The organism is Saccharopolyspora sp. ASAGF58, from assembly GCF_012277335.1.
Taxonomy (GTDB): domain Bacteria; phylum Actinomycetota; class Actinomycetes; order Mycobacteriales; family Pseudonocardiaceae; genus Saccharopolyspora; species Saccharopolyspora hattusasensis.
The window spans coordinates 6,135,561-6,193,231 of record NZ_CP040605.1 but is presented as its reverse complement, the minus strand read 5'-3'; the positions used below and the strand labels follow the sequence as shown (position 1 = coordinate 6,193,231).

General features: G+C 66.2%; 52 protein-coding genes and 2 pseudogenes (2 of these 54 cut by a window edge). 27 read left to right on the top strand and 27 right to left on the bottom strand.

Going from position 1 to position 57,671, the window contains the following annotated elements:
* Both FDZ84_RS28850 and FDZ84_RS28845 read right to left on the bottom strand, forming a co-directional pair.
* Positions 1–789: the 5' portion of a class I SAM-dependent DNA methyltransferase gene (locus tag FDZ84_RS28850; RefSeq protein WP_246868505.1), read on the bottom strand. Its footprint begins 726 nt before the window's first position; only the first 789 of its 1,515 coding nucleotides appear in the window; the start codon lies at positions 787–789; the stop codon falls past the left edge of the window.
* Positions 790–992: 203 nt separating this feature from the next.
* Positions 993–2,000, bottom strand: coding sequence for a DUF3644 domain-containing protein (locus FDZ84_RS28845; RefSeq protein WP_168588428.1), 1,008 nt, complete (start codon positions 1,998–2,000; stop codon positions 993–995).
* 519 nt (positions 2,001–2,519) lie between these two features.
* Here FDZ84_RS28845 and FDZ84_RS39495 point away from each other — a divergent pair.
* Together FDZ84_RS39495 and FDZ84_RS28835 are read left to right on the top strand one after the other, a co-directional pair.
* Entirely contained in the window at positions 2,520–2,984 is a 465-nt protein-coding gene (locus FDZ84_RS39495) for a hypothetical protein (RefSeq protein WP_246868504.1), read from the top strand.
* Positions 2,981–4,036: a site-specific integrase gene (locus FDZ84_RS28835; protein ID WP_168588427.1), complete on the top strand. Its 1,056-nt coding sequence runs from the start codon at positions 2,981–2,983 to the stop codon at positions 4,034–4,036. The genes FDZ84_RS39495 and FDZ84_RS28835 overlap by 4 nt, the downstream gene beginning before the upstream one ends.
* A gap of 257 nt (positions 4,037–4,293) precedes the next feature.
* On the opposite strand, the gene FDZ84_RS28830 is transcribed toward FDZ84_RS28835, so the two are convergent.
* The 4 genes from FDZ84_RS28830 to FDZ84_RS28810 all read right to left on the bottom strand — a co-directional run bounded on the left by FDZ84_RS28830 (position 4,294) and on the right by FDZ84_RS28810 (position 9,715).
* Complete coding sequence (locus FDZ84_RS28830; protein ID WP_168588426.1) at positions 4,294–5,163, bottom strand: transporter substrate-binding domain-containing protein; 870 nt, start codon at positions 5,161–5,163, stop codon at positions 4,294–4,296.
* Positions 5,164–5,405: 242 nt separating this feature from the next.
* The gene (locus tag FDZ84_RS28825) at positions 5,406–7,130 is read right to left on the bottom strand and encodes a thiamine pyrophosphate-binding protein (protein ID WP_210435190.1); all 1,725 of its coding nucleotides are present in this window, start codon (positions 7,128–7,130) and stop codon (positions 5,406–5,408) included.
* Between the two features lie 1,108 nt (positions 7,131–8,238).
* The gene (locus tag FDZ84_RS28815; protein ID WP_168588423.1) at positions 8,239–8,871 is read right to left on the bottom strand and encodes a transcriptional regulator; all 633 of its coding nucleotides are present in this window, start codon (positions 8,869–8,871) and stop codon (positions 8,239–8,241) included.
* Between the two features lie 178 nt (positions 8,872–9,049).
* Positions 9,050–9,715: a TetR/AcrR family transcriptional regulator gene (locus tag FDZ84_RS28810; RefSeq protein WP_168588422.1), complete on the bottom strand. Its 666-nt coding sequence runs from the start codon at positions 9,713–9,715 to the stop codon at positions 9,050–9,052.
* 154 nt (positions 9,716–9,869) lie between these two features.
* On the opposite strand from FDZ84_RS28810, the gene speB reads away from it, so the two are divergent.
* Together speB and FDZ84_RS28800 are read left to right on the top strand one after the other, a co-directional pair.
* The gene (speB, locus tag FDZ84_RS28805) at positions 9,870–10,820 is read left to right on the top strand and encodes an agmatinase (protein WP_168590419.1); all 951 of its coding nucleotides are present in this window, start codon (positions 9,870–9,872) and stop codon (positions 10,818–10,820) included.
* Between the two features lie 34 nt (positions 10,821–10,854).
* A complete protein-coding gene (locus FDZ84_RS28800; RefSeq protein WP_168588421.1) occupies positions 10,855–12,306 on the top strand; it encodes an aminobutyraldehyde dehydrogenase in 1,452 nt (483 codons plus the stop codon).
* Positions 12,307–13,311: 1,005 nt separating this feature from the next.
* On the opposite strand, the gene FDZ84_RS28795 is transcribed toward FDZ84_RS28800, so the two are convergent.
* Positions 13,312–13,482 carry a hypothetical protein gene (locus FDZ84_RS28795; RefSeq protein WP_168588420.1) on the bottom strand — a complete coding sequence of 57 codons (171 nt, stop codon included), beginning with the start codon at positions 13,480–13,482 and terminating at the stop codon, positions 13,312–13,314.
* A gap of 191 nt (positions 13,483–13,673) precedes the next feature.
* On the opposite strand from FDZ84_RS28795, the gene FDZ84_RS28790 reads away from it, so the two are divergent.
* The 4 genes from FDZ84_RS28790 to FDZ84_RS28775 all read left to right on the top strand — a co-directional run bounded on the left by FDZ84_RS28790 (position 13,674) and on the right by FDZ84_RS28775 (position 17,323).
* Entirely contained in the window at positions 13,674–13,880 is a 207-nt protein-coding gene (locus FDZ84_RS28790; RefSeq protein WP_168588419.1) for a hypothetical protein, read from the top strand.
* A gap of 14 nt (positions 13,881–13,894) precedes the next feature.
* Positions 13,895–14,101 carry a hypothetical protein gene (locus FDZ84_RS28785; protein ID WP_168588418.1) on the top strand — a complete coding sequence of 69 codons (207 nt, stop codon included), beginning with the start codon at positions 13,895–13,897 and terminating at the stop codon, positions 14,099–14,101.
* A gap of 209 nt (positions 14,102–14,310) precedes the next feature.
* Positions 14,311–15,852 (top strand): IS1380 family transposase, encoded by a 1,542-nt coding sequence (locus tag FDZ84_RS28780; RefSeq protein ID WP_246868362.1) that lies wholly within the window; start codon positions 14,311–14,313, stop codon positions 15,850–15,852.
* Positions 15,853–16,054: 202 nt separating this feature from the next.
* The gene (locus FDZ84_RS28775) at positions 16,055–17,323 is read left to right on the top strand and encodes an IS4 family transposase (protein ID WP_168585803.1); all 1,269 of its coding nucleotides are present in this window, start codon (positions 16,055–16,057) and stop codon (positions 17,321–17,323) included.
* 199 nt (positions 17,324–17,522) lie between these two features.
* On the opposite strand, the gene FDZ84_RS28770 is transcribed toward FDZ84_RS28775, so the two are convergent.
* From FDZ84_RS28770 to FDZ84_RS39485, 4 genes and pseudogenes are all read right to left on the bottom strand, one after another.
* Positions 17,523–18,140, bottom strand: a complete 618-nt coding sequence (locus tag FDZ84_RS28770) for a flavin reductase family protein (protein WP_168588417.1) — start codon at positions 18,138–18,140, stop codon at positions 17,523–17,525.
* 300 nt (positions 18,141–18,440) lie between these two features.
* Positions 18,441–19,001 (bottom strand): MOSC domain-containing protein, encoded by a 561-nt coding sequence (locus tag FDZ84_RS28765; protein WP_168588416.1) that lies wholly within the window; start codon positions 18,999–19,001, stop codon positions 18,441–18,443.
* Between the two features lie 121 nt (positions 19,002–19,122).
* Positions 19,123–20,016 (bottom strand): amino acid ABC transporter permease, encoded by an 894-nt coding sequence (locus tag FDZ84_RS39490; RefSeq protein ID WP_246869245.1) that lies wholly within the window; start codon positions 20,014–20,016, stop codon positions 19,123–19,125.
* A 90-nt stretch (positions 20,017–20,106) separates the two neighbouring features.
* Positions 20,107–20,658, bottom strand: a pseudogene (locus FDZ84_RS39485) (amino acid ABC transporter permease); the annotation flags it as partial.
* Here FDZ84_RS39485 and FDZ84_RS28755 point away from each other — a divergent pair.
* Positions 20,583–21,433, top strand: a pseudogene (locus FDZ84_RS28755) (IS5 family transposase). The pseudogenes FDZ84_RS39485 and FDZ84_RS28755 overlap by 76 nt on opposite strands.
* Before the next feature lie 665 nt (positions 21,434–22,098).
* On the opposite strand, the gene FDZ84_RS28750 reads toward FDZ84_RS28755, so the two are convergent.
* The 4 genes from FDZ84_RS28750 to FDZ84_RS28740 all read right to left on the bottom strand — a co-directional run bounded on the left by FDZ84_RS28750 (position 22,099) and on the right by FDZ84_RS28740 (position 24,204).
* Complete coding sequence (locus tag FDZ84_RS28750; protein WP_210435189.1) at positions 22,099–22,689, bottom strand: hypothetical protein; 591 nt, start codon at positions 22,687–22,689, stop codon at positions 22,099–22,101.
* 14 nt (positions 22,690–22,703) lie between these two features.
* Positions 22,704–23,099 carry an rRNA adenine N-6-methyltransferase family protein gene (locus FDZ84_RS28745; protein ID WP_168588413.1) on the bottom strand — a complete coding sequence of 132 codons (396 nt, stop codon included), beginning with the start codon at positions 23,097–23,099 and terminating at the stop codon, positions 22,704–22,706.
* Positions 23,100–23,479: 380 nt separating this feature from the next.
* Positions 23,480–23,695, bottom strand: coding sequence for a hypothetical protein (locus FDZ84_RS38145; RefSeq protein ID WP_371812697.1), 216 nt, complete (start codon positions 23,693–23,695; stop codon positions 23,480–23,482).
* Positions 23,665–24,204: a reverse transcriptase domain-containing protein gene (locus FDZ84_RS28740; RefSeq protein ID WP_210435187.1), complete on the bottom strand. Its 540-nt coding sequence runs from the start codon at positions 24,202–24,204 to the stop codon at positions 23,665–23,667. The genes FDZ84_RS38145 and FDZ84_RS28740 overlap by 31 nt, the downstream gene beginning before the upstream one ends.
* A 152-nt stretch (positions 24,205–24,356) precedes the next feature.
* Between FDZ84_RS28740 and FDZ84_RS28735 the strand changes: the two genes are divergently transcribed.
* Positions 24,357–24,725, top strand: a complete 369-nt coding sequence (locus FDZ84_RS28735) for an isoaspartyl peptidase/L-asparaginase (RefSeq protein WP_246868502.1) — start codon at positions 24,357–24,359, stop codon at positions 24,723–24,725.
* 68 nt (positions 24,726–24,793) lie between these two features.
* On the opposite strand, the gene FDZ84_RS28730 is transcribed toward FDZ84_RS28735, so the two are convergent.
* The 3 genes from FDZ84_RS28730 to FDZ84_RS28720 all read right to left on the bottom strand — a co-directional run bounded on the left by FDZ84_RS28730 (position 24,794) and on the right by FDZ84_RS28720 (position 28,596).
* Positions 24,794–25,765 carry an FkbO/Hyg5 family chorismatase gene (locus tag FDZ84_RS28730; protein ID WP_246869244.1) on the bottom strand — a complete coding sequence of 324 codons (972 nt, stop codon included), beginning with the start codon at positions 25,763–25,765 and terminating at the stop codon, positions 24,794–24,796.
* Between the two features lie 102 nt (positions 25,766–25,867).
* Positions 25,868–27,073: a cytochrome P450 gene (locus FDZ84_RS28725; RefSeq protein ID WP_168588410.1), complete on the bottom strand. Its 1,206-nt coding sequence runs from the start codon at positions 27,071–27,073 to the stop codon at positions 25,868–25,870.
* A 173-nt stretch (positions 27,074–27,246) separates the two neighbouring features.
* Positions 27,247–28,596 carry a class I adenylate-forming enzyme family protein gene (locus tag FDZ84_RS28720; RefSeq protein ID WP_168588409.1) on the bottom strand — a complete coding sequence of 450 codons (1,350 nt, stop codon included), beginning with the start codon at positions 28,594–28,596 and terminating at the stop codon, positions 27,247–27,249.
* 582 nt (positions 28,597–29,178) lie between these two features.
* On the opposite strand from FDZ84_RS28720, the gene FDZ84_RS28715 reads away from it, so the two are divergent.
* From FDZ84_RS28715 to FDZ84_RS28690, 6 genes are all read left to right on the top strand, one after another.
* Positions 29,179–30,306, top strand: coding sequence for an inositol-3-phosphate synthase (locus tag FDZ84_RS28715; protein ID WP_168588408.1), 1,128 nt, complete (start codon positions 29,179–29,181; stop codon positions 30,304–30,306).
* A gap of 34 nt (positions 30,307–30,340) precedes the next feature.
* Positions 30,341–31,801 carry a condensation domain-containing protein gene (locus FDZ84_RS28710; protein WP_168588407.1) on the top strand — a complete coding sequence of 487 codons (1,461 nt, stop codon included), beginning with the start codon at positions 30,341–30,343 and terminating at the stop codon, positions 31,799–31,801.
* Positions 31,776–32,033, top strand: a complete 258-nt coding sequence (locus FDZ84_RS28705) for an acyl carrier protein (protein WP_168588406.1) — start codon at positions 31,776–31,778, stop codon at positions 32,031–32,033. The genes FDZ84_RS28710 and FDZ84_RS28705 overlap by 26 nt, the downstream gene beginning before the upstream one ends.
* A 65-nt stretch (positions 32,034–32,098) precedes the next feature.
* Complete coding sequence (locus tag FDZ84_RS28700) at positions 32,099–33,061, top strand: glycosyltransferase family 8 protein (protein ID WP_256413585.1); 963 nt, start codon at positions 32,099–32,101, stop codon at positions 33,059–33,061.
* On the top strand, positions 33,058–34,215 hold the full coding sequence (locus FDZ84_RS28695; RefSeq protein WP_168588404.1) for a 3-deoxy-7-phosphoheptulonate synthase: 1,158 nt from the start codon (positions 33,058–33,060) through the stop codon (positions 34,213–34,215). Before FDZ84_RS28700 ends, FDZ84_RS28695 begins: the two co-directional genes overlap by 4 nt.
* Before the next feature lie 806 nt (positions 34,216–35,021).
* Positions 35,022–36,134, top strand: coding sequence for a ParB/RepB/Spo0J family partition protein (locus FDZ84_RS28690; protein ID WP_168588403.1), 1,113 nt, complete (start codon positions 35,022–35,024; stop codon positions 36,132–36,134).
* Between the two features lie 37 nt (positions 36,135–36,171).
* Here the strand turns inward: FDZ84_RS28690 and FDZ84_RS28685 are convergent, their stop codons facing one another.
* From FDZ84_RS28685 to FDZ84_RS28665, 5 genes are all read right to left on the bottom strand, one after another.
* Positions 36,172–37,167, bottom strand: a complete 996-nt coding sequence (locus FDZ84_RS28685; protein WP_246868500.1) for a methyltransferase — start codon at positions 37,165–37,167, stop codon at positions 36,172–36,174.
* Between the two features lie 122 nt (positions 37,168–37,289).
* A complete protein-coding gene (locus FDZ84_RS28680) occupies positions 37,290–39,413 on the bottom strand; it encodes an alpha-galactosidase (protein WP_168588402.1) in 2,124 nt (707 codons plus the stop codon).
* A gap of 90 nt (positions 39,414–39,503) precedes the next feature.
* Positions 39,504–40,226, bottom strand: coding sequence for an SDR family NAD(P)-dependent oxidoreductase (locus FDZ84_RS28675; RefSeq protein ID WP_210435186.1), 723 nt, complete (start codon positions 40,224–40,226; stop codon positions 39,504–39,506).
* 290 nt (positions 40,227–40,516) lie between these two features.
* Positions 40,517–42,058 carry an IS1380 family transposase gene (locus tag FDZ84_RS28670; RefSeq protein WP_246868362.1) on the bottom strand — a complete coding sequence of 514 codons (1,542 nt, stop codon included), beginning with the start codon at positions 42,056–42,058 and terminating at the stop codon, positions 40,517–40,519.
* A gap of 15 nt (positions 42,059–42,073) precedes the next feature.
* Positions 42,074–43,699: a GMC family oxidoreductase gene (locus tag FDZ84_RS28665; protein ID WP_168588401.1), complete on the bottom strand. Its 1,626-nt coding sequence runs from the start codon at positions 43,697–43,699 to the stop codon at positions 42,074–42,076.
* Between the two features lie 665 nt (positions 43,700–44,364).
* Between FDZ84_RS28665 and FDZ84_RS39480 the strand changes: the two genes are divergently transcribed.
* A complete protein-coding gene (locus tag FDZ84_RS39480) occupies positions 44,365–44,982 on the top strand; it encodes a DUF6431 domain-containing protein (protein ID WP_246868499.1) in 618 nt (205 codons plus the stop codon).
* Positions 44,901–45,158: a helix-turn-helix transcriptional regulator gene (locus FDZ84_RS28655; protein ID WP_246868498.1), complete on the top strand. Its 258-nt coding sequence runs from the start codon at positions 44,901–44,903 to the stop codon at positions 45,156–45,158. Before FDZ84_RS39480 ends, FDZ84_RS28655 begins: the two co-directional genes overlap by 82 nt.
* Positions 45,159–45,736: 578 nt before the next feature.
* On the opposite strand, the gene FDZ84_RS28650 is transcribed toward FDZ84_RS28655, so the two are convergent.
* The 3 genes from FDZ84_RS28650 to istA all read right to left on the bottom strand — a co-directional run bounded on the left by FDZ84_RS28650 (position 45,737) and on the right by istA (position 49,984).
* A complete protein-coding gene (locus FDZ84_RS28650) occupies positions 45,737–47,347 on the bottom strand; it encodes an ISL3 family transposase (RefSeq protein ID WP_210435184.1) in 1,611 nt (536 codons plus the stop codon).
* 181 nt (positions 47,348–47,528) lie between these two features.
* A complete protein-coding gene (gene istB, locus FDZ84_RS28645; RefSeq protein ID WP_246868476.1) occupies positions 47,529–48,344 on the bottom strand; it encodes an IS21-like element helper ATPase IstB in 816 nt (271 codons plus the stop codon).
* The gene (gene istA / locus FDZ84_RS28640) at positions 48,341–49,984 is read right to left on the bottom strand and encodes an IS21 family transposase (protein WP_246868497.1); all 1,644 of its coding nucleotides are present in this window, start codon (positions 49,982–49,984) and stop codon (positions 48,341–48,343) included. Before istA ends, istB begins: the two co-directional genes overlap by 4 nt.
* Positions 49,985–50,300: 316 nt before the next feature.
* Between istA and FDZ84_RS28635 the strand changes: the two genes are divergently transcribed.
* On the top strand, positions 50,301–51,608 hold the full coding sequence (locus FDZ84_RS28635; RefSeq protein ID WP_210435183.1) for a hypothetical protein: 1,308 nt from the start codon (positions 50,301–50,303) through the stop codon (positions 51,606–51,608).
* A gap of 134 nt (positions 51,609–51,742) precedes the next feature.
* A complete protein-coding gene (locus FDZ84_RS38140) occupies positions 51,743–51,922 on the top strand; it encodes a hypothetical protein (protein ID WP_210435182.1) in 180 nt (59 codons plus the stop codon).
* Positions 51,923–52,193: 271 nt separating this feature from the next.
* Here the strand turns inward: FDZ84_RS38140 and FDZ84_RS28630 are convergent, their stop codons facing one another.
* Positions 52,194–53,177: an LLM class flavin-dependent oxidoreductase gene (locus FDZ84_RS28630; RefSeq protein ID WP_210435181.1), complete on the bottom strand. Its 984-nt coding sequence runs from the start codon at positions 53,175–53,177 to the stop codon at positions 52,194–52,196.
* Between the two features lie 26 nt (positions 53,178–53,203).
* Between FDZ84_RS28630 and FDZ84_RS28625 the strand changes: the two genes are divergently transcribed.
* The 7 genes from FDZ84_RS28625 to FDZ84_RS28595 form a co-directional block, all read left to right on the top strand.
* Complete coding sequence (locus FDZ84_RS28625; protein ID WP_246868496.1) at positions 53,204–53,872, top strand: hypothetical protein; 669 nt, start codon at positions 53,204–53,206, stop codon at positions 53,870–53,872.
* Between the two features lie 37 nt (positions 53,873–53,909).
* Positions 53,910–54,500: a hypothetical protein gene (locus tag FDZ84_RS28620; protein ID WP_168588399.1), complete on the top strand. Its 591-nt coding sequence runs from the start codon at positions 53,910–53,912 to the stop codon at positions 54,498–54,500.
* A gap of 99 nt (positions 54,501–54,599) precedes the next feature.
* The gene (locus FDZ84_RS28615; RefSeq protein WP_168588398.1) at positions 54,600–55,142 is read left to right on the top strand and encodes a hypothetical protein; all 543 of its coding nucleotides are present in this window, start codon (positions 54,600–54,602) and stop codon (positions 55,140–55,142) included.
* 168 nt (positions 55,143–55,310) lie between these two features.
* Positions 55,311–55,538, top strand: a complete 228-nt coding sequence (locus tag FDZ84_RS28610; protein WP_168588397.1) for a hypothetical protein — start codon at positions 55,311–55,313, stop codon at positions 55,536–55,538.
* Positions 55,539–55,574: 36 nt separating this feature from the next.
* The gene (locus tag FDZ84_RS28605; protein ID WP_168588396.1) at positions 55,575–56,615 is read left to right on the top strand and encodes an IS630 family transposase; all 1,041 of its coding nucleotides are present in this window, start codon (positions 55,575–55,577) and stop codon (positions 56,613–56,615) included.
* 145 nt (positions 56,616–56,760) lie between these two features.
* The gene (locus FDZ84_RS28600; RefSeq protein WP_168588395.1) at positions 56,761–57,345 is read left to right on the top strand and encodes a hypothetical protein; all 585 of its coding nucleotides are present in this window, start codon (positions 56,761–56,763) and stop codon (positions 57,343–57,345) included.
* A 144-nt stretch (positions 57,346–57,489) separates the two neighbouring features.
* Positions 57,490–57,671, top strand: partial view of a hypothetical protein gene (locus tag FDZ84_RS28595; protein ID WP_168588394.1) — the start only. It continues 448 nt past the right edge of the window; the window shows 182 of its 630 coding nt (coding positions 1–182); the start codon lies at positions 57,490–57,492; the stop codon falls past the right edge of the window.

The window sequence follows — 57,671 nt, the reverse complement described above, 5'->3', positions numbered from 1 at the left end:
GGCTTCGTCGGCGACGTTCTCGCCTAGCGAGTCGCGGAAGCGGATGTCAGGGTTCTCGATCGAGTGCAGCAGCATGTTCATGCTGCCAATGCGCAGCATCGTGCTGTCGAAGTCGAAGCCGTGGAACATGCTCTCGTTGAAGTGCTTCCGCTGCTCCGGAGCCAGCAGCGCGTCCCGGTGCGTATCCTCGACATACTCGGCAGCGGCAACCAGGAACCCAGCAGTACCGCACGCCGGGTCGCAGATCTCATCTCCAGGCTGGGGCGACATCATCTCGACGATCAGCCGGATGATGTGGCGGGGTGTGCGGAACTGGCCGTTCTGCCCAGCAGTCGCGATCTTGCTGAGCATGTACTCGTACAGATCGCCCTTGGCGTCCTTGTCTGTCATGTCGATGTCGTCGATCATCGACACGGCCTTTGCCAGCAGGTTCGACGTGGTGATGGTGAACCGCGCGTTCTTCATGTGGTGCGCGTACGTCGAGTCGTCGCCGCCGAGGTTTCGCAGCCAGGGGAAGACGCCGTCCCCCAGGACCTTGAGCATGTCCTCCGGGTGCTTGCTCTTGAACACCGACCACCGGAGCTGCTGCGTCTCTTCGGTATAGATCGGGTTCTCGACCGGCTTCCCGGTGTGGCGCGCCACGCGTTCCTTGCCCTGTTGGAGCTGGTCAAGGCGCCGGATGAACATCAGATAGGTGATCTGCTCGATCACCTCCAGCGGGTTGGAGATCCCCCCGGACCAGAACGCATCCCACAACCGGTCGATCTTGCTCTTAAGCTCACCTGTCACCACGTGATCAGGCTAGCGCAGGGGACAAGGGCGATCGTGAGCACGTGACCGCACGTCGCCTCAAGCCTGGCTACCTGAAAGTTGAGTGCAGGGTGCGAGGATCCAAAGCCCGTCAACGGGATCAGCGCTCGCCTCAAGAACGATGCTGACGCATTGGGGTTGATGGTCCGCTCGCCACGCGCCGGCACGCCCGAGGGAACGTGCTACTTCTTGGCGGATCGTCCCTTTATGTGCGCCTGGTAATCGGCATGCACCTGCTCGTAGTATTCGTCCGAGAGCGATGCGAGGTACGTGATCGCGTCGCCCGACCAGACGTGCGAGACACCGTTGCTGTGCTTCCAGGCGTACTTCGTGTTCTCTCGCAGTGACTCCTTCCAGCAGATCGCCTGGTGGTCATACCTCGTCAGGTTCCGACCATTACGCTTCTCGTTTACCTTGTTGAGTAGCTCGGTCATGTTGTAGGGATGGGTCTGGTTCGGATCGGTCTTTTGCACAACCACTTGACCATCGGCATTGGGCGAGACAGCGACGATGAGGTCGGCGCTTGTCATCTTCTTCACCGACTGCATGTTGATGTCGTAGATTGTCGCCACTCTCGCCATGTCACTCCCAGACTCCTCTGCCTCATCCATCAAGCGGCGCAGCTCGTCGATGAACTGCTGCACCTCGGCGACCATCGTCGCGTTCTTGTCGATGCGCATGAACTGCACGGCGTCGCCCGGTGCGGTCGCTCCGAGCGGCAAGAGCTGCCAGGTCATCGAGTCGGCCAAGTCCTTCTTGAACCTGGCCAGCATGAAATCCCGGTAGTTCAATACATTCTGTTGGAGGAATGGGTAGATGGCAGCACCCAACCCCTGCGCGTTATACAGGTGAATCGCCCGGTCACGGTACTCTGCAAGTGCCTTTACGTTGGCAGTCACTGCCCGTCCGTCGATGCCTGACGGCCAGAGTTGGTTCGCAGCGACTCGTCCGAGCGCGTCGTCGAGTCCAATCGAGCGGTACCTCTCACCCCGCCGCTTCGGGTAGAAGATCGAGAGGTCCTTCTGGCACAGCGTTGCCTTGAGCGCCAGCTCCCAGGCATTCACGACCAGCATCACCGTGACCTCGTCGCGGTAGGTCATCTGCGGCTTGTTGTAGATCTCGACCGCCGACAGCATCGCCGCCAGCGAGTTGTCCGCCAGCCGCCTGATCGAGACGTACGGCGCGCCCACCCTGCCACCTCTCAACCTTGCCAGTCTCAGCTACCGCTGATCGCTCGGGTTCCTGCACCCACAGTAGGGCAGGGGACGGATATGGTGCCGTAGGTTATGGGTGAGTCCTGGGGATTCGTGCGAGCACCAACGACGAGCGTTGCAGCACAATCGGTCCCGTGGTGACACCCTGCGTAGTTCACCGTTCGACGAATGCTTCACGACCCGGATCACCTGCACCCGCACCTGATCCACTACCCGCCCAGACCCGTCTTTGTCAGGACTACGGGACAACCTTTAGGCGCCCCAGATGGACTCCAGGCGGGACAGCAAAAAGCCCCCTGCCTCAACCGATTTCGGGAAGCAGAAGGCGGGTGAATAGTGTGCAACTCCGTCCTCGGACACAAAAACTGGTGAAATTTCCCCACCAAACAAGATGGTCGTACCGCAGCCCGCAGTGGTCAGTTCGCCACTGCGGTTGCTTGCGTTCGCTGGTTGCTTCTCGCCTGGCGTGCGCTGGTCGCCGAGCTGGTGGCGGCCATGAGTGAGCGCGTCGTGGCGGGCCTGGTCCCACCTAAAAGGAAGACGGCCCAGCCCAGCGGGCCGCTGCGTGGCGGCGGCCGGGGCTTGCCGATGCCTACCGTTGCCGGACCGCAGCGGCCTTCGGCGACCTACGGTATAGGCCGGGTGGATCCCTCCGGCCGGATATCGGCCCGGCCGATCCTGCACACACTGGGATGGCACCCCGGCCGGCGAACCGCCCTCAGCGTGATCTCGGACGTACTTGTCCTCAGTCCGGACCCGTGTGGAATCCATCAGCTGCCGGACACGCCCCACATCGTGCTTCCCTTCGCAGCTCGCACCCGCTGCGGCATCCATACCGGCGACCCCGTCCTCCTCGTCGCCGATCCCGACAGGGACCTCCTGTTGATCGACACCATGACCGCCCTCGACCACGCCCTGGCACCACGACACGCCGCACTGCGAGACGGTGAGACCCCATGACCGAGAGCAAGATCACTACTGGGGCGAGCCCGGAGGAAATCGAGGCCGCACGAGTCCTCCTCGCCCGCCTCGGCGTCTCCCCACACGACCTCGTGAACTCCCCCACAACCCGGCCGGCAGCCCCGACCTTCGCCGAATACATCCCCAAGGTCGCCGCCGCCGTCAGCCCCGGGACCAGACGGGTCTACGGCACCTACTGGAAACGAGTGACCGAACACTGGGGCGACCGCAGGCTCAACGAGCCCACCGCCCTGGAGATCAAACACCTCACCGAACAGATACGCAGCCAGGTTGTGGTCCGCCGCAACGCCCGCGGCGGACGCGGCGCCGCCGAACACCTCATCGCAGCACTGCGCTGCCTCTACAACCACGCCATCGCTGACGGACACATCAACGAAACCGACAACCCCGCCAGAAAGGTCCCCAAACCCCGCCGCCTGCCCAGCACCCGCCGTGGACTACCCGACTCCCGACTGGACGAGATCAACCACGTGGCCGCGACGACAGGCAACGATCCCGCCCTGGACACGCTCTTGCTTCGGCTGCACATCGAAACCGCATGCCGGCGCGGCGGAGCACTCGCACTACGGCCCCGCGACCTCGACCCTGACCAGTGTCTGATCCTGCTACAGGAGAAAGGCGACACCGTCCGCTGGCAACCGGTCTCCCCGACCCTGATGAAGCACCTTCGCGAACACGGAGAACAACGGGGTGCCGTCGAGCACGGCGGGCAGCTGCTGCGCTACCGCAACGGCGAATCGATCACCAAACGACGCTACGACCACCTGTGGACACGCCTCGGCACACACCTGCCCTGGGTAGCCACACAACAGATCAGCACCCACTGGCTCCGCCACACCACCCTCACCTGGGTCGAACGCAACTTCGGCTACGCCGTAGCCCGCGCCTACGCCGGCCACACCGACAGCACCGGCGCAGACGGAGGAACCACTACCACCTACATCCGCGCCAGCATCCACGAAATCGCCACCGCACTCGCCGCACTCACCGGCGAACCACACCCACTCGCACCAGACACAAACCGAACATAGCCAACCAACCCGACCACCAACCCCACAACAAGCTAAGCCCCCACGAAGGGCCCGGGCCTGCCACCGGGCCCTTCACATCTCCCCCGGCACTACCGAAGCGACCCCGAAATTCAGCCAAGGGCGTATCAATATAAGACCGATGACCGGGATTCCCAACACTCGGATTGATTTCATTAAGAACTGAAATAATCGTATCGATTGATACAGCAGCGATCCTCCTGGAAGAACGCCAGCAAACACCCCGGGCCGATACGACATCAACTGGATGAACCCGCGACCCCTTGACCCCCAGTGCCGCCCGAACAAGTGCGCAACCTGGGAAAACAGAGAAACCGCAGGTTCGGGCGCTGCCGTTCACTACCATTCATTGCAGTACGCCGCGGTTGGCGTAAGCACGATCCTCCCACTCCCCTCCCACCGCTGGCGTCAAAACGGATCGCCTGAACATTTCCGGGCGGGCGTGTGGCGGTTCCGTTGTGGACCGCGCGACGCAGTTCAGTACTGTCTTGGCTCGATTGGTTGGTCGTCGGCTTGTCGATTATCGACGCCTCGGGCGAGTAGCGCGAGAAGATCTCCTTGTAGGTCCCGTCCGCGATCAGCTGGGAGACGGCATCCAAAATTGCGTCTCGCATTGCGGTGTCGTCTTTTGCGACGCCGATTCCGACGCTGGCTGCTTCGTAACCGCCGGGCGCGGCCGGATCGGTCAGGACAACGAGACCCTGTACTGGGGTCTGGTTCGCGGCGTAGACCAGCGCGGGCAGGTCGTGGACGATGGCCTGGACCGATGAGGTGGCCAGAGCAAGCTGCTCGTCGCTGAACTTGGGGGACGGCTTCGTGTCGATGACAGGCTTGCCGGCTACGGTGCACTTACCACTCTGAGTGCCAACAAGCCGTTCCTGTAGCAACCCGTCCTGCACGGCGACGGTCTTGCCGCACAGGTCGCCGAGAATCTTGATGTCGGCGGTCGATTTGTCGATCATGATCGCCGAGCCGGATCGGGCGTAGTCAACGAAGTCGATGGCCTGCTGACGCTCCTTCATGTCGAACAGAGTGGCCAGCAGCACGTCGTATTTGTCCGCTTGCGGACCTGTGATCAGTCCATTCACGGGCTGAACGGAAATCCACACCGGGCTCTCCCGATGGCCTTCCCAAGGTCGATCTCGAGACCGGCCAAGCTCCTGGCTGTTCGGGCCGGCGAACATCTCGTACGGGGAAACGGTGCGTTCACGACGCCGCTTTCTCGGTACTTGGCGGGAACCTCTGCGCGGAGCTTCTCATCCACGGCGACTTTCACCGGGGGACCCGACGGGGCCGGTGCCCCGCCAATCGGCGGATTGGCGCAGGCGCTCAGGCCCAGGGCAGCGAACGATCACTGCGGCCCATCGGGCAGCGCCCCGTGCCCCTCTCTGAAATTGCGGGCGCTCGTTCGGATTCCTCGTCGGACGGGGCGTTGGGGAGCCGACGCGGTGGGCGGGGCGGGAGTGGTGGGTTCGAACATCGCCAGAACGGCGTTGAGGACCACGACGTTCGGGCCCTCAGAGGCGAGGGCGGCGCGCAGCGCCGCACCGACGCCCTGCAGCGTCGTTTTGGTCGCCGGTATCCCGAAGGACTCGGCGAGGGCCACGTAGTCGGGCCGGGAGAGTTCCGTGGCAGACGGGGCATCGAAGGTGGCGGTCATGTACTCGCGCAGGATCCCGTAGCCGCCATCGTCAACGATGAGCCACGTCACAGGTGCGCGGTGCTGAACTGCGGTTGCGAGCTCGGCGATCGAGTACATCGCGCTGCCGTCGCCGCTCACGGCCAAGGTGCGTTGCTCGGTGCCTAGGGCCGCTCCGAGCGCGGCGGGGAGGCCGAAGCCGAGTCCTCCTGCAGCTTGCGCGGACTGGAACTGCCCGGCGCGGGAGTCCCAACACGACCATGCCCAATATGCGGCGATCGTCATGTCCCAGAAGGTGTTCGTGTCCGGCGGCACGGCGTCGCGCAGGTCTTCCATAAGCCGTCGCTCCGCCGCCAACGGCTGCGTGTCGAGCCGGGCTTGGATTCCTGCGAGCAGTTTCTGGACCACGCCTTCGGCGTAACCGTTTGACGGGCGTGGCCGCACCTGTTCAGCAAGTACAGCGAGGGTGCCGGCGGCGTCGGCGTGGATCCCAAGCGCCGGGTGGTTGGACTCAAGAACGGCCGCGTGCGCGTCGATCTGGATGATTCGTCCACGGGGAGCCAAGGTGAAGTAGTTGCTGGTGACCTCCCCGAGCGCCGAGCCGACGACGAGCAGCACGTCCGCATCGTCCAGCAGCTCCGTGGTTAGTCCGTCCTCGACCCAGGACTGCGCGGAGAGGGGGTGCCCCCACGGGAACACTCCCTTCCCGCCGGCCGTGCTAACGACCGGAGCGCGCAGGGCTTCGGCGAGTCGCATGAGCGGTTCTGAAGCGCCGGAGCGACGGGCACCACCGCCGGCGAGGATCACCGGACGATCAGCGGCTTGGAGCCAGTCGGCGGCGGTCTCGACGAGTTCGTCGCGGGGCAGAAGCGCAGGAACGGCAACAGGGATGTCACGGACCGGGGGAATGTTGGCCGGTGCCAGGAGAACGTCCTGCGGGATCTCGACCCAGACCGGTCCCTGCGGCGCGGTCAGCGCTGTGACCCAGGCTTGCTGGAGCACCGACGGGATGTGTGAACCGCGCCGGACCAAGTGCGTGCTCTTGCACACGTTACGGGCGCTCGCCTGCTGGTCGTCGAGCTGATGCAGCATTCCACGCCGCGCCCCGCCCAGACCACGCAGCGGTACCTGGCTGGCTACGACCACCATCGGCACACCCGCCGAATAGGCCTCCTGCAACCCAGCGAGGCTGGTCAGCGCGCCGGGACCGGTGGAGACGAACAGGACGCCGACCTCACCCGTGGCTCGGGCGTAGCCGTCGGCGGCAAACGCGGCGTTGTTCTCGACCCGAGCGCTAACGAAGCTCAGAGAACTCCGCCCGAGGGCATCGAACAACGCCAGGGCGTGCTGGCCGGGAATGCCGAAGACCGTGTCGGCGCCCAGGGCGCCCAGCGTCTCGACGACCAGATCTCCGCCGTGTCGGGGGGAGTGCGTCATACAACAGACCTCCGCTCGGAAAGTGCACATGCCCGAGCGGGCGGTGCGCCGATGCTCCGGAGGGACGGACCCCGCCGGGTGGACTAGATACTAACAAGAACCTGGACAGAAAATCGAGAAAAACTGGACTAAAAGTCGACCCTTGGTTTCCGCCCGGAGACCGGCACGCTGCGTGGGGGCGAACAGCGGGCGGTGGTCAGCCCGCCCGCAGGGTGAGCTGGAGTTGCTGAGCCTCGCCGTCCCATTCGTGGTCCACCGCGACCGTTTCGATGTCCGCCGTGGACACGACGTGCGTCCCCCCGCACGGGATGGCCCTCGGGCAGGGCGCATTGCCACGTGCGTAGATCCCCGAGGGGCTCGCCGCAGGAGCAGTCGACCCTCATCGGAAGATCCTGCGCGGTCCAGACGTTCGTCGCGGCCACGGCTCACACCAGCACTGTGAACACTTCGTCCATCGCGTTGACAACGTCGAATCCTTTGCGGCGCAGAGACTTCCCGAGTCGGTAAGTCTCGAGACTGTGGTCAAGAGCAAGTCGACTGCGCTGAATGGCCAGCTTGTCAAAGTCCGGAGAGCCGAGTGAGTCCGTCGGCACCTCCTTGCGCCAGTACGTGGCGAGTGCCCGGTTGAGCGCAAGAGCGAACAGGTGGGAGCGCGAGTGCGCGATGCTGAATCCAGCGCGGGCGGTTTGGATCCACTGCGAGCTCGACTTCGGCGCCGACGAGTAGTGCCGGATCGGGCAAATCGACACCGAGCCGGAGACCGACGAATAGCGCCGTCGCCGACCTGTCGGCCATCCGACCGATCGCTCAAGATTCGCGGCTTACCGTCGGCGTCGCGAGCGACGATGACGGTGTCTGGCACCGTGTAGACCTCATTCGCGACCGACACCGTGCCGGTGGCGGTCGGCTGGTCCGGCCACCAAAGGTCCTCGGGATGAAAGGGGTTCGAGCGGTGACGATGACCACGCCGGTCGGCGTGTCCAGTACCGCCGTCACGACGCTGCCGCCCGTGACCGCGCCACGCGGGAACGCACGACGCAGGTTCCAAGCGCGCCGTGTACGGCGATTGGCGCCAGCACGGGCCCCGCCGTGTCCTCGGTCGAGGCGCTCATGCTGCCCCTTCCTTTGCCTTGATCTCGTTAAGCAGTGTGTAAACCGTCGCGCGCGAGCAATCGAGCGCTGCGGCGACGTGCTGTGCGGCGTTCCGGGTGGCGAAAAGATCGGCCGCCTGAAGCTGCCGAACGATCTCCAGCCGATGTGTTCGGGTCAGGGCCGAGCGGGCGATCGAGTTGTCCCGGCACCAAATGTCGACCAGCAGCGCGATCTGCTCGCGCCAGTCACGTTTGAACAAACCGTCAGGCCTCGGCTCCGTGGCCTGCGGAGCCAGCGCGGACAGCATGGCGACCGCTTGGTCCACGGGCGAGCGATCCAGGTTCACGCACAACACGCCGCGCGGGGCGCCGGCGTCGTCCCGGATCACCGCACTGACTGAGGTCATCCGGCGCCCGTCGATGGTGACGCGCTCATAGGGACCCATCACGGCCTGGCCCTCATCGGCGTCTGGCAACTCGGCTAGGAGGGACTCGTCCCCCACCTTCCGGTTGGAGAGGTTGTTCCAGATTCCGAGCACGCGATCGTGCTCTAGGTCGTGCAGCACGATCTCGCCATGGGGACGAAGGAGTCGGGCCAGCGCCTCGACGAGCGGTACTACCGGGGCGAACCACGGTGGGATAGTCGGCATTTAGACATTCTATCCAGGTTGGGAATTTTGTCCTTGCTGGCTGGACGAGACCAAGCCGCCGCCACGGGACCGACGTGGTCTGGCTCTGCCATACCAGCAACCCCAAGACGAGCGAGAACCGCTGCCAATGCCTACGTCATCCGCAGCTGGTGACCACAGCGAGGGCGCGGAAGCGGGCTCAGACGAGGTCCGCGGCCCTGCGCCCGGCGATGTCGGCCAGTAGGTCGGCGCTGCGCACCCGGACGGCCACGAGCGACAGAGGATCCGCCAGGGTCGCGCGCAGGACGAAGTCGGCCACGTCGACCGCCCGGTCGTCCGGGGCGGGGCGGACGCTGGCGCCACGCTCCCGCATGACCTCCAGGAGCAGCCCGGTGATGGCGCGCTGCACGAACACCGGATCGGCGGCGAGCTCGCCGGAGGCCACACCCTGCTGCACCAGTCTGCACGTCAGCTGGTGCAGCTCGTCCCGGCGGCGGGCCTGCTCCTGCAGCTCGGGCGTGCGCAGCGCGTCGTCGTTGTAGAGACATCGGACGTCGAACGGGAGCCGGAGGACTGCGGCGACGTCTGCGTGCAGGAACGCGTGCAGCCGGGCTGCCACCGGCCCGTCGAGCTCCAGCGCGCGGGCCAGCCGGTGCAGCGCGGGCCGTAGGTCGAGATCGATCAGCTCCGCGAGCAGAAGATGCTTGGTCGCGAAGTGGCTGTAGAGCGACGGCTGGCGGATGCCGACAGCCTCCGAGATCTCCCGCGTCGAGGTCCCGTAGAACCCGCGTTCGGCGAACAGCCGCGACGCCACGACCAGGATCTGCTGACGGGTCACCCCGGCCTTGCCTCGCGCGCTACGCACCGCTTCCTCCCGCCGTCGCCCCGCTCAACAATAGCCCCTGGGCAAATAGGCTATCGATTGATAGCTTTTCCTCCCATCAGGATCCCGATCGACACCGGAGCCCCCGATGACCGACACCGCGCCCGAACTTTCCGCCGTCCCGCCCTCCTTGCAGATGCCCCGCACCGGTGGTGGCGACGGACCGCTCGACGCCGCCGTCGTGCCCCGGTACGCCGGCGAGAACACCTTCGCCCGGATCCCCCGCCTCGCGGACCTGCCGGGCGCGGACACGGTCGTCTGGGGGGTCCCGTTCGACACCGGGGTGAGCTACCGGCCCGGCGCCCGCTTCGGCCCCAACCACGTCCGACAGTCCTCGCGCCTGCTGCGGCCCTACAACCCGGCCCTCGACACGCAGCCGTTCACCATGCGGGAGGTCGCCGACGCTGGCGACCTCGGCGTCAACCCGTTCGACATCGGCGAGGCGATCGACACCATCGGTCACACTGCCACTGAGCTCACCGGCACCGGCCGGACCCTGCTGACCATCGGTGGGGACCATACGATCGCGCTGCCCCTGCTCCGAGTCGCCCACGCTCAGCACGGCCCAGTCGCCGTCCTGCACTTCGACGCCCACCTGGACACATGGGACACCTACTTCGGCGCGCCGTACACCCACGGCACACCGTTCCGGCGGGCGGCCGAGGAGGGCTTAGTCGACGGCGAGCACTCGGTGCACATCGGCATCCGCGGGCCTCTGTACTCCGGCCTGGACCTCGATGAGAGCGAGCGGCTCGGGTTCGCGGCGGTACACTGCCGCGACTTCGCCCGCAAATCCCTGGACGAGATCATCGAGCGGGTCCGTACCCGTCTCGGCGGCCGGCCGGTGTACGTCTCCCTGGACATCGACGTGCTCGACCCGGCATACGCACCCGGCACCGGCACCCCCGAGGCGGGCGGGCTGAGCAGCCGCGAGCTGCTGGAGGTGCTGCGCGGCCTGCAGGGGCTGAACCTCACCGGCGCCGACGTGGTGGAGGTCAGCCCGGCGTACGACCACGCAGAGATCACCGGGATCGCCGCCGCGCACGTTCTCTACGAGTTGCTCAGCATTCTCCCGACCACGCGCTGACCCGCGACCGCGCTCCCCCGAAAGGAACCCGACCATGCCACGCACCCCAGTCACAGTCCGCAACGTCGTCGACGGGCGCACGGTCGACGCCGTGTCCGGCCGAACCACCGAGCTCGTCGACCCCTCCAACGGGACCTCGTTCGGCACCGCCCCGGTTTCCGGACCCGAGGACGTCAAGCTCGCCAACGCCGCGGCCCGCCGAGCGTTCGCCGACTGGCGCGACAGCACTCCCGCCGAGCGGCAGCGGGCACTACTACGCATCGCCGACGCCGTCGAGGCGCGCGCCGGCGAGTTCGTTCGCGCCGAGAGCCTCAACACCGGCAAGCCCCTGGCTACGACGCTGGACGACGAGATCACTCCGATCATCGACCAGATCCGCTTCTTCGCCGGTGCAGCCCGGGTCCTTGAAGGCCGCTCGGCTGGGGAATACCAGCGGGGCACCACCTCGATGATCCGCCGCGAGCCGATCGGGGTGTGTGCGCAGATCACCCCGTGGAATTACCCGCTGATGATGGCGGTCTGGAAGTGGGCGCCAGCCATCGCCGCCGGGAACACGGTTGTCATGAAGCCCGCCGACACCACCCCGCTGACCACTTTCATGATGGCCGAGCTGATGGCGGAGTTCCTACCAGCTGGCGTGATGAACGTGATCTGCGGCGATCGGGAGACCGGCCGGGCACTCGTCGCCTCGGCGGAGCCGGACATCGTGTCCATCACCGGCTCCGTGCGGGCAGGCGAGCAGGTGGCGGGCATCGCTGGCCCGGACCTGAAGCGGCTGCACCTGGAGCTCGGCGGCAAAGCGCCGGTTCTCGTCTTCGAGGACGCGGACCTCGAAGCGGCGGTCGCCGGGATCACCACCGCCGCGTTCTTCAATGCCGGCCAGGACTGCACCGCAGCCACCCGCGTCCTCGTCGCCGACGCCGTGCACGACGAGTTCGTCAACGCGCTCGGCAAGCAGGCCCGCACCGCAGCCCGCACCGGGCGCCCCGACGATCCGCAGGCACTGTTCGGCCCAGTCAACAGCGCCGTGCAGCTCGCCCAGGTCCAGGGCTTCCTCGAGCGGTTGCCCGGGCACGCCAAGGTCGTCGCGGGCGGGGACCGCTGCGGCGGCGAGCTCGCCGAGGGCTTCTTCCACGAGGCGACGGTCGTCGCTGGCCTGCGGCAGAACGACGAGATCGTCCGGGAGGAGATCTTCGGCCCGGTCGTCACCGTGCAGCGTTTCACCGACGAAGCCGACGCCCTGCGCCTGGCGAACGACAGCCGCTACGGACTGGCCTCGTCGGTCTGGACCCGCGACCACGGCCGGGCCATGCGCGTCTCGCGGGACCTGGACTTCGGCTGTGTATGGGTCAACACGCACATGAACCTGGTCGCGGAGATGCCACACGGCGGCTACAAGACCTCGGGATACGGCAAAGATCTATCGCTGTACGGCTTCGAAGACTACACCCGGATCAAGCACGTCATGCACGACCTCGGACTCTGATACCCGGACCTGTGTCGTTCACCTGTTGACTGAACTAACTAGGGTGTTTTTGCAGTTCAGGGCCAGTGGCGCTACGGTGCACCCGCCGTGATCGCGTCCGAGGGACAGCCGAGGGATCTGGCTGAGTTAGTCGTGCCGCGGGCTGGCTGGTTGGAGGCCACCGGCGATCCGTGGGAGCCGTGGCGACTGCTTGATTCACACGGCGCCGCGGTGCTGCCGGTTACGGAGTTCTTGAAGGACCTGCAGGCGTGTGGCCGGTCAGACAGCACGCAGCGTTCGTATGCGATGGCGTTGCTGCGGTGGTTCCGGTTCCTCTGGGCGCTGGAGGTGCCGTGGGATCAAGCGACACGCGTTGAAACGCCTGACTATTATTGTTGGACTCAGTTCGCCGGCAAGTTTCGTCGGCGCCGGTCTGACGATCAACCAGCGGACGTTGACGAGAGGGAATCTCTTGCGCCGCAAGGAAAAACGAACTCGGTAACTGGCAAGACTACTCCAGGACAGAACTACGCCGCCACGACACGAGCTCACAATGAAAGTGTGCCGCGGAGCTTCTATGACTTCCATCGGGGCGCGGGTAGTGGCCCGATGGTCAACCCGTTTTCCCTTGGCGGTGCAAGGGAAACGGAACCGCGCTGCGGCCGGCGCGGTGGTGAACCGGTGGCTGCGGGCCTTCCTGCCAGCGGGGCATCGGCGCCGAGTTCGTGGGTGAACTACGCGCGTGTGCGGTCAAGGAGTCGGCGAAGTTCCTCGCCGAGCACGGGGTTGGGTTGTTCGGTACCCGCGAGCGGTTGAAGGCGGGGCTGAGCCGGTATGTCGAGCATCGGGCGGCCGGGCCGGTGCGGGCGCGGTTTGCGGCGACCACGTGTGGCTGCTGGCCCGGTGGCTATACGCCATCCGGAAAGCTTGGTCGGGCTGCGGGACATCGATACCGAACCGATCCCGGAAACCGTCCGGTAACGCTGGGAGTGCCTGCTGCACGACCTCATTTTCAAGCTGTGGTGGTCAGAAGACGACCGAAGGATGAAGCTGTCCGAGGACGCCGCCGCGTTGCTTCGCGGCTTCCGGATGCAGCAGGAACCACGCCTTCGCCCCAAGGACGGTGACCTGTCGATCGTCACGGATTTGTGCAGCCAAATCCCCGGGAACGCTGGTTCGTATCGCCGGGGTGTTCACGCTCGCCGAGAACCCGGACGAGGAAGAGGTCCCCGTCGAGGCGATGGCAGTGGCTCTAGATCTAGAGCTGGCCGAGTTCCTGTAGAACCACGCGAAGGGCGCCTTCGCCACGCTGGGGGAGCCGAGGACTCCACCGTGCCCGCCGCCGATGTGCTGGCTTGGTGCGTCGTCGGGCTCGGGAAGACCATGGCATGGACACGGTCAAAGTCCGCACAGTGTTTCAAGCCCTGAAGAAAAGCCGGTGGGACGCCGAGGGCAAGACGGACGCGGTGCGGCGGGCACTCGAAAGGTTGGCCGACCACGGCTGGCTGAAGCCGGTCGAGCCCACCCCTGGCGGACGACGGTCGAAGGTGGCGGCATACCGGGTTCACCCCAAGATCTCCACGACGAAGGCGTGAACAAGGTGAACAAGGTGAACAAGGTGAACAAGGTGAACAAGGTGAACAAGGTGAACAAGGTGAACAAGGTGAACAAGGTGAACAAGAGCAGATGTTTCCGGAGTTATGGTGAACGTGCGGTCCCACATGGGGTGAACATGCTCACCACCTACCGGGGTACCAGCAGTAAGGGCGAGGAAACGTCGTATACGCAGGTCATCGACTATGCGGAGACGGTCTGAGGGTGCTGATCTCATGAAGTACTGACCAGGTACTTCGGTGGTTCTATCGCCATTACTACCGGTATCCCCACAACCGGCACCAGGTCGCCGCGACAGCCGTCTCTCGTCGACGACCAGCCTCGAACGCCCTAGCCCTGACTTTTCATGTGGGTCGGTTGTGTTGCGGCGTGCCTGAACACAGAAAGTGCTCCTGACCTGGGAGGATACGGGTGTCTGACGTCCGTATCGCAACCAAGGTGAGGAGCACTTTCGAGGTGCAGGCTACTGGGTGGTCGCGGGGTTTGGAAGTCACCGCTGATGGTGAGGGGATCGTGTCGCACGCCGGGCTTGCGCTGCTGCGCGGGTTGACCGATAAGACGGGTTTGACCGCAGGCTTGTCGAAGGCGCTGGCCGGCACCCGGTTGCTGGTGCATAACCGGGGCCGGGTGGTAGCGGATGTGGCGTGCGCGATCGCCGACGGGGCGCGGGCGATCAGCGATTTCCGGGTGATGGGTGACCAGCGGGAGCTGTTCGGGCCGGTGGCGTCGGTGCCCACCGCGTGGCGGACGTTGGAAGAGATCGCCGACGGCGGAACCCGCACGGCGAAGAAGATCACCGCCGCAGTGAACACTGCCCGCCGGTATGCGTGGGACCAGATCGTGACACGCCACGGCACGCTTCCCGGGGTGCGCATCGCGGACAAGACCCTGGAGGGGGTGACCTGCGTCCGCATCGACGCGACGGTCACTGACGCGCATTCGGACAAGGAGTGGGCGGAGGCGAACTTCAAGGGGTTCGGCCATCACCCGCTGCAGGCCTACTGCGACAACACCGGGGGTGAGCCGCTGGCGTGGATGCTGCGCCGCGGTTCGGCCGGCAGCAACACAGCCGAGGACCACATCGCCATCACCGATAGTGCGATTGCCGCGCTGCCACAACAGTTTCGGAGGCGGTTGATGGTCACTGTGGACGGTGCCGGCGCCAGTCACGAGCTCATCGCACATCTGGACAAGCTCGCGTCCCGGCGCGGATACCAGCTCATCTACTCGGTGGGGTGGGCGCTGACCGAGCGGGAGAAGACCGCGATCCGGCTGGTGCCCGAGCGGGCGTGGGTGCAGGCGATCGGGCCGCGCGGGCAGCTGCGTGAGCGACGCGCCGAGGAAGCCTGCGACAACCCCCGGTGCACACACGCCCGCTGCTGGGTCGAGCAGGCCCACGTGGCCGAGCTGACCGGGCTGCTGCGGCAGGGACCAGGCGGCGACCAACTCTCCGCCTGGCCGGAGAAGATGCGGGTGTTCGTGCGTCGCGAACGTCCCCATCCTGGGGCGCAGCTGACCCTGTTCGAAACCCAAGACGGGTGGCGCTACACGCTGTGGGTCACCAACCGTCCCGAGACCACGAAGGGGTGGCTGGGGCAGTCGCAGTACATCGACGCCGCGCACCGGGTGCACGCCCGGGTGGAGGACTGCATCCGCACCGGCAAGGACACCGGCCTGGGCCGATTCCCCTCCCGCGACTTCGCGATCAACACCGCCTGGCTGACCACATCCATGACCGCCGCCATCCTGCTCTCCTGGCTCAAACTCCTCGCCCTCGACGGCGCTCTGGCCAAAGCCGAGCCGAAAACGTTGCGCTACCGCATCCTGCACACCGCGGCCCGCCTCGTCCGCGGCGGCCGCCGACGACGACTCAAAATTCCCCGCACCTGGCCCTGGGCCACCCAGATCGAGAGCGCCTGGCAGCGCATCACCGCCCTGCCACAAGCACCCTAACCAGCGCCAACCCGCCCCTACGACCCAAGAAAGACCCCGGGGCCCGTGGAACCCCGGCCACCCGGCCCGACAGCCGGGCAACCATCACGCCCAGGCCGCGAAAACCAGCCCCACCACAGCAAAACCCAACCCCCTCACCCGCTCACCGACCGCCATGAAAAGTCAGGGTTAGCTTGAGTTGATCTTGTTGTTGGTGGCGGGGATGATCTCGGGTGTGGTGGATGATGGCGTGGTGGCTGGGGCCCGGTTGACGGATCTGGTTTCGCTGGGGGTGCTGGCCTCGTCGGTTCCTCGGGATGTGGTCGATGAAGTGATCGTCGCGGCGGGGCGGCAGGCCAAGCGCTCGGATGGGAAGCTTCCGCCGCACGTCATGGTGTATTTCGTGATGGCGATGGCGTTGTTCGCCACGGAGGATTATGAGGAAGTCGCGGCCCGGCTGACCGATACGCTGGCGGCGTGGGGCTGCTGGGATCAGCAGTGGAGTCTGCCTACTTCGGGTGGGATCACCCAGGCTCGTCAGCGGTTGGGGGCCGAGCCGCTTGCGGAGTTGTTCGCCCGGGTCGCGGTCCCGGTGGCCGGGGAGCTGACCCGGGGTGCGTTTCTCGGGCCGTGGCGGTTGATGGCCATCGACGGGTTCGAGTGGGATGCACCGGACACCAAGGCCAACGGCGCGGAGTTCGGATACGGCGGCTCGGGGGAGAGCCGGTCGGCGTTTCCGAAGGTCCGTGTGGTGTCGGTCAGCGAGTGCGGCTCGCATGCGATGGTGGACGCTGAAATCGGTGGGGTCACCGGCAAGGGCAGCGGGGAACAGACCCTGGCGAGACGGTTGTACCGGCGCCTGCAGCCTGGCTGGTTGCTGATCGCCGACCGCAACTTCTACACCTGGCAGGACTGGTGCACCGCGGCTGACACGGGTGCGGAGCTATTGTGGCGCGTCAAGTCCAACACGAGGCTGCCGGTGCTGGGATCGCTGTATGACGGCTCCTACCGCTCGGTGCTGATCGAGGCGAAAATCCGGGGCAGGGCACGGCAAGCGCTCATCGACGCCGCCGCCCGCGGCGAGGATCTCCCTCCTGATCAGGCCAGGATTGTGCGGGTCGTGGAATACACGGTGCCCGACCGCGACGGCAACGGCAAGGGCGAACTGATCCGGCTGATCACCACTATCACCGACCCCACCGCAGCGCCGGCGGCGGCGTTGGCCGAGAGCTACCACCACCGCTGGGAACACGAAACCGCCAACGGACAGATCAAAACCGTCCTGCGCGGACCGGGAAGAGTGCTGCGGTCGAAAAGCCCCGACATGGTCCGCCAGGAGCTCTACGGCTACCTGCTCACCCACTACGCGATCAGCGCGCTGATCTGCCGGGCGGCCACCGAAGCCGACATCGACCCCGACCGGGTCAAATTCACCCGCACCGTCCGCATCGTCCGCCGCCGGATCGCCGATCCGGCGGCTTTTTCCCCCTGAACACCAGAAACGATCTCTGGCCGCTATCACCTCCGACATCACCGCCGCCCGCAACCTCAATCCCCGCCGCCGCCACCGCAGCTACCCCCGCGTGATCAAACGCGGCCGCCACAACGCCTACCGAGTCAAAAAACCCACCGACACCGGAACCCGCCACGACAGCCCGCCCAGCATCCAACTCACCCACACAGCAGCATGATCAAAATAGGCTAAGCGGCATTGAGGTCATGACCTCCTTGCGCTCTTCTTCACTCAGACACAGATCTCTGTGGTCGATCTCCCCGTCGACCACTTCGAGGACGCAGCTGCCGCATGCACCGCCCTCGCACGAGTAGTCGACGGGCACGTTCTCGCGCAGCACCGCTTGCAGGAGCGACTCGTCCTCGGGGACGCGAATCACTCGCTTCGACAGGACGAGCCAGGCGTCGAAAGCGTCGCCGAGCTTCTCCCCTGGTTCGGTTGTCACACCGGTAAAACTCTCGCAGCGAACGCGCGCCGGGTCGAAGTGGGATGTGGCGTCGGCGATCGCGGCCATGAGACTCGGTGGACCGCAGTAGTACAGGGTGGCTTCCCGAGGCAAGTCCTCCACGAAGGCCGGCACATCGAGCCGACCACCTGCGCTGGACTCGTGCAGGACCAGCTTCGCACCTGATCGCTCCAGGACATCCTGATAGGCAGCATCGACGCGGTTGCGTACGCAGTAGTGGACTTCGCTCGACGCTCCACGCGGCAATCCGCCCAGCAGCCCCAGCACTGCCGTGATCCCGATCCCGCCGGCGACGAACACGTGGTGCGCAGCGGCGGAGTCGATCCGCATGCCGCCTTGCGGGCAGGACACGAACACCAGATCCCCCAGCGCCAACTCGTCCTGGAACAGGACTGAGCCGCCGCGGCCACCGCTCTCCCTGCGAACCGCGATGCGGTAAGTGGAAAGATCGTTGGCTGGCCCTATGAGCGAGTAATCTCGTGGTCCCGTTCTGGTGCTGTACCTGGACGTGATCTCCCGGGATGAACGGGGGGAACTCGGTTCTGTGGACCGGCTCGAAGGTCAGTTCTCGGACGTCGGACGCTGGCCACGATTCAGCCTTCAGCCGGGCGGCCATCAACAACCGCACACTCATCCGGCGTCCTTCCCCACCAAAGCCACAGGAACCTCGATCGCGTTCTCCTCACCAGGGCGGAGAGGGCGCACGACGTCCCCGGGGCGGACCGTGCCGCCACGCAGGATCTGGCAATTGAGCCCGGAACACCCAAGCAGCGGCTCGAACACCTTCTTGTCGATCAGCCGTTCCAGGTACCTGCACGGAACGTTGAGGCGACCGCCGTACACGATGGCTTCCCCCACGGCGAAGTACTTCTCGACCAGCGAGTTGAGGGGAACTCCGCGGGTGACGACGTTGCGCCGCAACTCGACGCCGTCGATCGGTTCACCGATGGCACGGGCCACGTCGTCGATCACCTCTTGGGCGATCAACGTGAGCTGGCGGTCAGGGTGCCACAGGTGCGAGTAGTGGCCCTTGCCGAGCGCGTACCTGTCCCCCTCCATACCCACACCGGCAACCAGCTGCGCTGCGGTCACCGCGTGCATCTCGACACCCGCCGTTTCGGCGGCGAAGACAGCGCACACTTCTCCACGCCATGGTTGGTCGACAGCTTCGCCTCGTGTTGGATCGTTCATCGCGATCAGTCCTTGCACCTTCCCGATCTCGTACCCTGGGCGTGTCTCTCGATCGCGGGCCGACGCCTGATCGGCCAGCACATCGACTGCCACGCGGTTCACGCCGGAGGGGAACAACATGTCAAGGTTTGCCCATTGGGATCTTGTCGTCCGGTCGTGCAGTGTCCCGGGTGGCAGGCGCATCACTGCTGAGCGGCGAACGCGCCGTCTTGACCGCCCGCCGACTTCTGACCTCGAGCCGGTTCGCCAGCAGGGTCAGCAATCCGCACAGTCCGATGTAAACAACTGCGATGACCATGTACGTCGGAATGTAGGGGAACCCGAACTCCTGGCGAGCCCCCATCTGCCGTCCCACGTAGAGGAGTTCGTTGTAGGTGATGATGAAGCCGAGCGAGGTGTCCTTCAGCAGGATGACCAGCTGGCTGATGATCGCTGGAAGCATCGTTCGCACTGCCTGCGGTAGCAGGATCGTCCGGACGACCTGGTTCTTCCGGAAGCCGATCGCGTACGCGGCTTCTCGCTGTCCGACTGGGACCGCCACGAGGCCGGCTCGGAAGACTTCAGCGAGCACCGATCCGTTGTAGAGGGTCAAGCCGAGCACGACCGCCCACATCGGTGACAAACCGAGGTCGTACTGCAGGGATCCGTAGTAGAAGAAGAACATCAGGATCAGCATCGGAACCGCGCGGAAGGTCTCGACCACCACCATGGCCGGTACTCGAACCCAGGCATGGTCGCTGATCCGTGCCGATGCGAACACCGTACCGAACACGATCGCGAGGACCGCCGCGATTCCCGCTGCCCGCAGCGTGTTCCACAAACCTTCGAGCAGCTGATGCTGGATCGCTACGTACTGGAACTGCTCCCACCGGCGCAGCTCGAACTGCCCGGAATCGTACAAGCGGTAGATGATCCAGCCGATCGCGGCAACCAGGACAGCCACCACCACGACATCGGCGATCTTGTTCCTGACCACGGCCCGCGGACCGGGTGCGTCGTAGAGCACGTGGTTCATCGATCCGGCCTCCACCACCGAGAATCCAGCAGCGATAGTGGTGTTCTTCAGCAACGCGATCGCCGTACTCGTTAGCGGTGGCATGATCGCGCGGAAGGCCTGCGGCAAGACCACGATCCCCAAGACCTGGAGGAATGTCATGCCGACCGAGCGCGCAGCCTCCGCCTGCCCGGCAGGAACGGTGTTCATACCCGACCGCACCACCTCGCAGATGAAGGCGCTCGTGTACGCGGTGAGCGCCGCGATCGCCGCCCAGAAGAAGGAAGGTAGCTCGATGCCCATCTTCGGAGCGGCGAACACGAGGAAGGCGAACACCAATACCAGCGGAGTGCTGCGCACCGTGTTGACGTAACCGGTGCCGACCGCTCGCAGTGCCGGCAACGAGGACACTCGGCAGGCCGCCAGAAGCGTTCCCAGCACCAAACTCAGCGCCCCGGCGACCAGGAACAGCTTGATCGTGGTCAGGAAACCGATGCGGAACAGTTCCCAGTTGTCTAAGAGGGCATTTGATCTCGTTTGATGTTGATCTGTCCGTTTCGGATAGCGCCTGATATCTTGATCGACTTGTGAGTGTCCGGCGCGCGTACCCCAGCGACCTGTCCGATGCCCGATGGGCGTTGATCGAGCCGACGTTGACGGCATGGCGTGCCGCGCGGCGCGGGCCGGGCGTGGCGGCGCGGGTGCATGATCTTCGCGAGATCGTCAACGCGATTCTGTACGTGTGCCGGACCGGGATCGCGTGGGCGTACCTGCCGCACGACTTCCCGCCGTACCAGACGGTGTATGACTACTATGCGAAGTGGGATGTCGACGGCACGACCGAGACCTTGCATGATCTGCTGCGCCAACAAGTCCGTGTCGCGAAAGGCCGGGCGGCGACCCCGACTGCGGCGATCATTGACTCCCAGAGTGTCAAAACGTCGTGCAATGTCGGTGAGTCCAGCCAGGGAATTGATGCAGGCAAAAAGATCAAGGTCAGGAAGCGGCACATCGCCACCGATGTGTTGGGCCTCCTGTTTGTTGTGATCGTCACTGCTGCGTCGGTGCAGGATTCCGCTGGTGGAAAACAAGTTCTGGATAATCTGGCTGCTGAGCATCCAAGCGTGTCGGAGACGTGGGTGGATGGCGGCTACAACACGTCCGTCATATCTTATGGTGCGCAACGGGATATCGAGGTCGATGTCGTCAAACGCCCTACTTCCAAGGGCTTTCATGTGTTACCCCGTCGTTGGGTAGTGGAGCGCACCCTGGGCTGGCTGATGCAACACCGCCGACTCGTGCGCGACTATGAGGCCCTGCCCGGCGTTCACGCACGATGGTCCTCTGGGCGATGACTAACATAATGAGCCGCTCGCTGGCCGGAGAATCCACCCAAACCTGGCGAAACGATCCACGCAAAATGGGCATATTAGCCTAAATAGAGATCAAATGCCCTCTCAGAGCGAGCACATTCACCCGGACAGAGGCATGCGCGCCCACCGTCGTGTCGCGAATCCGCGCGGGCGCGGTCGACCCGGGCCGCACGCTCACCCTGATCAGTGCGCGGGTCGACTCGGTGGCGGTTCGACGTGACTGGACCAACATCCGGGATGTGCAGTGTGAGGCGGGGACGTGGCTACGCACGAACTCGGTGTAGCGGAAAGCGCGAAGCGTTTGATTCCGCTCGTCGGTGTTAACAACATCTGGCACTTCGCCCTTCCCCGAAGGGATTGTGCGTTGTGCGGTGTCCCGGGGATCTATCTGGCACTGGCAAACCCGCTGAGACCGAACCCGTCGGGGAACCGAGCAAGGTTGGTCACCGCAAAGCTCAGCCGAGGAGGGGCCCCATACCCCGTAGGCACAGGTCGAACAACAAGTCGTGTCGGGCCGATCTCGTGACCGTCAGCGGGCAAAATTCATGACCGCCACCGGGCACCCAACTGGCCGTACCTGGGCAGTTTCCCGCGGCCACCGATCCCCTCCGCCTCCAGGAGAAACACCGTCGCCGGGAATCGGGCAGGAGCTCCTCGAAGCCATCCTCCCCACTGAGCGCACACCTTACTGAGGTGCCGCCAAGGTTAGCGAGAACCCTGATTTGAGACCCTACAAGGTCCATCGGTGCTGGCCGGTCGGTTCGTCCAGCCACACCTCGTGGTCGCTGGCCGTGATCGTGAGCCCGTACCGGTCGGGTGATGGGCGAGAAGATTCGAGCCACCACGCGTACGCGGCATCGGCCTCGTCCCAAAGCCGGCGCGGGCCGAGCTGGTAGACCTCGAAGTCGGCCCCGCGCGCCATGGCCACGCGCGCCCACGATGCCGTACGAACGTCGTGCAGCTCGATGTGCCGATGATCGCCGTCAATATCCTCGATGGTGAGATAGCAGCTCGGAACCCGAAGCCCGATCGTGAACGCAGCGCGCGAGAACTCCGTCATCTCGAACAGCTCCACTGCGCTTCGGGAGGGTTTCTCCTTGTCAGCGCCGGAAATCTCGGCCTCGGTCGGGTCGAGGAACTCGCGGCGTTGCTCGCGGACCCGCATGAACCGGAGGTTCTTGCCGCACCGCCCGGACGCAGAACCGTCCGCCAGCACGGTGAGCCGGAGAAGAGTTCCGTTGCAGAAGTCGGCGCCCCACGGCGTCACAATCACGCCGCCGGGAAGGGTCTGCTCGATCCACGCTTGGGGAATTCGGCGCACGGAGGCGGTGGCGATCAGCCGGGGTCGTACGGCGCGCGATCCGGGTAGCCCTTGGTCCCGTCCGCGGTCACCACGACGACCGCGCACCCCGCGCCGATCAGCGCTCGGACCGCCTGCTCGGCGAGCTCGGGGTCCACCTCGATCGAGGTCACCTGGCCGTCGTCGCCCACGCGCTCGCGGAGGTTCGCCGCGTTCCAGCCGGTTCCCGTGCCGATCTCCAGCACCCGATGGTCCTCCTCCACATGAAGGGCATCGAGCATGTCGGCCACGAGCGACGGCTTGCTGCACGAGCTGCTCGGCTGAAACCCGACGGCTCCAGGCCGGGTCTTGCCGTCGTCGACCTGCGTGATGATCGGCTCGTCGGCCTCGACCAGTTCTCGCCACCGCGCCTCGTCGATCTTCCTGGACACCGAGACGAACCCGCCCGTGACGGGATCATCGACCCACACCTCGGGCGGGACGAACCGATCGCGCGGCGCACCGAGCCGCTCACACCAGCCCACTTCCGGAGCAGTCCCCGGGCCCCAACGCTTCGCGCTGCACCTTCGCCGCTCGACCTGCGAAGCTGGTGGACTCAACTTGACCGTCAGACAGGTTCAGCCTCTCCAGAGAAGTCTTGTCATAGAGCACGACGCGAATACCGCCATCGGGCGTACCCCAGTCGCGGTTGAGTCGGCCTGGAGCGCGGTGCCGGTGTTGCCGCAGGTCCGTTTCTCCAGGCCGCTCGCCGAGCCCGGCGTGCCCATTACTGAGCACCGGGCTCTCCACGGTTGCTGTCGTCGGGTGGTTGTCAGGTTGGCCAAGGGCTGGGGATCGTGTTGCCGCGGTAGCGGTACCGGGTGATCGGCGGTGTCCGCGACAAGTTGATCAACTCGGTGTCGTCCGCGGTGATCGGCAACCAAGCCCCGTGCGGGCCGAGAAGCCGCTTGCGGATGTCCTTCCACGACCAGCGATGCATTGTCTTGAGCCACATGATCACGCGACGCCAGAGGAAATCCCCGAGCATGTGGAAGGTGTGTTTCGCGACTGCGTGCCGGAAGTAGTTGGCCCAGCCGTGCACGATTTGTGGTTGAGCCGGATCAGCACGTCCTTCGGGTATGCCTGTGACGTCCTGCGGGGCAGGGCACGGATCTTGTCCTTCACCGATCGGATGGGCCGGTCGGCGATGAACGTGTAGACGTACCATTTGGTACTTCCTGGTTTGCGGCGCCACTGGATGTGGAACCCGAGGAAGCTGAACCGATCGGCCATGTTCACGATCGTGGTTTTCGCTTGTGACAGCTTCAATCCCAGGGGTTCGAGTACTTGGGCCACTTCGTTCTGAATGCTGCGGGTGTCCTCGGCGGAGCCGTGGACCAAGATCGCGAAATCGTCCGCGTAGCGGACGATCCGCCAGTTGGCCTGGCCGTGCCGACGACGTTTCCTGCGCTGGTACGGGCTTTCCATCCGCCCACCGGGCAACCAGTCGCGGTGCCAATGCTCATCGAGCGCAGACAGCGCGATGTTGGCCAGCAACGGCGAGAGGATGCCGCCTTATGAACAGCGCCGGGTTATGCGCAGCGTCGACCGGGATGGCCTGGTCACAGCGGTTTTGGGGGTCGATCACTGCGCATAACCTTCGTGATGAGTGCTGGGCTCACAAGCTGGCGAGCCAGTTGAGCAGTCCGGTGTCGTGGTACGGACGGACCCTCGACGTCGGCGCGGTGGCCGCCGTCGAGAACGTCAAGAACCCGGTGAAGGCCGCCCGGCTGGTGATGGACCACACCCCGCACGTGCTGCTCGTCGGCGAGGACGCGGACGAGGCGGGTCGAGCGCTCGTGCTCGACGTGGCCCGCGAGTTCGACACCGACACCATCCCCCGGCACCGCATCTCGAATGCAAAGTACTTCTGCACCGAGATGGAGATGGCCTCCCGGGTCGCGGACCGGGCGGTGCAGATACTCGGCGGCGGTGCTGGCGTACCGACCGTCGGCGGTGATCTGGCCACCACCCGCGTCCGCGACGGCGTCGGTCCCCCGAGCCCGCCGATGTGGTGACCTCAGCCATCGTGGTCTCGGCGAGGAAACCGGGGGACCAGTCGATGAAGCCGAGTGTCACCCCGGGATCACGCCATCGTCACGACACCCTCGACCTCGACCAGGAGGTCGCTGCGGCAGATGTCGACGCCGAGCACTTGGAGCGCCGTGTCGCTGCCGAAGGTCCGGCGGAACTCCTCGGCCACGAACGGGACATCAGCGGCATGTCGGACGTAAAGCTTGGCGAAGCGGAAGTCCGCCAATCCTATCGAGGTGTTCGTCTGCTCCCCGACGTGCTTGAGGAGATGATCCAGGTTCTCCACCGTGGTGCGGCACTGCCCTTTCAGGTCGCCCACGCATACTGTTTCGTGCCCGACGACGCTGGCCGTGCCCGAGACGTAGAGCAAACCGTCCGCAGTACCCGTGTCGCAAGGAAGCAGGCTGGCTCTGGCGAAGGTCGGGGAACGTGGGCCGTATTGCCGCGGGTAGTGGTAAGCCGGAATCTGGCGGGGGTTCTCGAAGTGCACCGGCGTCCTGGTCCGCGAAGCCAAGCAGTACATCACCACTCCGCCACCGAGGGCGCCGACGCCGCTGGCCGCGGGCAGATCAGCGATCCAGTCCCTCGTGGCGTGCTCCAACGCCTCCGCGCGGCCCTTGCAGAAGTCCCGGTACCGTTCCAGGCCGTCAGCGTTGTCCGCATTGATGTTCGCGATGTGATTCCAGACCCGGAAGAGACGGTAGCCGAGCCCCTGCACCAGTTCGACCAACGCGTCGTAGGTCTGGCGCACAGCATCCCGGAACCGTTCGGCGTCGGGTATCTCGGCCGCGCAGAACAGCGTCTCGCCGTCATGGCCGTAGATCAAGTTCCTGTACCGTCCGCTGTTGACCGTCCTGGTGCTGGTCCAGATTTCGTGGAAGGCCTGGTCCGGGCTGGCCGCGGTGTGCACCGTCGCCGAGGGCCACGGGTCCGCCGAAACCGGTTCCTCGGTCACGACCGCATGCCGGACCACACCGAGGACGCGCTCTGGTGGCACCGCCGGCGCGTGCGGGCTGTAGGTCATGGTGATCACGTGCTACTCCTTCGGTCTGGTAGAGACGAATGCGCGGACACCTGGGTCCAGGCGCCCCCAATCGCCAACAGGCGCGGCTATCCGGGGACAGGCTTAGGAGCGTTGGACGGGCGATCCGCACAGCCCAACGTCGAGCCGCTGGATACCGCGGGTCACAGTGCTGCGCCAACGGGACGGCGTTCCGAGCAAGATCATCTCGGGAAAGCGGTCGAACAGCGCGCGCAGGGCCACGGTCGCCTCCGCACGGGCGAGAGTAGACCCGATGCAGTAGTGCTTCCCGCCGCCGAAGACCAGGCTGCGCCGGATCTTCCGCGCCGGGCAGAAGCGGTCGGGTTCGGGGAATTCTCCCGGGTCCCGCTCGGCAGAAGCATAGGCCAGCAGCACCAGTTCACCACCGCCGGGAATCCGGGTTCCGCCGATGGAAAGCGGCTTGGTGGTGAAGCGGCCGGTGGAGAGCATCAGCGGCGGGTCAAAGCGCAACGACTCGTCGACCAGCTGCTCCACCGAGATCTCGCCCGCTCGTACCCGATCCCGCATTGCCGGGTCGGAGAGCACGGTGAACACGGTATTCGCGATCAGATTGGTGGTGCTCTCGTGCCCGGCGATGAGCAGCAGGTAGGTCATCGACACCAGTTCCTCAAAGCTCATCGCCGGCGCGCCATCGACCTCGGCATTGATCATCTCGGTCAGCAAGTCGTCCCCCGGACGCTCCAGCTTGGTGCGGACCACCTGCCGGATGTGCTCCCGGGACGCTGCGACCACATCACCACCGTCGCCGTCGGTCACGGTCGCGTTCGTCCAGGTCCGGAACGCGGCGCGGTCGAGGTGAGGCACGCCGAGCAGCTCCGTCATCACCGTGATCGTCAGCGGATAGGCGAACTCCTCGACCAAGTCCGTCTCCGCGGCCGACCCGATCGTGTCCAGCAGGTCGGCCACGATCGCCTCGATGCGGGGCCGGAACTGGGTGACCCTGGGCTTCGTGAACGCGCCTGCCGCAAGATTCCGGAGCTCGCGATGCCGGGGCTCGTCGCAGGTGAGCATGCCCAGGATCGAACTCCCGCCTCGTTCCGCCTCGGGCCAACCTGCCCAGCGGCCGAGGTCGCTGCTCAGGCTCGGGTCGGTGAGCACCGTGCGGATCTCGTCGAGGCCCAGCACCAGCCACGCCGGATCACCACTGGGGGTGCGCACGCGGTGCACCGGGCCGGCGTCGCGCAGCTCGCGCAGGACACCGTGCGGATCGCCGTAGTAGCGCTCCTTCAACACGGAGAGGTCAACGATCTGTCCAGAGTGGTCGAACATCTACACACTCCTTTCTCCTCAAGTCGTTTGGGTAGAAGCAGCTCCCGGGAGGGGCGGGACGGACGCAGGCACGGCAGCCTCATCGTGAGGCTGCCGGGCCGGTGCCGTGATCGGCAATCGGCCCGAGTGCCGATCACGAGCGTTCGACCGTGGACTTCCACGGTCGAACGCCGTCACCTCTCGTCGCGGTAGAGCAGTTTTCCCGTGGCCGAGCGGGGAAGTTCGGCACACAGCTCGATTCGGCGCGGGACCTCGAAGGCCGCGAGTCGGTCCCGGCTCCAACTCAACAGGTCGGGCACCGGGCCACCGTGCCGGGACACCACCCGGGCCACCGGGATCTGGCCCCGTGCCTCGTCTGCGGCGACCACGACCTGCACCTCTAGCACGTCCGGGTGCTGGCCCAGGACCGACTCCAGCCTGCCGCGGGTGGTCTTCCGGCCAGCGATGTTGATCACGTCCGTGGCCCGTCCAGTGATCCGCAACCCATCGGGACCGCGCTCGGCCAGATCACCGGTGCGGTACCAGCCGTCGCGCACCGGCAGCGGCCGGACCTCGCCTGCGTCGAGGTAGCCGTCGGCCAGCGCATCGGTCTGGATCATCAGCTCGCCTGCCTCGTCGACCTCTGCCCGCACTCCGGGCAACGGCTCGCCGATCCCATTGACCTCCGTGACGGTGGCGACGTCGGTGATGGTGCAGGTTCCGGTCTCCGAAGTGCCGAAGACGTTGAGCAGGGTGAACCGGTGATTCGCGCGGATCCGCCGTAGCGCGTCCACAGGCAGCGGTGCACCGGCAGACACGGCGCGGGTGAGCGCGGCGAACCGATGTGGCGACGCGGCCGCGATCAGCTGGTATTGCACCGGAAGCCCGATGAGGGTCCGCGCTCCGGTGTCGGCGATCGTGGCGGCCAGCGCGGCAGGCAACGTGGTGGGAGCGTGGAAGGTGGTCACCACGCCGGCCAAGAAACCGGCCACCAGGGCGTGGGTGAAGCCGTAGGAGTGGAAGATCGGCACAGCGGAAACCACCGGCTCCGGCTGCGGACCGTGCAGGGCGGCGGCGATGCGCCGGCTGTCGTTGAGCACGCGGGAGAACGACTTCACCACGGCGCGCGGGATACCGGTGGAGCCGGAGGTCCGGAACATCACCGAGTCCGGGGGCAACAGCTCTCCCCCGGCGGCCGGGCCGCGGTCCAGCGCGTAGCAGTCCGGGCTCACTCCGCCAAGTCGGTGCCCGTTCCGAAGCGGATGATCGCTGAGCAGGAGGCCTTCGTCACCGGGTTCTGCGGCCGGGTCGAGGTAGAGCACGGCGGCGCCGAGATGACCGGCGGCCACCGCGATGGTGGTGATCAGCCCGGCATTGGCCGTGGAACTGACGATGAAGCGCGGTCGCGCGAACCGGGTCGCGAGATCCTCGGCCATTCGCAACCCGGCCGTCCGCAATTCGGTGGCGGTCCAGCGGTTGCCGGCGACGGTGACGGCCGCGTCGTGCCCTGCGTCCGCCAGCACCTGGTCCAAGGTGGTGCCCATCACTTCCTCCTCAGTGGTCGGTGCGACGGTTAAACCCGTACCGCTAAGGCTTTCTCCACGTCCAGCGTCTGCTTCACGAGTGAGTCGGCAATTCGACGCCGAATTCGCGGGAGCGCGGCAACCGTTGCGAGGCAAGCGATCCGCTGCAGACTCGAACGTTGCCGATGCACATGACGGCGCACTACCTTTCCGTGTCGCGCAAGAATTTCGGCGACACCGAGGTTGCCTGGGGGCTTGACCTCACCTTGCCGCTAGAACGAAGTTTCCGGATTCTCCGATAGAACGGGTAGCCGAGGCATCGACAATGCGAATGCTCGCCTGCGCACCGCGTCGGCGGCTCTCGCATCCGGGCTCGACTCGGGTAGCGGTCCAGATGAACGCACCCGCCCCGAAGCAACCTCTCTGGAAGAACCCGGAAATCCGTGGTCGCCAACGCGGTTCGACTGCACTGGTAACCACGCAGCGCACGGACGAGGCCGGGTAGCGGGGGTGTGTTCTCCGGCCAAACTCGTCGCCGAGCAAACCCAACCGCACCCGGTGTGCCTGGCGTAGGGCTAGGTGCTGTCCCGAGGAGGAAGAACCATGGTCGCACCACAGGAGGACACTGCCGGACGCCGCGTCCGGGTGGCCGTCGTGGGCGTCGGGAACTGCGCGGCGTCGCTGGTGCAGGGCGTCCACTACTACGCCGATGCGGACCCGGGCACCCGGGTGCCCGGCCTGATGCACGTCAACTTCGGTGATTACCACGTGCGCGACGTGAAGTTCGTCGCAGCCTTCGACGTGGACGCGAAGAAGGTCGGCCGCGACCTCTCCGAGGCGATCGTCGCCAGCGAGAACAACACCATCAAGATCGCGGACGTGCCGCCGCTGGGCGTCACCGTGCAGCGCGGCCACACCTTCGACGGCATGGGCCGTTTCTACCGGGAGACCATCGAGGAATCCGACGACCAGCCGGTGGACGTCGTGCAGGCACTCAAGGACGCCGAGGTCGACGTCCTGGTGGCCTACCTGCCGGTGGGTTCCGAGGAGGCGGACAAGTTCTACGCGCAGTGCGCGCTGGATGCCGGGGTGGCCTTCGTCAACGCGCTGCCGGTGTTCATCGCCTCCGACCCGGAGTGGGCGCAGAAGTTCACCGACGCGGGCGTGCCGATCGTCGGCGACGACATCAAGTCGCAGGTCGGGGCGACCATCACGCACCGGGTGCTGGCCAAGCTGTTCGAGGACCGCGGCGTGCACCTGGACCGCACGATGCAGCTGAACGTCGGCGGCAACATGGACTTCCTGAACATGAAGGAACTGGAGCGGCTGGAGTCGAAGAAAACCTCCAAGACGCAGTCGGTGACCTCGCAGGTGGACCGCGACCTCGGCAAGCGCAACGTGCACATCGGGCCGTCGGACTACGTGCCGTGGCTGGACGACCGGAAGTGGGCCTACATCCGGCTGGAGGGCCGCGCGTTCGGCGACGTGCCGCTGAACCTGGAGTACAAGCTGGAGGTGTGGGACTCGCCGAACTCGGCGGGGATCATCATCGACGCCATCCGGGCCGCCAAGATCGCCAAGGACCGGGGCATCGGCGGGCCGATCCTGTCCGCCTCATCGTACTTCATGAAGTCGCCGCCGGAGCAGTACTCCGACTCCGCCGCCTACCAAGCGGTCGAAGACTTCATCGCAGGCAAGGTCGACCGCGGCGTGCGCCGTTCCGCGGAGTAGCCACCGCGGTGCCCCGAATGAGGAGCTGACTGGCATGTCCCTGTCCATCCGGCCCGTACCGTCAACCATCACCGTTTCATTCGCCTCCACTGCGGCCACCGCCCCGTTGACCTGGTCGCAGTTCGGGATCTGGCTCGCCGTGCAGGAGTTCCGGCCGCACGACGCGTACTTGAACGTGCGGTTCGCGGTGCCCGTGCCTGCCGGTCCGGACGTGCAGGCGGTGGGGAATGTGCTGCGTGACCTGCTGGCCCGGCACGAGTCACTGCGCACGACCTACGCCGAGCAACCCGATGGATCGGTGCTGCAACGGGTCGCGGGGATTGGTGAGCTGACCGTGGCGATCCGACCCGACACGGACGGCAGCGCAGCGGATCTCGCGGACGAACTGGCTGGCCACTCGTTCCAGCACGACACCGAACTCCCGGTACGTGCCACGATCCTGCATGACGCGGGGCACCCAACGTGGCTGGTGCTGGTGATCTCCCACCTGTCCATCGACGGGCTGGGCCGCAACCGGCTGGTCGAGGAGATCACCGCCAGGCTCGCCGGCCACCCGGTCCCCGACGAACCGCCGCCACTGACCCCGGTATCCCGAGCGCGGGACGAACACAGCCCAGCCGGGGAGACACGCAATGGGCGCGTCATCGCGCGGTGGCGTCAGCTGATCGAGCGGGTGGACGTGACCAACTTCGCCCAGGAGGTGCCGTTCGACTCGCCGGGGCGCTGGCTTCGTGCCTCGATGCACTCCCCGGCCCTGGGCTTGGCCGTCGACCACATCGCGTGCCGCAACCGGGTCACCACCCCCGCGGTGTACGTCGCGCTCACCGCCGTCGCGGTCTCCGTCCTGTCCAGGCGGCCGATGAGCGTGCTGCGATGCATGATCTCCAACCGGTTCACCGCAGCCGAGCAGAGTTACATCGGCAACATCTCCCAGGCCTGCGCGTTCGATGTGGCGGTGGGCGAGGCACCGTTCGACGAGGTCGTGCAGCGGTCGATGGCCGCCAGCGTCCGTGGCTACGCGATGGGCCGGTACCGCGTTCCGGAGCTGGACGCGATCCTCGATCCCACCCGCCTGGACGTGATGCACAACGATTTCCGCGATCTGGCTGCGGCAGCTCCCCCGGAGCCGGCACATCCCGTCGCGCGGCTCGGCGCCCTACGTTCGCGAACCAACTTGCGGCCGACGGAGGTCCTGGACTTCTACGACAACCGGTTCTACGTCGAGATCCGCCAGAGTCCGGTAGGCCCGGAACCGGTGGTGATGCTGGACCGGCGCTACGTGCCCGTGTCCGGACCTCGTCCAATTCTGTTGGCCATGGAGGAATTCGCCATCCGGGCGGCGACCGATGCCTCCACCGGCCCTGCACGCGGGGCGTTCCGGGAGGCGCTGGCCCATGGCGAGCGCAGTGCGGACGAACCACTACGCGGCCGAGGCATTCGGCCGGACCCCATTTCGCGCGGAGGATGCGATGCTCGATCGATCGACGGTTGTTGACCGGCTCACGACCTGGGTCGGCGAACTGGTGCCCGACCGCGATGTAGACGCGGTCGGGGAGGACAGCGACCTCGGGCTGGTCGCCGGGTTCGACTCCGTGGCGCTGCTGCAGCTGCTGGCCCGGGCTGAGGACGACTTCGACGTCTCCCTGAGCGACCGGGACGACGTCATCCGCGACGCCCGGTCGATCGGCTCGCTCGCGGATCAAATCGTGCGCATCGCGGCCGAGTGATCCGCTAGCGCCGTACATACGGTTCGGCTGACCCCGTGTCGGCACACCGGAAAGAAAAGGATGCAATGACTCCGACAAGCAGCGGCGGCCTCCGGACCGGAGCCCGTCCGATACATTCCCGTGCCGGCACCACTCCCATCGTGTGCGCTATCGACAGCCGATTCGTCCTACCGCTGTGCGTGCTCATGGAATCGCTGGCGCGCACCAATGCGCATTCGCTGGACAAGATGCGGTTGATCCTGCTGTACGAGGATCTGGCCCCGGACAGCGTCGAACGGTTGCGGTTTCACACCGCACGGCTCGACCTGCACCTGGAACTGCGGCGCACAGACCTGGTCGGGCGGGATCTGCCGGTCTCGTCCCGGATCACCAAAGCGACGTACCTGCGGTTGCAGATCGGGGATATGTTCCCCGACGAACAGCGGGTGCTGTACGTCGACGCTGACATGGTGATCCTCACCGATATCGCGCCGCTGCTGGAGCTTTCGACCGGCGGCTACCCGTTGGCGGCGGTGCCGGACCCGACCGGCCCGCAGTTCCGATTTCGCGAGGCCGCCGAACGGTGGCACAAGTTGGGCATTCCCCTCGAACGGGAGTACTTCAACGCTGGCGTGATCCTGTTCGACCTCGCGGCGTGTGCGGAGACCGAGTTGTTCCAGCGGGCCGACGAGTTCCTGGTGAAGTACCCCGAATGCGCGGTGCACCACGACCAGGACGCGCTGAACTGGGCAGCGGACGGACGCTGGCAACGCCTGGACCCGCGGTGGAACACCTTCCCGATGTCCACGATCGCGGCCCGGCCCGACTACGTGCACCGTTCCGAACACGTACTGCCGCTGCATTCCCTGCACCAGAGCGAATCCCGTGCGGCGATCCTGCACTTCAGCGGCCGTCACAAGCCTTGGCAGGAGACCTGCCCCGACGGCCCCTCGCTGCGGCTGTACCGCCGCTACCTGCAACGTGTCGTCGCACATGAATCCGGTGCGTCGCCGCCCCCATTCGCCGAACACCCCGAAGGACGATCGTGACCGCTGCATCGGAGCTGATTGCCGCGCACCAGCCGGCGTGGTCGGAGCCGGACACCCTGCGCGAGGTACTTGACCGGCTGCGGTGGCTGCCGCCGCTGGTGGAGGCCGAGGACTGCGCCTGCCTGGTCGAGGAGCTGGCGGCAGTCGCGCGGGGCGAGGGCGTCGTGCTGCAGGCAGGCGACTGTGCAGAACTGTTCACCGACTCGGCGCCGGACCGGATCCGGGCCAAGGCGGCACAACTGCACGAACTCGGCGGGCGACTGCGTCGAACGGGGCGAGCACCGGTCGTGGTCGGGCGGTTGGCGGGCCAGTACGCCAAGCCGCGGTCACGCCAGACGGAGGCCGGTGACGACGGCGTCGAGATCCCCGTCTACCTCGGCGACGCGGTCAACGACCGAGCCCCGACCGGGACAGCTCGACGGCCCGATCCACAGCGGCTGCTGGCGGCCTACGCGCACACGTCCCGCGGGCTCCGCACCCTCGCGTCGGGCCCGGCCACGTACACCAGCCACGAGGCGCTGTTGCTGAACTACGAACGCGCTCTGCTACGCCCGGATCCGGTGCTCGGCGGCGTCTTCGCTTCCTCGGCGCACACGGTCTGGATCGGCGAACGCACCCGCGACCCCGGCGGCGCGCACGTCGAGTTCGCCGCCGAGATCACCAACCCGGTCGGGGTGAAGATCGGGCCGGACGCCACCCCGGCCGACGTGGTGGCGTTGGTGGCGCGGCTGGCCGAGAACGGCGCGCCGGGCCGGCTGAGCCTGGTCGTCCGGATGGGCGTTGACCGGATCGGTGAGCGGCTGCCGCTGATCGTCCAGGCCCTGGGCGAACACGCGGACCGCGTTGTGTGGCTGAGCGACCCCATGCACGGCAACACGGTCCGTTCGGCCCAGGGGTTGAAAACCCGGGTCCTGCGCCGGATGACCGACGAGATCGAGCGGTTCTGCGCGGTGCTCCGGCTGCACGGGGTCCACCCCGGTGGACTGCATCTGGAGATCACCCCGGACGGGGTGATCGAGTGCGTGGACACCGGCGCGGACCTGGCAACGGGGCCGGACCCCTGTCGGTACACCTCCGCCTGTGACCCGCGGCTGAATCCGCACCAGGCTGTGGCGCTGGTCGACCGGTTCGCGGAAGTCCTCGCCACCGGCTGACCGCTTGGATTCGACGGGTGTGCCGGCCCGGCACGGCCGGCCCCGGGTGCCCGGCGACAACTGTTTCGGACAGCCCGAGCAATGTCCGCAATTAATGTCGCGCGCAATCCACCTCGGGCGACGAATGGTAAATTGCCTCCCCAGAACTACGGAAACACGAATGTAACAAGGCTTCCGCAAGCCCCCGAAGCGGCCTCGGCTGGTAAAGTGCGCACCACTCGTTATGGACTTCGACAAGCTTGCTCTGTTCGGGGGAAACAGACAGGAAGCCTTGTCGCCTGGTGGCTTTTTGACCGAGAATAACAAGCGAGATCGGGCGGTAGCGCGGCTGGCGCTACCGCCACCGCTCACGCCATGGGGGAAACGGTGCCCGCTGTCCACGCAAACGATGCTTCGATTGGCGTCGACGATATTCGCACTAGTTTATTATCATATTCACCGAACAACGAATTAACTTTAACAGGCAACGCCGCGACCACCGGTCAACCGATCTCCGTTGACCACTAATCGCAATTTTCCCGATTATTCGATACCGCCTCGTGCGGCACGTCGATTCCCGACGTCGCAGAATTGGCGGATCTCACACACCCCCGTTTCCTCAGTGGAACGACCGCTACCCGCCAAGACCTTGTTGGAGCGTCGGGAAAGCGATTCGCGACCGGGATTCCCGCTGGCGGACGAAGTCAGAACATCGCGCCGACCGGAGTCCGGGCTACCCCGCGCGCGCCTGGGCGCGGCCGCGAGCGCGACCGGCGGACAGTCCCAGGCCGGTGCGGGTGCTGCCCGTCCACGAGAATTGGAGAACGATGCCCACCGAGAAGGAAGCCGACGGCCTGCACCGACATCGCGTCGAGAAAGGCGCCGGAAGGCAGAGCGACTACCCGGCCCTCCGCCGGACGAACGCGGACGCCGTCCGCGAGACCAGGCCCGAGGACGCGCCCCTATCCGGTGTCGATCGCTCCAGCACGCAACATCTCCCGATAGCGAAACTGCTGCCGGCACAGCGCTTGCGGCTGTCCGGTGTGGACACTGACCACGTCGCGAGGCTCGCGGAAGCACTTCCCGATCTTCCGCCGATCATCGTGGATCGGACGACCATGCGGGTGATCGACGGGATGCACCGGCTTCACGCCGTCCAGCTGACCGGACAGTCCACCATCCCCGCCCACTACTTCGACGGCGACGAGCGGTCGGCCTACCTGCTGGCGGTGCAGTGCAACACCAGGCATGGCCTACCACTCAGCCGGGCCGATCGCCGGCTGGCGGCCGAAAGGCTCATCCGGCTGTACCCGCAGTACTCCGATCGCTCGCTGGCCCGGCTCTCCGGTCTATCTGCCAAGACGATCGGCGCGATCCGAACCCAGTCCAGGCTAGACGAGCCTGGCGACTCTCGGGTCGGCACGGACGGACGTGCCCGGCCGACGAACTCCGCGGAGCGCCGCCGCACGGCGATGGACTACATCGCCGCCCACCCGCAGGCCACAATCCGCCAGATCGCGGCCGCAGCGGAGATCTCGGTGTCCACCGCCCAGTCGATCCGCAAACGCATGCTCGAGTCGAGCGGCCCGGAGCGCGCGTCGGACTCGCAAGGAGCCCAGGACAGCAGGAAAACCCGTCGGGTCCAGGAGGAGCAAGCGGATCCGTTGCACCTCTCGATGACGATGGCGGAGGCCCTCGCCCGCGACCCGGTCCTGCGGGGCACGAACGCGGGACGGGTGCTGATCCAGTGGATGCGGCTGAACATCCAGGTGCACCAGGACCAGCACGTGTTCATCGCGAGTCTGCCCCCGCACTGCGTCAAGCTCATGCCGAAGGTCACCCGGGCGATGGCCGAAATGCTCAACCACCTCGTCGATTACGTCGACGAGGTGGAGAAGTCCGAGGAAGGGTCCAACCGGGACACCTGGATGGCGGGGTAGACGCGCATCTCCCCCGCCCGTTCAGCCGGCCACCTGATCAGTCGGCGACCACGAATTCCAGCAGGGTGCGGGACTCCGCCACCTGCACGGTGTCCCGCAGCAGGAGACCGCACGGCACAGCGAGCTCGGCAAGTTCGGCGCTGGTGCGTTCGCGACCCCCGAACGTGGTCAGCATGAACAAGTCGATCGCCGTGTCGGCGGCCTCCTCACGCAGCTGCTCGACGACGATCACGCGGCCACCCGGCCCGGCGGCGCGGGCACAGCCGGTGAGGATCTGCTGGGCTTGCGCCGCGTTCCAGTCATGGAGGATGTCGGAGAGGACGTAGGCGTCCGCGCCGGTCGGTAGCGGATCGAAGAAGCTCCCGCTCACCGCTTCGGCGCGGTTGGTCAGGCCCGCCTCCGCCAACACCTCGGTCGCGGCCCGGGCGGTCGGGGCGAGGTCGACCAGTCGGCCGGTCACCGTCGGGTGGGCACGCAGGATCTCGACCAGCAGGGTGGCCGCGCCACCGCCCACGTCCACGATCGTCGGGAACCGCGCCCAGTCGAACCGCCGCGCGATCTGCGGCGCGAGCTCGCGGAAACGGACGACCATCGTCCGGTCGAACGACTCCTGCAGCCCTGGCAGCTCGGCGAGGTCGCGCCAGAAATCACGGCCGTACCGCTGCGCGTACGCCGACGTCCCGTTGGTCACCGCGGGCAGCAGTTCCACGAGGGCCAGTTCCGCACGGCCTATGGCGCTGTTTATGTCGAGCAACTCCCAGAGTCCGCTGGGATCGCTGCGGCTCAGCTGCCCGCTCTCCGGTGTGGCGAGGTAGCGGTCGTCCTCCTGCTCGAACACGCCGATCGCGACGAGGTGGTCGAGAACCCGCCGCAACGGTTCCTCCGCGACCCCGGTCTTGCCCGCCAAGGCCCCTGCGGTAGCGCCCCCCTCACCAATGGCATCAGCGAGTTCAAGGGTGGCCGCAACACGCAGAGACATCGGCGTCGCCAATCCAGCCATGTCCCGCAACGATCGCACCGCGTTCGTCGACACGGATCCTCCTCATATAATTGCAGCGTGCAGAATCACTTCCCCAGTGGAAGATCGGCAGCTTAGCACTGTCGCATAATGCGAAGCCGGCGACCTCATCTCCGCGTCACCAGTCCGGCACCGGTTCATCTACGAACAAAATGCAGCAGCCGACTGTCGAAATCACCGGTCAGCGGCAAGTCGATCCCATGATTCATCAGTAGCACTCCCGACCACGCGCCCCCATCGCCCACCAGCTCATAAACCGCATCCGGTTCCAGTCCACGCAACCGCAGGGGCGGCTTCTCGGAGCGAAATTGCTGGGCGTGCAGCCAGGCGATCACCACGGTCTGCCGCCGGTCACGGGCAACGTACTGCACGGCGGTCCTGCGGTCTCCGGCCCCGGGCGCCTCAAGCCGATACAGCAGCCCCTGCTGAACAGTTGATCGAATGGCTTTGTACGAATCGATGTGCTGAGCCGCTTCGTTGAGCCGCTCTTCCGGCCAACCCAACAGGTCACCGCCGACTCCCAGCACCCCGGCCATCGCAACGTGGAACCGCCACCGCAACGGCGTGGCTCCGCGGTTCAAGTGATCGTCGGTCACCCATCCCAACATGACCCGAGGAGGATAGATCTGCGTGAAACCGTTCTGGATCGCCAATCGGTCGAGGCCGTCGGTGTTGTCGCTGGCCCATACGACATCGCTACGGGCAAGCATCCCGATGTCAACCCTTCCCCCTCCCCCCGAACACATCTCGAACGCAACATGCGGATGATCCTCCCGCAAGCGGTCCACGATCGCATACAGATTCGTCACGTGGTCGATCCAGACGCGTTCCGGATTCCTCTTCTCCATCGGCCACCCCGCTTCGCTGAGCGGCCTGTTCATGTCCCACTTGATGTAATCTATCTTCTGTCGACGCAGGAGTCCATCTACTTGCGCATGCACCCATTCAGCCACGTCGGCGCGAGCCAGGTTCAACACGAGCTGGTTGCGAGACTCGCTCCGCCGACGATTCTCGTAATGGTAAACCCAGTCCGGATGCGACCTGTACAAGTCACTGTCTGGATTCACCATCTCGGGCTCGATCCAGAGGCCGAACTTCATACCCAGCTCGTGCACCTCATCGATCACCGGGCTCAGACCGTTCGGGAATCGCCCGGGATCCGGCGTCCAATCACCGAGCCCAGAACTGTCGCCACTCCTTCCCTTGAACCAACCGTCATCCATGACAAACAGCTCGACACCGATACGACTCGCGATTTCGGCGAGCTTGACCTGATTCTCCTCATTGATGCCGAACCTGGTCGCTTCCCAGGAGTTGTAGAGAATCGGGCGCACTTCTCCCGGACACGGCAATACGCGCCGACACAAGTATTCGTGCCAGCTCCGACTCATCTCGCCGAAACCACGTGCCGAGTAGACGCCGGCGAAAACCGGCGTCGTGAACGGCTGTTCCGGCGTGAGCAGCCATGTCCGAAAACCATCTTGGCCGGCACCGCCGGAAACCTGAAACTTGCCGTTCGAAAATCGTTTACCCGCAATTGTCCAAGACCCGCTCCACGCCAGGGCACCGCTCCACACCCGTCCACTGTCTTCTTGCGCATTACCGTCGTCCACGGCGAACCACGGGTTCGCGAAGTGCCCGGTCGTACCGGTCCTACTATTGATCAGGAAGGACGATCCCGGAGCAATTTCTGCCCGGTCCAGCCGGTTCTCGCCATACCAGTGCCCGTGGAGATGACTCATCCGGTAGTTTGCGAGAAAGGGTATCGTCCAAGCCGCCGACGCCGAGACCAGAATTTCGATTTCGCCGTATCCGCCGCCGTCCTGACGAAGATCTACCCATCGCTCAATGACGCCGCAGTCAGCGATGGCGCGGTAGTTGAGAGTGACCCGAAGGGGGTAGTACTCGTCGACGAAGTGCAGGCGGAGCGTGGTAGCGGAATCGATTATTTCCGCCTCCGAGAACCGTAATTCAAGACCGCGGGTTCGATCTGCGAACCGAACCGCGAGCGACGGCTCGCGGTAGTGCAATCCGCCTTCGACGGGGTACTCTTCAATTCCATCGATGGCTGTTTCCGCGCCACCAACCCAATCAGTGTCCAACTTGCCCGCCAGTTGGACCGCGTCAGCCAGTGAAATACTGGATCCCCAGTGCAGATTGATCAGCCGACCCCCGGCCGTGAGATGAACGGCGTACGAGGTGGACGTCGTGGTGATCATCCAGACTCGGGCTTCTTCGGCGTATTGAATGAAATCGCTCATCGACAGCACCTTGCCGCTTCATTTGTCCGCCGGACCGTGACTGGATCAAGAATATCCAAGAAACCACTGCGCGAGATACCACGATTGTGGCTATTCAGCCCCGCCGTCGACCGGGATCACCTGGCCTGTGACATGCCCGGATCGCTCTCCGGCAAGGAATCCCGCAACGGCGGCAACATCCTTCGGGAAACCCGCCCGCTTGGTCGCGGTGTGCTCGATTATCGCCGTCCTGTGCTCCTCGGACAGCGCACCCCCGAAGAAGTCGGTGTCCTCGATCAGTCCCGGCGCAATCGCGTTCACGGTAATTCCACGCGGCCCCAGCTCGCGGGCCAGCTGGATGGTCCACGTTTCGATAGCCGCTTTTGCCGCGCCATAACCATCCACACCCTTGCGGGCGGCAATCGAACTGATGTTGATGACCCGACCGCTCGCGGCGATGCGGTCGGCGACTGCATTAGTCAGCAGAACGGCACCAATCACATTCGATTCGAAGTTGGCCAGCCAGGAGTCCCGTAGACCGGCAAGAGTTGTGACAGCCTCGGCGCCGATGTCCGTGTTCCCGCCGGCGTTGTTCACCAGCACGTGCACGGTGGCCGGCAATTCCGCGAGCGCGGCTTCGATCTGCGCGGGCTTGGTCACGTCAAAATCGAGGACGGCCGCCCCGATCTCCTCTGCAGTGGTCGTCAGAACACCACGGCGACGCCCGGTGATCACCACGCTGAAACCAGCCGTGATCAACTCCTCCGCGACGGCACGCCCAATCCCTGTTCCGCCACCGGTCACGATCGCCGTCCTTTTCAGAACCGAATTCATGCCGTGACGCTAACAGGTCGATGATCGGGAACGCGTGTTCGCGCCGAACATCGAGAGTGATCGAGGAGAGGAATGCCGATTCAGGCGCCATCGATGATCAAGTCGGCTGCTCGCCACGCCAACCCTGACTTTTCATGGCGGTCGGTGAGCGGGTGAGGGGGTTGGGTTTTGCTGTGGTGGGGCTGGTTTTCGCGGCCTGGGCGTGATGGTTGCCCGGCTGTCGGGCCGGGTGGCCGGGGTTCCACGGGCCCCGGGGTCTTTCTTGGGTCGTAGGGGCGGGTTGGCGCTGGTTAGGGTGCTTGTGGCAGGGCGGTGATGCGCTGCCAGGCGCTCTCGATCTGGGTGGCCCAGGGCCAGGTGCGGGGAATTTTGAGTCGTCGTCGGCGGCCGCCGCGGACGAGGCGGGCCGCGGTGTGCAGGATGCGGTAGCGCAACGTTTTCGGCTCGGCTTTGGCCAGAGCGCCGTCGAGGGCGAGGAGTTTGAGCCAGGAGAGCAGGATGGCGGCGGTCATGGATGTGGTCAGCCAGGCGGTGTTGATCGCGAAGTCGCGGGAGGGGAATCGGCCCAGGCCGGTGTCCTTGCCGGTGCGGATGCAGTCCTCCACCCGGGCGTGCACCCGGTGCGCGGCGTCGATGTACTGCGACTGCCCCAGCCACCCCTTCGTGGTCTCGGGACGGTTGGTGACCCACAGCGTGTAGCGCCACCCGTCTTGGGTTTCGAACAGGGTCAGCTGCGCCCCAGGATGGGGACGTTCGCGACGCACGAACACCCGCATCTTCTCCGGCCAGGCGGAGAGTTGGTCGCCGCCTGGTCCCTGCCGCAGCAGCCCGGTCAGCTCGGCCACGTGGGCCTGCTCGACCCAGCAGCGGGCGTGTGTGCACCGGGGGTTGTCGCAGGCTTCCTCGGCGCGTCGCTCACGCAGCTGCCCGCGCGGCCCGATCGCCTGCACCCACGCCCGCTCGGGCACCAGCCGGATCGCGGTCTTCTCCCGCTCGGTCAGCGCCCACCCCACCGAGTAGATGAGCTGGTATCCGCGCCGGGACGCGAGCTTGTCCAGATGTGCGATGAGCTCGTGACTGGCGCCGGCACCGTCCACAGTGACCATCAACCGCCTCCGAAACTGTTGTGGCAGCGCGGCAATCGCACTATCGGTGATGGCGATGTGGTCCTCGGCTGTGTTGCTGCCGGCCGAACCGCGGCGCAGCATCCACGCCAGCGGCTCACCCCCGGTGTTGTCGCAGTAGGCCTGCAGCGGGTGATGGCCGAACCCCTTGAAGTTCGCCTCCGCCCACTCCTTGTCCGAATGCGCGTCAGTGACCGTCGCGTCGATGCGGACGCAGGTCACCCCCTCCAGGGTCTTGTCCGCGATGCGCACCCCGGGAAGCGTGCCGTGGCGTGTCACGATCTGGTCCCACGCATACCGGCGGGCAGTGTTCACTGCGGCGGTGATCTTCTTCGCCGTGCGGGTTCCGCCGTCGGCGATCTCTTCCAACGTCCGCCACGCGGTGGGCACCGACGCCACCGGCCCGAACAGCTCCCGCTGGTCACCCATCACCCGGAAATCGCTGATCGCCCGCGCCCCGTCGGCGATCGCGCACGCCACATCCGCTACCACCCGGCCCCGGTTATGCACCAGCAACCGGGTGCCGGCCAGCGCCTTCGACAAGCCTGCGGTCAAACCCGTCTTATCGGTCAACCCGCGCAGCAGCGCAAGCCCGGCGTGCGACACGATCCCCTCACCATCAGCGGTGACTTCCAAACCCCGCGACCACCCAGTAGCCTGCACCTCGAAAGTGCTCCTCACCTTGGTTGCGATACGGACGTCAGACACCCGTATCCTCCCAGGTCAGGAGCACTTTCTGTGTTCAGGCACGCCGCAACACAACCGACCCACATGAAAAGTCAGGGCCAAGGCTGTAACAGGCCCAGTGGGATTGCCGGAGACCATGATCGGCAGCACAGAGGCGTCTACGACACGCAGGTTCGTTACCCCGCGCACCCGCAACCGCGAATCGACCACGTCGTCTTCGTCCGCCCCCATCGCGCAGGTGCCGACGGCGTGATAACCGCACAGGCCCGCTTCCATTCCGACGTCGACGATGTCCTGGTCAGTCTGCACATCGGGCCCGGGCACGATTTCGTGCTCGATCCAGCGCGAAAGCGCCCTCGTGGTGAACAGGCTGCGTATCCTGCGGAATACGGCCACCGCCGTAGTGCGGTCCGACTCGGTGGCGTAGTAGTTGGGATCAATGGCCAGCGGCGCGTCGGGATCCGCCGAGGTGACGTGGACGCTGCCCTCGCTGTTCGGCTGCAACGGATAGGCGATGCACCACATCCCCGGCGCTCGCTCGATCTCCGGAAGCTTCCCGGGTTCGGGCAGCCGCATCGAGAACGGTGCGACCTGGAACTGAGCATCGGGCCGACTCAGCTCTGGGCGGGTCTTGAAGAACCCAACGATGTCAAACGAAGGCAACGCCAACGGCCCTCGCCGGTCCCTCTGGTACATCTCGGCCGCAGCCCGCTGACCGTCCTCGGTGCCGAGCAACTTGTTGTAACCGACCTCTTCCGCGAGCCGGAACTGCAACCTGAACATGCGGTGCTCGCGCATGCGGTTGCCGACGTTCGGGCTGTTCACCACGACCTCTACACCCGCGGCACGCAGCGTGTCCGCCGGACCGATGCCGGACAGCTGGAGTATCCGGGGCGTAGCGATGCTGCCCGCCGCGAGAACCACCTCCTGAGCGGCGTGGCACTCGACGGCCTGTTCCTTCCGGCGTCCTCGAACGCCTATCGCCCGGCCGCCCTCGACCACCACCTGATCGATTGTCGTGTCCAGCACGACGGTCAGATTGGGACGGTCCATGACAGGGTGCAGGAACGCCGTGGCCGCACTGACCCGCTCGCCGTCGCGGATCGTCGCCGTCGCGTATCCGATCCGCTCCTCGTCCGTCTCGTTGAGGTCCCGCGCCCTCGACCACCCCAACTCGGTGCCGGCGGTGATCACATCGTCGAGCAACGGCTCCGTCCCGTCGGCGGTCGAGACGTGCAGCGGCCCACCCGTTCCTCGGACATCGGACCAGCCGAGCTCGTTGTTCTCGATCTCCTTGAAGACCGGCAGCATGTCGTCCCAGCCCCAGCCCGGATTGCCGAGCCGAACGAGTGCGTCGTAATCCGCGCGGTTCCCGCGGTTGTACACCATGCCGTTGATCGAGCTCGACCCTCCGAGCGTCCTGCCTCGCACCCAGTGCTCGACCTGCTGCGACGGCCCGAACGGGCGGGTGGAGTAATGCCATGCGGTCGCCGGATCGCTCAGCAGTTTGGGAAACGCACCCGGAATCGCGATGAGCGGATTGCTGTCCCGGCCTCCTGCCTCGATCAGCAACACGTTGACCGTCCGGTCTGCTGAGAGGCGGTTGGCAAGCACACACCCGGCCGGCCCCGCGCCAACGATGATGTAGTCGAACCGCGTCACGAAAGTCCCGCTCCCATCCCTATTTCCGCCGTGCAAGTCCACCATCGGTGACGGAAAGACTTCCGTGCCCGAGGCCCGCCGACGATCGCCGCGGCCAACTCCGCACAGCCACCCTAGAACGCATTCCTCACGCACCGTCGAACGCAGGAGGCCCCCATGTCAACTTCGGGGACAGTTTCTAGAACGGCACTTTCGGTACGACACAACAGGGTCAGGTTCAGCCGTCACTGCTACTGAATGACTCTTCTAAGGTGCGGCCGCGAATCAAACAAACCGATCCCCTCAAGTGGAGCCCCGAAGAGTGCTCCGCCACGACAATCGTGTTCGACTGCTACTTTCCTCAGTCGAGCACGTTCACGCCGGATCCGAAGCCAAGGTGTCCGCCGCCGATGTGGATGACGACGTAATCAGCGGTTGTCGCCGTCGCCGGTGCGGATGGGATTTCGGGCGGGTGCGAGTTGTTCGGCGCCGTCACCGTGCTGATGAGACGGTCGTTGATCGGGCGAGCAGGGCGTAGGCAGCCGGGAGGGGACCATCTCGTCGTCGACGTGGGAACCAGTCGGGCCGTGCGGTGATCGTGGCAGTGGCTGTAGGGTCAAGCCAGTCACAACACCAGCTGCCCCTCCCCAAAAGCTGGCAGCTCTTGGATGCTCAAGGGATGAGTCGTGATCGAGGTCGTCGACACCGAGGCCGCCCGACGCGCGCTGGCCGCCGGAAGGCTGCGCTGCCCCGAGTGCGCGGGGACGCTGCGGCCCTGGGGCCGCACCCGGGAACGCACGGTCGTCGACCATCACGGCACCCGCACCATTCGCCCCGATCGCGCACGCTGTCAGACGTGTGGCCGGACCCATACCGTGCTGCCCGCCGAGCTGCTGGCGGGCCGCTCCTACACGCTCGGGGTGATCGGCCCGGCGCTGGCAGCCGGCGTGCTCGGTGTCGGCCACCGCAGGATCGCTGCCCGGCTTCGCGTGCCCGCCGGGACCGTGCGGTCCTGGCTGCGCCGCGCCCGCGATAACGCTGCGGCGTTATGTCGGGTGACTGCCCAGAATCCCGGTTCGGCTCATCTCCTGTTGGCGGGAAACGTCGTCCATCTCGATCCGGCGGCAGCCGTGTTCGAGTCGATGCTGGAGGGATGGCGGCGGCAGCAGTCAGCTCGATTCCTGCGGCAGAACACCATCGAGGGGCGGCTTCGGCTGATTTGGTGCCGCTGCTGGCCGAGCGTGGGGTGGTGCTGTCCCGCGAGCAGGTCTACCGCCTGGTCACCCAGCCACCGCAGCGCATGAGCATGGACACTCTCATGGCGCTGTGCGACATCCTCGACTGCACCCCCAACGACCTGATCAAGCCAGAGGTGGTGAACAAACAGGTCCGCAAGACCGGCAGCGGAGGCCCGGAATCCGCGCCGCCGCAGCCCAAGCGCACCGTCATCCGACGACCTGGCCGGCCAGGGTCGGCATGAGCTCCGCGCCACGTCAACGCGCCACCGCCAGCGCACGGCTGGCCACCGTTCGGGCGCGCCTGGTCGCCCGCGTGGAAGCGGCAACTGGTGACACGTTGCCGCCGGGACAGGCGCAGCAACTGCTGGAGCAGGCACGAGCCTGGAATCCCCGAAATCGCCTACGCACTCGACGCACACCTGGCCGAGCACCGAGACGCCTTCACCCAGCCGTCACCGCATGCTCCGCTCGCCCTGGTCGAGCTGCTGCGGGCATTGGACGCGGCGGGCCACGGTGCGGCAGTGACGCTGCTGGGCTGCGCGGAATGCGGCCGCACCGGCTGCCGTCTGCCGCTGGTCGGCGCGGCCGGGCGCGTCTGCTCAACCTGCGACAACCGCCGTAGGGTGCGCCGCTGCGCCCGGTGCGGGCGGGACCGCCCAATCAACGCGAACCGTCCTGAAGGGCCGATCTGCCAGAGCTGCTATCGCAAAGACCCTGCGATTTTCAAGGATTGCGCGAGCTGCGGACGTTGTCGCTTGCCGACGTGATGGGCTCTGTCGCAAATTGCGTGATCAACTTTTTGGTGGCTGGATCTTGGGGATCATGTCGTGAGCAGGATGCGCTTGCGTAGTAGGTCCAGTTTGGCCCGCCCGAAGGACTGCCTTTTCAGGTATTTCGCCCTGTTCACGGCCCCTTCCGTTGGGCCATTGCTCCAGGTGAGGGTGAGCCCGGCGGTCACCGCGGCCAGATCTTGGCGGAGGCCGTTGACGAACGAGCGTAGAGCGGGCAGGTCGTCAGCGCAGACGCGGTCCATCCAGTCGGGCAGCAGATCGCCGCGCAGGTCGCGGATCATGCTGGCGAACGCGCCGACGTGGCGGCGGGTGGCCTCCAACTCGGGGCAGCGGGCCAGGACGGCCTTGAGTCGTTGCCCGTCGTCGTCCGGGAGGTTGTCGGGGTCGCGCATGATCCAGCCGACGACCTCCCGGATCTTCGGCGGCCTCGGCGCGGACTCGGGGGCTTTGCCGGTGGAGCGGAAGGGACGCAGGTAGCGATAGACGGTCTGAGCGCTGCCACCGTAGCCCTGCTCGCGGATCTCGCGGACCAACAGGGAGACGTTGGCGCAGCCGTCGTTAAACCGCTGGTGCAGGTAGGGCTTGTATTCGTCCAATAAGGATGAACGGGAGGCGGTCTTGGAGAGGAGTTCTTCGACGCTGCCGGCCTGGAAGTATCGGCGCGCGGTCTTGCGGTCGAGGTCGAGCTCGCGTGCCACCGCACGGATGCGCTTGCCCTGGGCACGTAAGGATTGCACGGCTGCGTACCGCTGGCGGATCCGCGCCGCCAGGCCGGATTCGGCGGCCTCGCCAGAGACGGCTGGCTCTGCGACCGGTGTCGGGCTCGGCGACACCTCGGCCGCGCCGTCGGCAACGGTGTCGCCCTCGCCGCGTGCATCGTCGACGGCGGGCTCGATCAGGCAGCCGCGGTGCCCGAGCACGGTCTTCTCCACTGCCTCGCCCAGGTTCTTCCACAGATGCCACCGGTCCGCGCATTGCACCGCCTGAGGCGCACCGCGGGAAGCGCCCTCGGCATAGGCTCCGGACCTATCGCGTGTAATCACCTGGATCTCGGGATGCTTCTTGAGCCACTCGGCGAGGGTGTCGGCCTCCCGGCCCTCCAGCACATCGACGGGTCGATGGGTGGCCATGTCCAGCAAGATAGTGGCGTAGTTCTGCCCACGTCTGATCGCGAAGTCATCCACCCCGAGCACGGTTACCGCTTCCACCGGCGGGTCGGGCACGGCTCGCACCAGCCGCAACAGCGTGTCCCGTCCCGCCCGCAGCCCCAGACGATTGGCCAGTCGGGCTCCCGCACGGCCGGCCAGCGCCAGCCCGATCGACTCCAGCATCCCGCGCAGCGGCAGGCTCCGCCGGGCATGGCGCATGGTCAGGCCCTCCACCTGCTCGGCGAACGTCCGCACCGAACAGTCCTGGTGAGTGCAGAAAAACCGCCGCACCCGCAGCCACAACACCACCGGCCGACCTGCCACCGCCACGTCCGCCACTGTGCGGTCGTACCGACTATGCACCCGCGCCGAACAGTTGCCGCAGGCCGGGCACGCCGCCGAGGAGGCCCTGGCCGATGCCCAGATCCGCACCCCCGCGTCTTCCTGCTCCACCCGCTCAACCACCACCCCGGCCAGATGCGGAAGCAGCACGCCAACACCGTGATCATCACACACGAACCATGATCGCAAAACCAGGCCAGCGCCGATCACCCAGGCAATAGTTGATCACGCAAATTGCGACAGAGCCCGTGATGGGACCACCGAGTTGCCAAGAGCAAGGGACCACCCGTGGCTGTCATCGAGCATCGGTGTCGATGCCCTGATCGTCAACTCAGGCGTGGTCGCCGCCGCTGGCCCGGGGGCGTTGGCGCTGCCGGTAGGACTCGCCTTCGACGACGAGTTCGTGGCAGGTGGAGGTCAGCCGGTCGACCGCGGACTGCGCCAGCAGGGGGTCATCCATCATGGCCAGCCACTCGCTGGCGTCCCGGTTGCTGGTGATCACCGTCGATGCCTTCTGGTGGCGCTCGACGCAGAGCTCGTAGAAGTCGGTGGTCTCGGTAGCGTCCAGTCGTTTGAGGGCGAAGTCGTCGATGATCAGCAGCTCAACGGCGGCCAGCTTGCGGATCTCGGCGTCCAGGGAGTTGTCCAGTCGGGCGGCCTTGAGCCGCTTGAACAGCTTGTCCGCCCGCGCCATGTGCACCGAGCGGCGCCGGCGGACGGCGATATGCCCGAGCGCGGTGGCCAGGTGCGTCTTTCCAACGCCCACCGCTCCCAGGACCAGGGCGCCGTGCGGGCCGTCGAGGAACCGCAGGCTGACCAGCTCGTTCCACAGCTGCCGGTCGTAGCGGACCGCCCCGGTCTCCTCCCAGGTGTCCAGGCGCATCGACGGGTCCAAACCGGCGGCGCGGGCGCGCAGCCCGGCGGAGGTGTTCTCTCGCCGTGCCACCTCGTCGGCCAGGACGAGTTCGAGGAAGTCAACGTGGGTGAGTTGTTGTTGGCGGGCCAGGGAAAGCCGGTCGGGAAGGGTGTCGAGCATCCGGCCGAGCTTGAGGGTCCGCAGGGCCTGCTTGAGTTCCGGGCCGATCACCGCCGGCGCGGCCGGGGCCGCCTTGGAGGTGGCCCTTCCGTTGGTTTTTGGTGTGGTCACTGGGGTTCTCCGTCCTGTTCGCTGCTGTCGTGTTCACAACCCCCGGCGACGCCGGGGAGATCGGGGTCCTGGCCGCCGCGCAGCACGATCAGCCGCCGGTTGGAGAACTCGGACGGGTCACGGGCGAACCGGGTCGGGCCTCCGGCGGCCTGGCGCGGACTGAGCGTCGGGGTGGTCTCGATGGCCTTTTCCAGCATCGAGGCGATCTTGGACACCGACACCACGTCAACCTCCAGGGCCTTGGCGCAGGCCGTCTCGACCGGGCCGGGCCCGTAGCGGCGCACCAGGCCCAACAACCGGTAGGCCTGCCGCATCCTGGTCCACGGCAGATCGACCCGCAGTAGCCGTTCGGCGTAGATGCCGACGTGGTGGCCGTGGCGGCGGGCGGCGCGCACCAGCGAGTCGAGATCGCGCATCGCGTAGCCGGAGGTCTGCGAGGGCAGGTCGGCCGGATCGGTCCACCGCCCACCGGGCCGCTGCCGAGGATGGACTTTCACCAGCCGGCCGTGGTGGAACAGCTTGACCAGCACGGAGTCCGCGCGCACCTCCAGCCGCTGCCCCACCAGTTGCGACGGGGCGGAGTAGAGAGCCTTGGCTATCTCGACGTGGAAGTCCTTGTGCACTTTGACTTTCGTGAAGATCGGGACGTCGTAGGCCTTGTCCGGCAACGCGAGCAATGCCGGCGCCTCAGCCTCGGTGAACACTTCCAGCGGGCGGGCCTGGATGGTGCCGTGCATGCGTTGCCCGGCCGTGGTCGAACACCACGATCGAGCGCGGGTTTGGGCGTCGGCCAGGTCCAGAAACGACTCTCCCGCAAAGAAATTCCCGCGCACGTACTGAACCATCCGCTCGACCCTCGGCTTGTCACGAGGATGGCGAACACGGGTGGCGTCTGTTCCGAAGCCGCAATGCTGGGCGTAGTCCAGCCACCCAGCGGTGAAGCGCGGATTGACCGGGTCGGCGTCGGCGACGATCGCGGCCATGTTGTCCGGGATGACGACCTTGAACACCCCGCCGAAGTAGGCCCACGCGGCCTCACAGCCCGAGATCACCGCGTCCAGTGTCTGGGAGAAGGTCAACCACACGAACATGTGCCGGGAGAACACGGCGGTGAGGATCAGCGCGTGGCAGACCCGACGACGGCCCCGCGCCGCGTCGTTGACCAGCCCCATACGGGCGAAGTCGATCTGCAGCTCAGCGCCGGGCTCACCATCGGCCACTCGCGTTGTCGTTGCCGTGCGGCCGAATCCGCAACGCTCAACGCAGAACCGGTGCAGCGTCCGATACGGCACCACCACGCCGATCCGCTCCAGCTTCACCCCGACCTTGACCACCGACAGCCCGGCGGCGACCCACTCGGTGATCTGTTCGCGCTGGGCCTCCAGAGCCTGCCAGGAGCCCCCGCGCCCGCTGGGGCGGACCGGACGGACCCGCTCGACCACCTCGCCGAGTAGCCCGTCGGTCAACTGGTCGTCCCCGCCATCGCGGGTCAGCCCCGCCTCTTGGGCGGCCTCCACATAGCGTCGGGCCGTTTTCCGGTCCACGCCGGCCCGCTCGGCCACCACCCGCAGACCCGCCCCCGACAGCCACGCCCGCAGCACCTCGCGTACTTCGATCACTCTGACCTCCCAGAATGCCATGCCAACGGACCTCCAAGTCGACCGACTTGAAATGATCCAAAATGGACGTCGGGTGACCACCCCCGACGACACGCCGGGTGGTCCCACTATTGGCAACCAGGGTGGCCCCATCCCCTTGGCAGAAATCCGCTCAGGGCGGTCCCATCAACCTGGCAGGCGACACGGACGTCGACGCCGTCCAGCCGCGCGCCGCGAGGACGCGGCGCCGCTATGCGGGACATGCGTTCCGCGACCAGAGCGCCGGTGCGCCGGCTGCGGCGACATGCGGCCGGTCAGGGCGAACACCGACCGCGGGCCAGTGTGCCGCAAGTGCTACGTGACCCCGCCTCGGCAGTGCGGGGTGTGCGGCGAACACCGGCCCATCGTGGTCCGTGCCGGCGACGGCAAACCGGACACCTGCGAACGCTGCTACCGCAACCTCGGCGACTGCGTTACCTGCGGTCGCCATCGTGACGGAAGCGTCCTCGACGGCCGGTTCTACTGCGCCACCTGCTACCCGGGCACCCAGAGCCCGTGCGCGATCTGCGGTCATACCAAGCGGGTCAAGGCGAACTGGCCGCTCGGGCCGGTCTGCGCGACGTGCCGGCAGCGGCGCGGCCGCGCCCCGGCGCCCTGCGGTCACTGCGGTACTACCCGAGTTCTGGTCGGTCGCGACGATCGCGGAACGGACATCTGCGGCCCCTGCGCGGGCCACCCTTCCCTCGACTTCACCTGCCGTCGCTGCGGCCATCCCGGCGACATCTACGCAGACGGCTGCTGCACCCGCTGTGTTGTCGCCGAGCGCCTGGCCGAGCTGTTTGACCGCGGCGACGGCACCGTGGCACCGCGACTACAGCCGCTCCTTAAGGTGCTGAAATCGGCGAATCCCTGGTCCGTCCTTAACTGGCTGAGACGGAACACCTCCACCTTGCTGGCCGAATTCGCCGCGCGCCCGGACGCCCTGACCCACGCCACGCTCGATGCGCTCCCACAAGACCAGGTCACCCGCTTCACCCGCGCAACCCTTGTCGTGGCGGGTGTCCTGCCCGACAGGCATGAACAGTTCGCGCAACTACGCTTGTGGGCCGACAACACGCTCCGAGAGCTTCCACCCCGCCAGCAGCGGATCCTGCGACCGTTCGCCGAGTGGGACGTGCTGCGCGCCGCCCGACGTCGAACCGCCCGCGGCCGCTACACCGAGAACGCCGCGGCCGGAGACCGCGCGGAAATCCGCGCGGCCATCATGTTCCTAACCTGGCTCGACGACCACGACCTCCAGCTGCATGACGTCACGTCCGCGCATCTGGAACGCTGGCTGGAACTCCACCCCACCCGGGCCAAAGCACTCCGCGCTTTCCTGTGCTGGACCCACGCCCGTCACCTGACCGTCAAGCTCACCACGACGTCACCTGGCCGCTGGCTGCCCTCGCAGTTCCTCACCGACGACGAGCACTACCAGCAGCTACGCCGCTGCCTCACCGAGAGACCCTGCCCCTGGACGTACGCATCGCCGGCGCCCTCGTCCGGCTCTACGCACTGCCGAGCACCCGCATCGTCGAACTCACCCGTAGCCAGTTCCACCGCGACGGCGAGCACGCCTACCTCACGCTCGCCCAGCACCCGGTACTGCTGCCACCATCGCTAGCCCGCCTTATCGAGCGCTACCTCGCCGAACCCAGCGCCGGCATCACCTACGCCACCACCGAAACACCCACCTACCTATTGCGCGGCCGATACCCACACAAGCCGCGCCACGCCGGGACGCTCGGCGAAGTCCTCATGCAGCACGGCCTGCACAACCGCCGAGCCCGCAACACCGCGATGATCCACGCGGTCACCGACCTACCACCGGTCGTCGTCGCCGATCTGTTCGGCGTACACATCACCACCACCTTCTCCTGGGCGGCGCTGGCAAGCACCAGCTGGACCGACTACCTCGCCGCCACAGCGCCGCGCTGACCGCCACCAGGCCCCGGTTTCCCAGGGTTTCCAATCGCGTTATGTGGAATCTCATTTGTCAAGTTCATCCTGGTTCATCGCTCGCCGAGGACAGCGGTTCGCCATCTACCACACGTCCGCCGTATCCGCGCTGGCGCCTTGTTATGGAAAAACTAAACAGCCACTTCTCGAGCCCGGCGGTGCGGGCCGGTGCTCGGACAGGAACAGCAGGCCGCATGCGCGGCCGGCGATCAAGCGGGGCAGAGGGCAACGCCGTCACGCCCCTGAAGCGTCACCGAGCCAGGCCGGGCAAGGCGCGCAGGGTGACCAGGTCGTTGGTGATCGCGAGCAGATCGGTGACCCCGCTGTCCCGCCAGGCCGTCAACCTCTCCGCGATACGCCGTTCGGGGCCGATGAGGGAGGTCTCGTCGACGAAGGCGTCCGGCATCGCCGCGACCGCGTCGGCGTGGCGGCCGGCCGCGTACAGCTGGTGTACCCGACGAGCCTCGGTGGCGAATCCGAGCCAAGCCATGCGCCGGGCGTGGTAGTTGTCGCCGGTGAGCCCCATCCCACCGATGTAGTGCGTGAGCCTTTCCTTGACGGTGGCGATACCGGCCTTGACGTCCCGGCACAGCAACGCATGCGCCAATGGGGCGACCCGGAAACCCGGTGGCGCGTCGCGTATCGCGTCGGCACATCCGGTGGCGCGGAACGGCGACCAGTGCATGGGCAGCCAGCCGTCCGCGATCCGCGTGGTCTGCGCGATGTTGCGTGGCCCCAGCGCGCCGATGAACACCGACGGCCCACCGCCCTCCCACACGCGGCGGAGGGCAGCCAGGTAGTCCCTGGTCGCGGCCAACGGGCTGCGCGGAAAGGACTGGCCGTACCAGTCGCGCACAGCGGCGGGCCTGGACAACCCCAGTCCCAGTAGGAACCGGCCACCACTGAGCTGGTTGAACACCGACGCCTGGAGTGCGGTCACCGCGGGCGTACGCGCCGCCATGTGCGCGACCGCCGCGCCGAGATGCACGCGGGTGGTCTTCGCCGCGATCCACGCCAGCGTGGTGAACGCCTCCGCACCCCAGCAGTTCGGCCCCCGGCTGTCCGAGGCCCACACCGAGTCGTAGCCAAGGTCATCCGCCTGTACTGCGATCTCGACCTGTTCGGCGGGACGGTTCGTATCCCAGTAACCCAACACCAACCCCAAGCGCATGACGCCCAACTTTAGGTCCAGCCAGGGCACATCCACTGGGCTATCCGGGTATGGTTCAGCCACGCCGAAGCACATGCTGCTGCTCATCTGTGCAGCATGCCGACATTCGCGGCAACATCACCAACCACCGGGCTCGGTCGACGATCGCCACCCAGTTCGAGCTGCAAGCCTGGCTCGGAGACGCCTCGGTCGAAAGCACCCAGCACTACGCGAAAATCACCCCGATCACCCTGTCCAAGGCCTACACCGACGCCGGCTACTTCGCCCGCAACGTCCGCACCATCGAGGTCCTGGTCGACCGCGACGCCATCACCTCCGGCGCCGCAGCCGCTGGCGAGCCCTGGCAGCACTACGACCTCGGCCACGGCTACTGCACCGACACCTTCTTCGAGCAGTGTTCCCACCGGACGGCGTGCGCGCGATGCGACTTCTACCAGCCCAAAGACTCCAGCCGCACCCAGCTTCTCGAAGCGAAGGCGAACGTGCAGCGCATGAGGATCGAGATCCCCACGACCGACGACGAGCAAGCCGCCGTCGACGACGGGCAAGAAGCGCTCGACCGGCTGCTCGAGAAACTGGCGGACACGCCGACCCCCGCCGGGGGCCCACACCACGCGACATCGCTCGGCAACCCCCAACAGGGGGGTCCCTCCCCATCGTGCAGATTGGAAACACCCCTGCTCAACGGCCTGATTCCACGTAACTGGTATTGGAAACGCGAAACCGCTATTCAGGCCGCTTCCAGACCGGCAGCCTGATGTGAGTCCAGTCCGACCCGAACTATGAGGTGAATCCATGTCCACTGTGGAAGTTCTTCCGGGGCTTGTGCTCGACGAGACCATTTACGGCGCCACTGCTGACGGCATGGCCACCTATGCTCCAGGGATCCTGGCGCTGACCTGGGAACAGTTCGTCGCGCCCGACAACTGGCTGCTCGTCCCCGACGATCAGGGGCACCTGTCGAAGGCGGAGTTGACGGTCGTCAAGACCGCTGAGCAGACGGTCAAGGTCAACGTGTGGTTCCGGTCAGATCTGCGCGGCGGAGACAAGCCGATGCCGCACGACCACCCGTGGAAGACCTTCACCGGGCACGTGCTGCTCGCAGGCTACGACGAGGACCGCTGGTGGGTTGACACCCGCGGCGATGTGCGCGCCGATCTCGGCGTCCGGCACGCCAGTCCCGCAGCCAACACGGTCGATCGCGGGACCTATCACGAGGTCACCGCCATCCACGAACCCGGCCGGACCGTCAGCCTCATGGTCTGCGGGCCAGGAGAACGCGGCCGGTGGGGTTACCTCGACATCGAGACCGGCGAGCACCGGCGAATCCAGCCGGTCAAGAACTTCGACGCGATGCTCGCCGCGCTCAACCCGCACCGCCGCTAACACCGAAACCTCGCCTGAATCAAGGAGAAACCTACGTGATCACCGCTTCCCGCCTATACCGAAACCGCCGTCGCGGACGAGGCATGGGTATGCCCGCTGTTGCTTCCGGCGACGCCGTTCGAGCACATACAGGAAGTGCTCACCGGCCTGGCCCGCGACACCGGCTGGCCGGTCGCAGCCTTCGCGTACGGTGACGTCGGCGAGCAGGTCGAGGAGCTGCTGCTCTACCGCGACCCGAGCAGAACCTTCGGTACTCCGCCGGCCGAGGAATGCGACACCGCAGTACGCACGCTGATCTCGACGACCGACTGGACCGTCGTTCCGGAACGGGCGCCCGTGGACGGCGTCCTCGTCGGTCTCGGCCTCCGGGAGGGCTACGAACCCGACGCGCCACAGCACGAGCCCGCCGAAGTCGCGGCACGACTCGCCACGCACGGCGACGGCCGGAACACCCGCACGGCGCGACTGGTGTCCGCACGTCAGACCGCAGCTGACCTGTTCTGGTACGACGAAGTGGGCGTCGTACTACATGCCCAGGACCGGCTGCTGCCCGCCATCACCGAGACCGCCAAAGCCTTCGCCCAGCAGCGGTTCGTCGTCACCGACCTGAACGCTCAGCAGACGCGCGTCTACCAACGATGACGCCAACACGCGGCTGACGCTCCAGGCCCAGCATGGGGAATTGCGCAAGATCCGAATAATGGCCTTTCACCAGTAATCACCGATCTGCACTGGAATGCCGGGCAGCGCCCGATCTCTGCCGAAGGCATCCAGTCCACAGCTCGGCGCAAAGTCGAGACGGAGGCGGGCGTGTTGCTGGGTCAGGACTGCGCTGAGCGAATCGTGCGCGGGATCCGACCCATCAGCAGCCCGCACACGATCAACTTCTGGACCGTGACCTTCACGGTGCACTTCCACCTTGCCGACACCACCGTCCAACCAGGACCGAGCGCGGCGCTGATCAAGACCGGTGACCTCGTCGAACTGCCGATTTGGCCCGACCACCGACGCGCTATCGAAGCGGCAATCGGTTATTGATCGGGAACTTATAGGTGTGATCTTCGTTGTTCTGGCATGATCGCTGGTGTGCGGGACACGCGGAGGTTATCGCCTGAGGCGCAGGAGGATCTGCGGCGCAGGGTGGTCGCTGCTGTTCATGGTGGGATGACGCAGGTCGAGGCGGCCCGGGTGTTCGCGGTGGCCCCGCAGTCGGTGTCCAGATGGGTGCAGGCGTGGCGGAAACGCGGCTCGAAGGGTCTCACCGGGCGTCGCCGGGGTCGCAAACCCGGCGAGCAGAAAGCGTTGAGTGCCCGCCAGCAGCGCAAGCTGCGGTATGCGGTGGCCGAGCACACCCCGGCCACGTTCGGGCTGACCGGCCTGGTGTGGACCCGCAAGACAGTGGCCGAGCTGATCCGGGTGCGCCACGGCATCGTGTTGAACCTGCGCACCGTCGGCAACTACCTGCGTTCCTGGGGATTGTCGCCGCAGAAACCGATCCGCAAGGCCTACGAACAGGACCCCGAGTCCGTACGCCGATGGCTGGAGGAGGACTACCCGGCCATCGCCGCCCGCGCCCGCCGCGAGGGCGCACTGATCCTTTGGCTGGACCAGACCGGGATCCGCTCCGACGCCACCGTAGCCCGCACCTGGGCACCGGCGGGCCAGACACCGGTGGTGGGCAAAACGGGCAAACGGTTCAGCGTGAACGCCATGTGCGCGATCGGGAACAAAGGCGAGCTGTACTTCACCGTCTACACCGGCTCGTTCAACGGCAAGGTGTTCCTGCCGTTCCTGGACCGGCTGACCCGCCATCTGGACCGCAAGGTCCACCTGATCGTCGACGGACACCCCGTCCACCGCCGCAAGACCATCCAGCAATGGATCACCAAGCACGCTGAGGCGATCGAGATGCACTTCCTGCCGGGATACAGCCCCGAACTCAACCCCGACGAGATACTCAATGCCGACCTCAAACGCACCATGTCCACCAGCACAGCCCCGAAAACCCGCGACGAGTTGAAACAAGCGGTACGCTCCTTCCTCCACCGGCTCCAGAAGCTGCCCGACCGGGTTCGCTCCTACTTCGGCAAACCCGAAGTCCGCTACGCCGCCTGACATCACACATTTGCCACCCAGATCAATAACCCCGGCCAGTCTTCGCTCAAAGCCCGGCACCGCAACCAACCCGCGCGGTGCCGGGCTACTGCCCCATTGTTCGGCATCCACCCGAACACCGCACAACTGACAGGAGGACTGACCGATGGCCGAAGAAGGAACCATCAACGCTAGTGACGTGGTGTGTTTCGTCGGTGAAACCGATGAGAACAACGCGGGCACCGCAACACACCGCGCGTCGGGGGACGCCCTGGTGAAGGTGAAGTGGGGCCACGGGCACCCGAAGTCCGGGGAGCCGTACAGCCACGAACCAGCCAACAACCTGGTCGTGGTGCGAACCTCCGAGCAGGAGCAACGTCGCGTGTGGCAGGAGGGCCTCCAGCGGGACAAGAATGCCCTGGAGGCCGGGGAGAAGCTGGCCGCCGAAGCGGCCGAGGTGTGGACGGACTGGGCCAACCGCCTGCGGGGCCTGCTGGATGAGCTGGACGGCGCCCGGGTGCTGCCTCCCATGCCCTATAGGAACCTGCCCAGCGGGGCCAAGCCGGTGGTCTCCCCCGCCGGGGACGACTCGATGGACGTGACGTGGGCTCGGCCGTTGATGGGCGTGGACCTCACTGGGCTGCGGGCCGACTTGCCTTCGCTGTTGCGCGACGCCTCCGCGCTGGCGTTCCAGTATGAGCAGGAGGAAGGGCGCTGCGAGCACGAGATCGAGCGGCTTGATGACCAATAGTCGTCGTAGCTACCCCTTGCCGGGCCTGGCCTAAGCCGGGCCCGGCTCTTCTTTTGCACGCAATGCATTGCTGTGAAGTGCTTTCGTACGCCGGGTCGGGACCGACCAAACCCGTCCGGCTCCCGAGTGGAAAGGAACCAACCGATGAACGTCGCACTGCCCGTGGATCCCGGCGAACCGCTGGCCCGGCACCGTGACCGCGCCGAGGCGACCCTCAACGCCGCGCGGGAGGTGAACTACCAGACGCAGATGATCGACGTAGCCCGGATCGTCACGGCCGCGCCGCCCACCGCCGCGTCGATCGACCTCGCCCGGGATTTGTACGA

Coding starts and splice junctions, on each gene's coding strand:
- speB (WP_168590419.1), top strand. CDS start 9,870: ATGCCCCGCACCGGTGGTGGCGACGGACCGCTCGACGCCGCCGTCGTG.
- FDZ84_RS28765 (WP_168588416.1), bottom strand. CDS start 19,001: ATGAACGATCCAACACGAGGCGAAGCTGTCGACCAACCATGGCGTGGA.
- FDZ84_RS28715 (WP_168588408.1), top strand. CDS start 29,179: ATGGTCGCACCACAGGAGGACACTGCCGGACGCCGCGTCCGGGTGGCC.
- FDZ84_RS28700 (WP_256413585.1), top strand. CDS start 32,099: ATGACTCCGACAAGCAGCGGCGGCCTCCGGACCGGAGCCCGTCCGATA.
- istA (WP_246868497.1), bottom strand. CDS start 49,984: ATGGCATTCTGGGAGGTCAGAGTGATCGAAGTACGCGAGGTGCTGCGG.
- FDZ84_RS28605 (WP_168588396.1), top strand. CDS start 55,575: ATGATCGCTGGTGTGCGGGACACGCGGAGGTTATCGCCTGAGGCGCAG.
- FDZ84_RS28600 (WP_168588395.1), top strand. CDS start 56,761: ATGGCCGAAGAAGGAACCATCAACGCTAGTGACGTGGTGTGTTTCGTC.
- FDZ84_RS39495 (WP_246868504.1), top strand. CDS start 2,520: ATGAGTGAGCGCGTCGTGGCGGGCCTGGTCCCACCTAAAAGGAAGACG.
- FDZ84_RS28620 (WP_168588399.1), top strand. CDS start 53,910: ATGTCCACTGTGGAAGTTCTTCCGGGGCTTGTGCTCGACGAGACCATT.
- FDZ84_RS28770 (WP_168588417.1), bottom strand. CDS start 18,140: ATGCGGATCGACTCCGCCGCTGCGCACCACGTGTTCGTCGCCGGCGGG.
- FDZ84_RS28725 (WP_168588410.1), bottom strand. CDS start 27,073: ATGTTCGACCACTCTGGACAGATCGTTGACCTCTCCGTGTTGAAGGAG.
- FDZ84_RS28835 (WP_168588427.1), top strand. CDS start 2,981: ATGACCGAGAGCAAGATCACTACTGGGGCGAGCCCGGAGGAAATCGAG.
- FDZ84_RS28800 (WP_168588421.1), top strand. CDS start 10,855: ATGCCACGCACCCCAGTCACAGTCCGCAACGTCGTCGACGGGCGCACG.
- FDZ84_RS28775 (WP_168585803.1), top strand. CDS start 16,055: ATGATCTCGGGTGTGGTGGATGATGGCGTGGTGGCTGGGGCCCGGTTG.
- FDZ84_RS28790 (WP_168588419.1), top strand. CDS start 13,674: ATGGACACGGTCAAAGTCCGCACAGTGTTTCAAGCCCTGAAGAAAAGC.
- FDZ84_RS39490 (WP_246869245.1), bottom strand. CDS start 20,016: ATGAACCACGTGCTCTACGACGCACCCGGTCCGCGGGCCGTGGTCAGG.
- FDZ84_RS38145 (WP_371812697.1), bottom strand. CDS start 23,695: ATGCTCGGGGATTTCCTCTGGCGTCGCGTGATCATGTGGCTCAAGACA.
- FDZ84_RS38140 (WP_210435182.1), top strand. CDS start 51,743: ATGCAGCACGGCCTGCACAACCGCCGAGCCCGCAACACCGCGATGATC.
- FDZ84_RS28675 (WP_210435186.1), bottom strand. CDS start 40,226: ATGAATTCGGTTCTGAAAAGGACGGCGATCGTGACCGGTGGCGGAACA.
- FDZ84_RS28710 (WP_168588407.1), top strand. CDS start 30,341: ATGTCCCTGTCCATCCGGCCCGTACCGTCAACCATCACCGTTTCATTC.
- FDZ84_RS28815 (WP_168588423.1), bottom strand. CDS start 8,871: ATGCCGACTATCCCACCGTGGTTCGCCCCGGTAGTACCGCTCGTCGAG.
- FDZ84_RS28690 (WP_168588403.1), top strand. CDS start 35,022: ATGCCCACCGAGAAGGAAGCCGACGGCCTGCACCGACATCGCGTCGAG.
- FDZ84_RS28705 (WP_168588406.1), top strand. CDS start 31,776: ATGCTCGATCGATCGACGGTTGTTGACCGGCTCACGACCTGGGTCGGC.
- FDZ84_RS28680 (WP_168588402.1), bottom strand. CDS start 39,413: ATGAGCGATTTCATTCAATACGCCGAAGAAGCCCGAGTCTGGATGATC.
- FDZ84_RS28720 (WP_168588409.1), bottom strand. CDS start 28,596: ATGGGCACCACCTTGGACCAGGTGCTGGCGGACGCAGGGCACGACGCG.
- FDZ84_RS28730 (WP_246869244.1), bottom strand. CDS start 25,765: ATGACCTACAGCCCGCACGCGCCGGCGGTGCCACCAGAGCGCGTCCTC.
- FDZ84_RS28825 (WP_210435190.1), bottom strand. CDS start 7,130: ATGACGCACTCCCCCCGACACGGCGGAGATCTGGTCGTCGAGACGCTG.